Here is a 56642-nt window from a genome sequence, read left to right as displayed (position 1 = left end):
GCCCGTCACCCAGTCCGGCCGCTGCTTGTCAGGAACCAGCCAGCTGAAGAACAGGAAGGCGACGACCACGATCAGGAGCCCGCGCGCCAGCCCGAACAGAAATCCCAGCGTGCGATCGAGCGCGCCGATGCGCGAATCAAGGATCATGTCGGAGATCCGCACTGTGATGATGGACACCACGATCAGGGTGCCGATGAAGGTGCCGGCGACCACCACGACGGCGGCGACCGTGTCGTTGTTGAAGTAGGTCTTTGCGGTCGGCAGCAGCTTCGAGAAAGCATAGAGTGTGACCAGAGCCGCCGCGCCCCAGGCCGCGATCGACAGGATCTCGCGCATGAAGCCGCGCACCATCGCAAGCAGGCCCGAGATCAGCATCACCGCGAGCAGGACGAGATCGAGGATCGTTATCGGCATCGGCTGGTCAGGTCCGCTCGTTCTTCTCTTGGCTCTTTATGGCTCTGCAGGGCTCGGCCGCCGCGAATCGGCGTTTCGGTTCCGTCCTAGCTGACGGGGTTATCGCGCCTCCGGCAAGGCCGGAAAGCACCTCCCCGCGCGGCGCGATGTATAGCGGCGGTGGCGATTAAGGTCACCCTGCTTTAGCTCTTCTCGCGACGGAATCGGGCCGGTGTGGCATTTTTCTCAACCGGTTCATCATCCCGCGGAGCCTGGTGGTTGCCCCTGGGCGTGCCGCGCGCGGCGATCTCGGCAACCAGCGTGGTCAGTCCGCCGACACTGTTCAGCGCGAGCCCGGCATCGCTGGCGTCACCGCGGGCCGATTCGGGCAGCACGGCGCGGCCGAACCCGAGTTTCGCCGCTTCCTTCAGCCGGGCTGAGGTCTGCGCCACCGGCCGCACCGCGCCGGAAAGCGAAATCTCGCCGAAATAGACCGCGTCGGTGGGCAGGGGAGCGTTGACCAGCGAGGACACCAGCGCCGCGGCGGCGGCAAGGTCGGCGGCGGGTTCCTGGATGCGCAGGCCGCCGGCGACGTTCAGGTAGACGTCGTGGCCGGAGAGTTTCACGCCGCAATGCGCCTCCAGCACCGCCAGCACCATCGACAGCCGGCTCGGGTCCCAGCCGACCACCGCGCGGCGGGGCGTGCCGAGCGAGGTCGGCGCCACCAGCGCCTGCAATTCCACCAGCACCGGGCGGGTGCCCTCGATCCCGGCAAAGACGGCGGTGCCGGGGCTGCCGAGATCGCGCTCGGAAAGGAACAATTCGGAGGGGTTCGAGACTTCGCGCAGGCCGAGCCCGGTCATCTCGAACACGCCGATCTCGTCGGTCGGACCGAAGCGGTTCTTGACCGCGCGCAGGATGCGGAACTGCTGCGAGCCTTCGCCCTCGAACGACAGCACCGCGTCGACCATGTGCTCGACCACGCGGGGGCCCGCGATCTGGCCATCCTTGGTGACATGGCCGACCAGGATGATGGCCGCGCCGGTCTTCTTGGCGAAGCGAATCAGGGCCTGCGCCGAGGCGCGCACCTGGGTCACCGTGCCGGGCGCGGATTCGACCGTGTCCGTCCACATGGTCTGGATCGAATCGATCACGATCAGGCGCGGCACGGTGCCTTCGGACAGGGTCGAGACGATGTCCTCGACCGAGGTTTCGGAAGCAAGCTGCACCGGCGCATTCGCAAGCCCCAGCCGCTCGGCGCGCAGCCGCACCTGCGCCACCGCCTCTTCGCCCGAGATATAGACCGCGCGGTGCCCGGCACGCGCCATCATGCTGGTCGCCTGCGTCAGCAGCGTCGACTTGCCGATGCCGGGATCGCCGCCGACCAGCAGCACTGACCCGCGCACGAAGCCGCCGCCGGTGACGCGATCGAGCTCGGTCATTCCGGAGGAGAGACGGGGAGCGTCGTGGCTCTTGCCCGACAGCGACTCCAGCGCAAACGTCCGCCCCTTGCGCTTGGAGCGGATCGACACGGGCACGTTGCCGGTGGAATCCTCCTCAGCCAGCGTATTCCACTCACCGCAGGCGTCGCACTTCCCCTGCCAGCGATTATACGCCGCGCCGCAATTCTGGCAGACAAAGGAGAGGGTGGATTTGGCCATGAAAAGCCCCAGCGCCCGTTTCAGGTTTGGCCGCGCTCACAAGCGGTGAAAAACGAAATCAGGGATGCGCAGCCGAACCGCGGGCGGTAACCCAAGCGTCCTGACTTCGAATCTTTGGTTTCGGCGCTGCATCTGTGGATCGTTCCGCGGCCAATGCTTTTTGTGCTTCCTCGAAGGCGCGGCTGAAGGGGCCGTGCCCGATATCGTGAAAAGGCTGCGAACAGCGCGACCTTGGCACGCGTCTCGTTGAATTCGCTCGGGCTTCATAAGAACAGAAGTAGAACATTCTGGGAGGTGTGTCTACCATGGAACCGACTTGAAACCCGTCGTGGTCGGCCCCGGCAACTCAGATCGCGGAAGCGATCAGCTTTTACACCGGCGGGCGCGTAATAGCAGTCGCGCAGAAGTCCGCCGTCCGCTCCGCTTTGCGAGTTCAGCGCCATCGGATATGTCCTCAGGGGCAAGACCGATGATGGGATAATGGAGCGTTCGAGAAGTGAGCCCGCAAACCGCGGAGCCAGCCACGGCCGGGTTTGTCTATTGGCGCCCGGCGATCCATGGTGTCGTCGAACTGTGCAGCCTGAAGGGGCGCGAAGTCGCGCTGCCCACGCATTTCCACGCAGAAGACCAGTTCACCTTCGTTACCGCAGGCAGGCGCAGGTTCCTCGTAGGCGGCGAGGTCGTCGAACTTGCGGCCGGTCAGAGCACGCTCATTCCCGCGGGCGTCGCGCACCGGTCCCTCGCGGAGCCAGCCGGCGTCGCTTGCTTCAACATCTATCTACCAGCGGGCGAATACGCTCTGACCGCGATATTGCGAGATGTCGAGCGTCTCTGGCACGACGCGACCTGCGCAGGCTCGTGCATCCATCCGGAGGAGCTGGCGTTGGTGGCGCAGGAACACCGGCGGACAGCGCGCGAGGGCGTCCCGCGGCCGGAAAGCTTCATTCCGCCTGACGCGAATGAGATTGAATCGGTGGCCCAGGCCGCCGAACAGGCTGGGATGACTCGCGAGGGTTTCTCCCGCATGTTCGTCAGGCGCCACGGCATGCCGCCTCACGCGTTCTGGCTTATGGTCAGGCTGAACCGGGCGCGAGAGTTGCTCAAGGCCGGAGAGCGCATTGCGGCTGCCGCCGCTGAAACCGGCTTCGCCGACCAGAGCCACTTCGGCCGATGGTTCCTTCGGGCCTTCGGGGTCACGCCGGGCTGCTACCGTTCGGGATTGTCGTCACGATCACAAACCTTCCAGACACGGGCGTGATCCACCCCTTAAGTTCAGCGCAGGGGAGTGGACCTGGTGATGTGATGAGAAGCCCATTCGTGAACTTCGCATATTACCTGCTTGTCGTCGGGGCCGGCATGAGCGTGGCACTTCAGCAGGTCCTGAACGCCAAGCTGCGAGCCGAGCTGGACTCTCCGATGTGGGCTGGGTTCGTCAGCTATTTTGTCGGGGTGATTGCGATGCTGGCGGCAATCGCCCTCACCGGAGAGCCGCCGCTGTCGGGCGCCATGGCCGCACGCGCAACTTGGTCCTCATGGACGGGGGGCATCTTCGGGGCGGTCTTCATCGGCATTGCGATCTTGATGGTTCCTCGCCTCGGCGCAGCCATGGTGCTGGCCCTAATCGTCGTCGGCCAGATGCTCGCGTCGCTGGCGTTCGACCACTTCGGCCTTCTGGGGCTGGCGCAGCACCCAGCGACCCCGATCCGGCTGGTCGGCGCGGCGATCCTGGTCCTCGGCGTCGTTTTGATCCGCCTGTAGCCGGCAAGAGCATCGGAGGAGCTGTTCCACCTAGAGCATTTTCGGTTCTGATTGAATCAGAACCGAAGCTCTAGATTCTTGTTTTGACGCGTTTTCTTCACGCGAACCGGTATGCACTTCGCTCGAAAACGCTCTCTAGTGACTTACCGCCGGCCACAGCAGCGACGCGCCCGCCACGAGCATGATGCCATCCATCACCAGGCGGAAGACGTCGGGTTCGAGCCGCAGCACGAAGCGCTTTGCGACGAAGGCGCCCGCCATCAGCGATGAGCCCGCGATCACGCCTTTCAGCCCGACATCAGGCGTCAGCGCGCCGAAGCGTTCGAACGTCACCGACTTGCTCACATAAAGGCCGAGCGAGCTTGCGGCCTCGGTAGCGAGGAATGCGCCTCTGGTGAGGCCATAGAACAGGAACAACGGCACGCTCAAAGGTCCGGTCGAGACCACGATGCCGGTGAGATAGCCGATGATGGCGCCGCCTACAGCGAGATGCCAGAGCTTTGCTTTCAGTTGATGCCGCGCCAGCCAGTGACGTACCGGCACCATCGCAATCAGGAACAGGCCGATCGCGATATCGACGGCGCGAGAGGGCAGCGCCAGCAACGTGCGGGCACCCAGCGCCGCCGCCGGGATGCCGGTGATGGAATAGGCGGCGCAGGCCCGCCAATCGACTTCACGCCACCACGCAAGGATGCGCGAGAAATTCGCCATCACCGCGGCCACCGCCATGATCGGTACCGCTTGCTTCGGCCCGAACTCATAGATCAGCACCGGCATCAGTATGATCGACGATCCCGTGCCGACGATACCCGAAAGGGTGCCGGCGATCAGGCCGACGATAAGGACGAAGAGATAGCTCACGAGTGGCCCTGCCATAGTGTTTCCCCTTATCCTGAAGGAGCGCGTCTTCGCGCGTCTCGAAGGATGAGGCCGCACTGTGGCCTCATGGTTCGAGACGGCGCTTCGCGCCTCCTCACCATGAGGGGAAACAGTGGGGCGCTGCATTGATAGGACCGATTCGCCAGCGATTCCAACGTGATTTGCCCCGTCCAGCCTTGCCGCAAAAAACATTCCGCTTTCGCCGTCGGGCAAATCAGCATTATGACTCCGCGCGTCTCAGCGCGAATGAGGGGCGGGTCGCGATCGTCACGAACGTTGCGGTGAGATGCGGTGGACGTTGGTGTTGCGACGGACGAACGCAACGTCAGCGGACGGCGAAGTCGTGTGGTTCTGGCGCCCCGACGCTGGCGCTAAGTTTTTTGCGCAAACAAAGTTTGCGCGAGAGGCGACGGTGGCAAGAAAGCCCGGTCACCGAGAAGAGCACGAAGTAAGCCGTAAAACCACTGCGCAGGGAAAGCCGGAGTTGCTCCGGTTGACCTGTGGTCCTACCCCCGTGCTTTTTGTTGCACGGGGCCCACGGGTGCGACCGGCACCCGGCTTTCCCTGCGCCCTCACTTCAATGAGAGGGTGGAAAGTGAAGCAAGACTCGGACGCCATGCGCCGCGAGAACGCGAACTCACATCCTCTCCCCACACTCCACCGTCATGCCCCGCGCAGGCGGGGCATCCAGTAACCGGCGGCGTCTCGACTTAAACTCCGTCGCGGCTGGAATACTGGATCGTCCGCCGGAGCCTGTCATCGGGCGGCCGTTCGGCCGACCCGGTGGCGGACGATGACAGCGGAAGGCTGTTTGACAATTGAATCAGAACCCACCCCGCGTCATTGCGAGCGCAGCGAAGCAATCCATTTGCCGCTTGTCGAGACGTGGCTTGCTTCGCTGCGCTCGCAATGACGATCGGAGAGAGCGTACCGCGCATGCGCGTCACCGCAGCACGATCCACGCCGGCGCGTGGTCGCTTGCGCCTTCCTCGCCGCGTATATCGCGGTCGACGCCGGCCTTCGCCAGACGCGGCGCGAGCGTCGGACTGAGCAGCAGATGATCGAGCCTCAAGCCCGCATCGCGTGGCCAGCGGTTGCGCTTGTAGTCCCAGAAGGTGAACATCGGCTGTGCCGGATGCAGCGTGCGGATCGCGTCGCACCAGCCCTGGTCGACGAGCGCCTTGAAGGCGGCGCGGCTCTTCGGCTGGATCAATGCATCCTTGTCCCAGGAGCGCGTCGGATAGATGTCGAGCCCGGTCGGCGCGACGTTGTAGTCGCCGGCGAGCACGACCGGGATATCCTCTTTGAGAAACGTCGCGGCGTGCGCGCGCAATCGCCTGAACCAGGCGAGCTTGTAGTCGAATTTCGGCCCCGGCTGCGGATTGCCGTTCGGCAGATAGAGGCTGGTGACGATGACGCCTTTGACGGCGGCCTCGATATAGCGCGCTTCGTTGTCGTTGCGGTCGCCGGGCAGGGCGGTGCGGATCAACACCGGTTCGGCTTTTCGCGCGAGGATCGCCACCCCGTTCCAGGTCTTCTGTCCGCGCCACACCGCGCCGTAGCCGGCCTTTTCGATGGCGGAAGACGGAAACTCGCTATCGCTCGCCTTCAGTTCCTGCAGGCTGACGACATCGGGCTTTGCCGCGCGCAGCCAGCGCAAGAGGTTCGGCAGGCGGCGGTTGATGTTGTTGATGTTGAAGGTCGCGATCTTCATGCGTCGAGACGACCGCGAGCCATCCTGATCCGATCAGGTCGGCGTATTGCCGGAGTCGGCAGGCGGTGGCGGCGGCTCCTCGGTGGCATCGCCGCCCTTGTAGACGCGCGCGTAGCGCGGGCCGAGGCTGGTCAACACCTCGTAGCCGATGGTGCCGAAATGATGCGCGAGTTCGTCGACCGTGATGCCTTCGCCGATCAGCGTGACCATGTGGCCGCGCCGCACCGCGTTCTTGTCGAGTTCGGTGATGTCGACGGCAATCAGGTCCATGGAGATGCGCCCGGCGATCGGACAGCGCTTGCCGGCGACCACCACCTCGGCGCCGCGCGTGCCGTCGTTCGAGCCTGCCGCGCGGAAATAGCCGTCCGCATAGCCGACCGCGACGATCGCCAGTCGCGTCGGCCGCCGTGCGGTCCAGGTGCCGCCATAGCCGACGGTCTCGCCGCGATCGATGTGGCGGATCTGCACGATGCGGGCCTTGAGATCGACCACCGGCCGCATCGGGTTGTCGGCCTCGGGGGTCGGGTTGACGCCGTAGAGCGCAGCTCCGGGCCGCACCAGGTCGAACTGGAATTGCGGACTCAGGAAAATGCCGGAGGAATTCGCAAGCGAGGCCGGCACGCCGGTGAACAGGCTCGCGATCTCGCGGAACGTCGTGAGCTGCTTCGCATTCATCGGGTTGTTGAGCTGCTCGGCGGCGACGAGATGGCTCATCACCAGCGTGATGCCGTGATCGCCGGCATTGATGCGCGGGATGATGCCCTGCGCCTCGTTGATCGTGAGCCCGAGCCGGTTCATGCCGGTATCGATGTGAACAGCGGCGCCGCCCGACCAGCCGGAGCGTCGGCAGAACACGTCCCATTCGGCGAGTTCGTTGAGGTCGCCGATCACGGGCTGGCAGTCGAACTTGGCATAGCTGTCGCCGGTGTTCTGGAAGAAGCCGCCGAGCGCATAGATGGTGGCGGACGGCACCGCCTCGCGGACGGCGCGCGCCTCTTCGACATTGGCGACGAAGAAGGTCTTGCAGCCGGCGCCGGCCAATGCCCGCGAAACCTGCCCAGCGCCGCAGCCATAGCCATCGGCCTTCACGACAGCGCCGCACTCGGCCGGAACCGCCGTCTTCTCGAGCCGCCGCCAGTTGGCGATGATAGCGTCGAGATCGACGGTCAGGATGCCCGTGGCCGTCGGAGGAACCGCAAGCTGGTTTGCATTGGATACAAGCTGCGAGCCCTGCGGGATCGATTTCGGGTCGGAGGCGATGTTCATGGAGCCGTTTTACGCGGGCGGCAGCAATGGTTCAACCGCGCATCAATAGGACCGATCCGGCAATTGACCATCCTGGACGAGATCGCCGAACCGCGTCACGCTGGCTTCGAAGTGCAGTTCGACGGTGCCGGTCGGGCCGTGGCGCTGCTTGCCGATGATGACTTCGGCCTTGCCGTGCGCGAGGTCCATGTCGAGCTGCCACTTCTCGTATTCCGGTGTGCCCGCGCGCGGTTCCTTGGTGGCGAGGTAGTATTCCTCGCGGTACACGAACAGCACCACGTCGGCGTCCTGTTCGATCGAACCGGATTCACGCAGGTCGGAAAGCTGCGGCCGCTTGTCGTCGCGGTTTTCGACCTGACGCGAGAGCTGCGACAGCGCGATGATAGGAACATTCAATTCCTTCGCCAGTGCCTTCAGGTTGGTCGTGATCTCCGTGATTTCCTGGACGCGGTTGTCGTTGCCGCGCTTGCCCGAGCCCTGCAGGAGCTGGATGTAGTCGATGACGATGAGGTCGAGGCCCTTCTGGCGCTTGAGCCGTCGCGCCCGCGCGGTGAGCTGCGAGATCGACAGGCCGCCGGTTTCGTCGACGTAGAAGGGCAGGGACTGCAGCTCGATCGAGCATTCGCGGATCTTCTCGAAATCCATCTCGGTGATGCCGCCGCGGCGAATGTGGCTCGACGGGATCCCGGTGCGCTCGGCGAGAATACGGGTGGCGAGCTGCTCTCCCGACATTTCGCAGGAGAAGAAGCCGACCGCGCCGCCGTGGACGGCCTTGATGGTGCCGTCGGCCTGCACCTCGCCCTCATAGGCCCTGGCGATGTTGTAGGCGATGTTGGTGGCGAGCGAGGTCTTGCCCATGCCGGGACGGCCGGCGACGATGATGAGGTCCGACGGCTGCAGGCCGCCCATCTTGGCGTCGAGGTCGCGCAGGCCGGTGGAGATGCCCGACAGCTTGCCGTCGCGCTGGAACGCTTTCGCCGCCATGTCGACGGCAACCGTCAGCGCCTGCGCGAAGCGCTGGAAGCCGCCGTCATAGCGGCCGGTCTCGGCGAGCTCATAGAGCTGGCGCTCGGCGTCCTCGATCTGGGCCCGCGGCGCGAAATCCACCGGCGCCTCATAGGCGACGTTGACCATGTCCTCGCCAATCCGGATCAGGTCGCGCCGCAGCGACAGGTCGTAGACCGTCCGGCCGTAGTCCTGGGCGTTGATGATCGTAGTCGCTTCGGCCGCGAGGCGCGCGAGGTATTGGGCGACCGTCATGCCGCCGATATCGGTGTCCGCCGGCAGGAAGGTCTTCAGCGTCACGGGGGTGGCGACCTTGCCCATCCGGATCAGGCTGCCGGCGGTCTCGTAGATCGTCTGGTGGAGCGGCTCGAAGAAGTGCTTCGGCTCAAGGAAGTCCGAGACGCGGTAGAAGGCGTCGTTGTTGACCAGGATCGCGCCCAACAGGCCCTGTTCCGCTTCGATATTGTGCGGTGCGCTGCGATACGCCGGGCTTCCCGGCTCGGGCGCGAGCTTCAGGACGTTCGAATCAGTTGCCATGGACGGGATTATTCTTCGGATTTCGCCGTTATTGGGATTCCCCGAGCAGGGGCGGCGATAAAGCGCCACCGCTGTCCCGGGGGGAAGTGCCCATGCGCCTTATTCACGATTCACACAAGCGAAGTGTGAATCGTGCAGCAAGGGGGCGCGGCGCTTGACGAATTCCGGATTTGCGGAGGCGAGTCGAAAGGAAAGTTTCGGGCAGGCTGAACCTAATTCCGCCTGGACGCACCAACGTCCAAGGGAACGGCGCGTGTTCGGGCCTCTATCTCAGGTGAGGATGAGATAGGTCAGCGCGATCAAAGCGGCGACGATGCCCACGGCGATCAGGGCGTAGTCGGTTTTGAGGTCGCGCGGCGGATCGAACAAGGAATTGTAGGTCTCGTGGGACACGGCGGTGATCTACGCCCAAACCGCCCGCTGCCCTTGTGAACCAGATCACATGCGAATGATTTTTATTACGGCAGGGTAGGCGGGAACGGACCGAAGGGTTTCGGGTTAGTTAATGCGATGAGTCAGCGGTTCCACATCAGGCGATCGGAACAGGACGACCGGCGGTGGCTGTCGATGCTGATCGACGCCATGGAAGAGACCGCGCGTCCGGAAATCCGCAATGTTCCCTGCGACAAGCAGGCGCGCGCCGCCGTCGAGGCGCAGCTTGCGCGCCCGGCCGTGGCTTATCCCTGGTACGGCTCGTTCTTCAGCTTCTTCAACTGAGCTTATTCGCCCGCCAATTGCAGCCGCGGCCGCGCGCGCTGCTCGACGCCGCGCAGCCGGGCCTCTTCCTGGCCGATATAGTCGCGGGTGATCGGCACCACGCCCTGCCGCTTGGTGAGCTGGAGCTGGAAGTTCATCATGTTCTGCTTGCGGAACGACATTTCCGACGCCGCCAGATAGAATTCCCACATCCGCGCGAAGCGTTCGTCATAGAGGCGGACGGCCTCTTCGCGCCGCGCCATGAAGCGTTCGCGCCAGGCCTTCAGGGTCTCGGCATAGTGCAGGCGGAGGATCTCCATGTCGCAGACCAGGAGCCCGGCCTTCTCGATTGCGGGCATGACTTCGGAGAGCGCCGGGATGTAGCCGCCGGGGAAGATGTATTTCTCGATCCAGGGGCTCGTCACATCAGGCCCCGTCGAGCGGCCGATCGAGTGCAGCACCATCACGCCGTCATCGGTCAGCAGTTCGGCGCAGCGGCGGAAATACTTCTCGTAGAAGTCGACGCCGACATGTTCGAACATGCCGACCGAGACGATACGGTCGAACGGCCCCGGGATGTCGCGGTAGTCCTGGAGCAGGAAGCGGGCCGACTGCGAGAGGTTCTTCTCGGCTGCCCGCGCGTTCGAAACCTGGAGCTGCTCGGTGGACAACGTCACGCCGGTGACGTCGGCGCCCGTCATCTCGGCGAGGTAGAGGCCAAGCCCGCCCCAGCCGGAGCCGATATCGAGCACGCGCTGGCCCGGCCGCACCACCAGCTTGGCGGCGAGATGGCGCTTCTTGGCGAGCTGGGCGTCATCCAGCGTCGCATCCGGCGTCTCGAAATAGGCGCAGCTATATTGCTTGTCGGCGTCTAGGAACAGGGAATAGAGCCGGCCGTCGAGGTCATAGTGGTGCGCGACGTTGCGCCTCGACCGGCCGCGCGGATTGAATTGCCAGATATGCCTTCCGAGATAGCGGAGCAGCCATTGCGGCTTGGCCCAGTTCGGCAGCATGTCGGGCTGATCCATCAGGACTGCCAGCGCATCCGCAATCGAGCCATTCTCGACGACGAACGTGCCATCCATGAAGGCTTCGCCGAGATGCAGCTCAGGGTCCAACAGCACCCGCCGCTCGGCGGCTGTCGTCAGGAAGCGCACCGAGACCGGCTGCCCGGTGCCGTCGCCGCAGGTGAACTTCGCCCCGCTTGCGGTCGTCACCGTAAGCGCGCCACGGCGAATGAACTGCTCCAAGAAATAACGCAATAAACGGTCCATCGAGGCACCACAGAGCGACCGGCCGTTACCCCTGACGCGCAGTGGAACAGATGGTTCCATTGTGAGTCAACATCACGATAGGTGTGATCCGGGGGAAGCGCTATTGCGTTGTAGTCAAAGCGGATATTCCCGAATGTGACAATTGCGTGGATGGGTCACAACTGCGCTTCCATTCGCCCGATAATCGGCTAAAAGAAGCCCGCCGCAACCGGGTCGAGCACGGCCGGAGGGCGTTTCCACGATCAGGAGAATGGGGGATGTTGGGCCGAGCGCTCATTTTCGCGACCGTGTTTCTTGTTGTCGCCGGCTTTGCGGCGAACTCCGCGCACGCCCAGCCGACCAATCTGGAGGCCGGCAAGAGCCCCTCGCAGATCTTTGCCGGCACCTGCAGCGCTTGCCACAAATCTCCACGCGGCCTGCTCAAGAGCGTTAGCGCGTCGTCGCTCCCCGGGTTCCTTCGCCAGCACTACACCACCAGCAGCGACATGGCCTCGTTGCTGGCGTCCTACCTCGTTTCCAACGGCGCCACCGATACGCGCTATCAGGGCAAGCAGGAGCAGGCGAAGCACGGCAAGGATGCGAAGCAGCAGGAAGCCGCGCGCCCGGCTGCGCCTGCGGAGCCGGAGCGGCCCAGCCGCAGATTCTTGTTCCCGTGGAGCACGCCCGAGCCGGCACCCGATGCCCAGCAAGCCGCCAAACCTGACGCCGATGGCCTCAATCCACACGGCGAAGGCAAACGGCACCGGCGCAACGCCAAGCGGTCGCCTCAGCCGAGCGAGGCGGCGCCCGACGGAGCCAATCCGGAGCAGGCGAGCGAGCCCAGGCCGGCCGCAAAGCAGAAGCTCGGCAAGCGCGGCAAGCCCAGCGAGGACGCGAAGCCCGAGCCGGCCCGGGAAGAGACGTCGAAGGACGATGCCGCCAAAATCGGCGCCGGCAAGGTCGACGCCGACAAGCCATCCGGAAGCAAGCCTGATTCTGCCAAGCTTGATGCGCCGAAGGAAAATGGCGGCAGCGAGCCGGCACAGTCGCGGTCGGATCCTGTTCCGCCGGTGACGCCCGCGTCTCCCGTGCCTCCAGCCGCCGCTGCGGCTCCGAGCGCGCCGGAACCGTCGGCAAGCCCATCTGCTGCTACTTCGGCGGCTCCTGCGGCTCCGCAGTAACGCGTCTACAAGCCTTCGTCGCGCGCCATACCCGGCACTGCACCGGCCAATCCGCACCGCGACCAGACTTGATCGCTGTTAGAGTATTGCTCTAGAGTGAACCTCTAGAGAGGTGGAGCATGGCGAGCACGGCACGAGAGGACCTGTTGACCGCCGGTCTTGCGGTGTTCGACCGCGACGGGTTCGAGGACGCAACGATTGCGGCGATCCGGACCCAGGCACGAGCCTCCAACGGCAGCTTCTTCCACTTCTTCGGATCAAAGAAGGAGCTTGCCGGCACGCTGTTCCTGGACATCCTGCAGCGCTATCACGCCGCCATGCTCGCAGTGCTCGACAGCTCCTCCGGCGCACGGGAAGGGGTCGCGCGCCTGGTCCGCGAGCATCTCGAATGGGTCGTGACCAACCGGCGCGAAGCCCGCTTCCTGTTCGAGATATCCCGCAGCGAATGGAGCGATGAGCTTCGTGACGCCCAGCGCGCCGTGAACACGCGGCTCGCTGATGGGATCGAGCGCTGGCGGGCGCCGCTGCTTGCGAGCGGAGAGCTGTTGCCGATGTCGCCAATCCTTTTCATCAGCCAGATCATCGGGCCCGCGCAGATCTTCTGCCGCGCGTTTCTGTCCGGCCGCGACCGCAGCGATCCGAGGGAGCAGGCCGATACGCTGATCGCCTGCGCGATCCGCGCCGTCGTCGCTCCCGGCGCAGCAGAGAGAAGCGGAGATATACGATGACCGAGGGTTTGGATCCCGACTTCACGCCGATCGCGACGCGCATCCGCGCCAATGTCGGTCGTCAGGGCTTCATGAATCACGTCGGCGCGGAATTGTCCGAGCTCGCCCGCGGCGCCTGCACGATCGAGGTCGAACGGCGGCCGGAATTATTGCAGCAGCACGGCCTGTTCCACGGCGGCGTCACCGCCTTCCTGGTCGACAATGCAACCACGATCGCGGCCGCGACCACGCGCGGCCAGGCGGCGCTCACCGCCGAATACAAATTGAATCTGTTATCGCCGGCATCCGGCGATCGCCTGATCTGCCGCGCGCGGGTGATTAAGCCGGGGCGGCAGGTCGCCGTCGTCGCAGCCGACGTGTTCTGCGTGATCGACGGCAAAGAGAAGCACACCGCGACCGCGCTCGCTTCGATTGCCATGCTGGATGAGAAGGCGGCGGCCCGAATCGAAAGCCCGGCCTGATCGAGGCCGGGCTTTGTGTTGCCGCTGAGCGTTTTCGAGCGAAGTGGATACCGGTTCGCACAGCAATCAAGCTTGCGCAGATTGCGTAGACTTATCTGCGCAGAAAACGCGTCAAACAGAAGTCCAGAGGCTTATTTCTCCTCGGCGGCCGGCGCCGGCTCCGCCGGCTCCTCGTCGCGCTGCGCTTCCGGATCGAAGAACTCGCCGGCGGCGGCCAGCGCTTCGGCTGCGGCGTCCTGGTCTTCCTGGCGGGTCGAGATGTCCTCGCCGCGCTTGATGCGGTCGGCCTCGTCGGCACTGCGCGCAACGATGACGGTGATGCCGGTCTCGACCTCGGGGTGGACGGCGATTGTCACCTGCTGCTGGCCGATCACCTTGATCGGCGAGTCCAGCCACACCTGCGGCCGGCTGACGATGATGCCGTCGGTCGCCAGCGCGGCGACGATGTCGCGCACCGAGACCGAGCCGAACAGCTGACCGCTTTCGGAGGCCTGCCGAATGATCACGATCTCGCGGCCGTCGATCTTCTCGGCAACCTTGCTGGCTTCGGACTTGGCCTTGAGGTTGTTCGCCTCGAGCTCGGCCTTCATGCCCTCGAACCGGGCGCGGTTATCGGCGGTGGCGCGCAGCGCCTTGCCGCGCTTCAACAGGAAATTCCGCGCGAAGCCGTCGCGTACCTTCACGACCTCGCCCATCTGGCCGAGCTTGGCGACACGTTCCAAAAGAATGACTTCCATATTGCTTCTCCTTCAATCTTGGTTGGGTTGATAGTTTGGGTTCAGGACGCGGGGAGCGGTGGTGGCCTGCGGCGCAGATAGCGCTGGCGCAATCCGAACAGGGCATCGGCTATCCCGAGCACCACCATCGCCATCACCGGCCAGGTGAAGATCACGACGACGGCGTAGGCGCAGCTCAGCCAGAATGCGCGGCTGTTGAGTGATTGCGTCACCGTGTGGAGGACGGCGAAACCGGTGAGTGCGTAGGCCGCCATCAGGGCGGTCGTCGTGACCTGTGCGAGGATAGCCAGCAGGCCGCTGGTGAAACAGAAGGCGATGGCGACGCAGGAGGCCACCAGCGTCATCGGCGGGAGCGCCGTCGCCCGCAAGTCGGGCCATGGACGCCGCAGGCGGCCCGAGGTCGCCGTGATCAGGGCCGCGAGCCAGAGATTGATCGTCAGCGATATCATCGTGACAATCGCCGCAGCGAGGGGCGCGACCGCCACCATCGCGTCGACCACGCGTTCCATTTCGGCGTTCGCCGTCATCGTGCGCGAGTCCAGAACCCGCATCAGGCCGCGCTTCATGGCAGCCGCGATGGTGGCGGCGTCGGTGCCCAGCGTGAGCAGGGCTGCCATGGTGGTGAGCACGGCAAAGCCCGCGACCCAGAGCAGGACGCGGCCAATCGGATACCATTCGAGATTGACGGCCGTCGGTGCAGGCCCGTTGCCCGGGTTCGGGTCGGCGATCGCGCGTCCCAACAGAGCAAGGTGCCCGAGCCACCACGCCGGCAGCGCAACCATGATGACAAAGGTAATGCAATAGGGCAGGCCGAACATCGCGCCGAGACCCAGCGCGGCCGCGATGCCGCCAATACTTGCCGTGAGCGGACCCCAGCCGAGGCCCGCCACCATCAATGGCAGCGGCGCCAGCCAGAACAGCAAGAGCGAGATCAGCGCGCCCGAAACCAACGAGGCGAACATCAGCGCCGACGCGCAGCCGGCTGCAATAGCAATGAACAACGTCGCGATCATCAGCTGTCCCGCTCCTTTCGAGCGGTTAGAGGTCCTGCCTGAGAACCCCAACCATCGGCGACCGGGCGATCCGGAAGCCTTATGAGTAAATGGTCCGCGGCGCGAAAAGTGCCGCGGACTGAAATGATTAGCGAATCACGTAGGGCAAGAGGCCGAGGAAGCGCGCGCGCTTGATGGCGCGGGCGAGTTCACGCTGCTTCTTGGCGGAAACGGCCGTGATGCGGCTCGGCACGATCTTGCCGCGCTCGGAGACGTAGCGCATCAACAGCTTGGAATCCTTGTAGTCGATCTTCGGCGCGTTCGGACCCGTGAATGGGCAGGTCTTGCGGCGACGGAAAAACGGACGGCGTGCACCAGCATCAGCCATGATTCTTACTCCTCTTCCGTCGTGGCTTCTTCGTCACGCGGACGGCGCGGACCACGGTCGCCCCGGAAGCCGCCACCGTCGCGATCGCCACGGAAGCCACCGCCCTCGCGGTCGCCGCGGAAACCGCCGCCACGATCATCGCGCTCGCGGTCACGGTCGGCCTTGCGCATCATCGCCGACGGGCCTTCCTCGAGCTCTTCGACGCGGACGGTGAGATAGCGGATGACGTCTTCGCTGATCCGCTCCTGGCGCTCGATCTCGCTGATCGCGGCCGACGGCGCGTCGATGTTCAACAGCACGAAATGCGCCTTCCGGTTCTTGTTCATCCGGTAGGTGAGGGAGCGTACGCCCCAGCTCTCGGTCTTGGTGACCTTGCCGCCCGCCTGTTCGACGATGCCGGTCATCTGCGCGGTCAATTCGTCGACCTGCTGGCTGCTTGCGTCCTGGCGCGCAAGAAAAACATGCTCATAAAGAGGCATGGATGTCCTTTCCTAAGGTTAGCGCGGTTCCCGGCGACAAGCCCTTCGAGACCTTCGGAAAGGACTCGATGTTGCTCAGAAGGCGGAAGCACGGGACGACGGGCCGACTGGCCCTGCCACATCAAAATCAACGAGTGAGATTGCTGAGACCGTCCGTTCAGCTCCCGGCCGGGGCCCACGGATGGCCGGCTTTATAAGGATTTTGGACGCCTTGGCAAGGTTTTTGGCGGTCGGCGGGATCTGCTTCGGAACCGCCTGTCGAGCCCTTGATTTATTTGTTTGTACAGCATACAAATAACATCGAGGAGAGGCGTCCAATGGCGGCCAGGCCGACTTCCGAACCGTCATCTACGGATCCAAAACATGCCGTTCGCGCCACGCGTGCGGCCGGGCGCAAGATGCGTTCGCTATTGCTCGACGCCGCAAGCCGCCTGTTCAGGGAATACGGGCTTGCCGGCGCCTCGATTACCGATATCGCTGCGGCCGCAGACGCCTTTCCGAGCCAGATCACCTACTACTTCCGCACCAAGGAGGCGCTGTTCGTCGAGGCCGCCTGCCGCGACATGCTCTATGTCGCGCGCGCGGCGGAGGAGGCGGCGCTGCGGGCGGAGACGCCGCGGGACTACACGCATGCACTGGTCGAGACGGTGACGGCGACCGATTCGGTCGCCTTCTTTGCGGAGGCCCTGACCCTGACGCGACGGCGTCAGGATCTCGCGCCGCTCGTGGAGCGCACCATCGAGCGGCTGCACAGTGAGGGCCTGCGCGCCTATGCCGGGCAGATCGAGCGGCATGGCTGGCGCACGCTGCGCGATCCGGCCGCGACCTCGCGGCGGTTCTGGGCGGTCGCGATCGGCGTCATCCTCGAAGGCTACGCGATGGGCCGCTCGGCGGAGGAGTTGTGCGGCGAGATGCTGCGCGTGCTGGGCGAACAGGCGACCGCCATATCCAGCGGCGACAACAAGCGCCTGCGCCTGGTCGGCGATCCCAACACATCCGCTTCCACCTCACGCGACGAGAAGGCTTCATCATGACCGCGCTTCGCATCCGCGCCCGCGACTTCCTGACTGAGGATCAATTGATCGCCGTCCGCCAGCGCTCGACGTGGAAGGGCGTCGCACTGATCGCCCATGCCTGGGCGCTGATATCAGGCGCGATCGCGCTGGTGGCGTGGTGGCCCAATCCGCTGACTTATCTCTTCGCCGTGGCGATCATCGGCTCGCGCCAGCTTGGGCTCGCGATCCTGATGCATGACGGCGCGCACGGATGCCTTTCCGCTGACGAGAAGACCAACCTGACATTGAGCCAATGGTTCTGCGCCTATCCGATCTTTGCGGAGACGCGGGCCTATCGCCGCTATCACCTGCAGCATCACGCGCGGACGCAGCAGGAGGATGATCCTGATCTTGTGCTGTCGGCGCTGTTTCCGATCACCAAGATGAGCTACCGGCGCAAGTTCATTCGCGACATCACCGGCCAGACCGGCTACCAGCAGCGGAAGGCGCAACTGCTCAATGCGCTGGGGCCGAAAGAGTGGCCGTGGCGGCAGCGCGCTGCGCATTTCTGGGAAAAGCTTGGACCGCAATTCGTCGTCAACGGGATCTTGTTTGCGGCGCTTGCGGCTGCCGGTGTGTGGTGGGCTTATCCACTGCTATGGCTGGTCCCGCTGCTCACCTGGATGATGGTGATCACCCGCATCCGCAATATAGCCGAGCACGCCGTTGTTCCCGACAGCCAGGATCCCCTGCGCAATACCCGGACGACGCACGCCAGCTTCCTCGAGCGGCTGTTCATTGCCCCGTATTTCGTGAACTATCACCTCGAGCATCACCTGCTGTTCTATGTCCCGTGCTATAATCTGCCACGGGTTCACCGCATTCTCAGCGAAAGCCGTCACGCCGGCCACATGGAGGTGCAGCCGGGCTATCTGGCGGTGCTGAAACTGGCGACCGCGAAGCCGGACCAAGAGGATCGGCCGGGGCAATTGGTGAGCAGCGCACGCCGGGCCAGGGCCGGGGCAGAAGTGGGCGCGGACCAGAGGGCCGGCGGGTTCTAGGGGAAAGTCCCCGTTCCAATACCGCAACGCGGCTTGACATCTGAGCCCCGGACAGTGTCTTACGCGCCCGTCCAGAGCATGATCCGGGGAGCGGAAACCGGCTTCCCCGCAGATCGTGCCCAAACACGTTGGGAGCGCCGATGACGGCAGCATTCACTTTTCCGGGGCAGGGGTCGCAGGCAGTCGGCATGGGCAAGGCCCTCGCTGATGCCTTTCCGGTGGCCCGGGCGGTGTTCGACGAGGTCGACGCCGCGCTGGGAGAGAAGCTGACCGCGACCATCTGGGAGGGGCCGGCCGAGACCCTGCAGCTCACCGAGAATGCGCAGCCGGCGCTGATGGCGGTCTCGATCGCGACGCTGCGGGTGCTGGAGGCCGAGGCCGGCTTTTCGGTCGGGCGCGATGCGGCCTATGTCGCGGGCCATTCGCTCGGCGAGTATTCCGCGCTGGCAGCCGCCGGCAGCCTCAGCGTCAGCGATACCGCGCGCCTGCTGCGCACCCGTGGCCTCGCGATGCAAAAGGCGGTGCCGGTCGGCGCCGGCGCCATGGCAGCGCTGCTCGGCCTCGACTACGACGCGGCGATGGCGGTTGCCAACGAAGCGGCCCAAGGCGAAGTATGCCAGGCCGCCAATGACAATGGTGGCGGACAGGTTGTGGTTTCCGGCGACAAGGCCGCCGTCGATCGTGCGGTCGAGATCGCCAAGGGCAAGGGCGCCAAGCGTGCGATGCTGTTGCCGGTGTCGGCTCCCTTCCATTGCAAGTTGATGCAGCCGGCCGCCGACGCCATGGCCGAGGCGTTATCGGGCGTCACCATCAAGGCGCCGGCCGCGCCGCTGGTCTCGAACGTGCTGGCGAGCGCCATCACCGATCCCGACGAGATCCGCCGCCGGCTGATCGAACAGGTGACCGGCACGGTGCGCTGGCGCGAGTCGGTCGCCTATATGGCAAGCAAGGGCGTCACGCGCTTCCTCGAGATCGGCGCCGGCAAGGTCCTGACCGGTCTGGTCAAGCGCATCGCCGATGGCGCGGTCGGGATTTCCGTCAGTGGGCCTGGCGATATCGCCGCTGCCAAGGATGCATTGGCCGCTTCGGCCTGAAGCATGATCGGGAAAAGAGGCACCGTTCCGCCGGGAAAGATCGCGCTCTGAGAGCGCCGAGAGGAGATATTGATGTTTGCTCTGACGGGTAGGAACGCGCTGGTCACCGGCGCGACCGGCGGCATCGGCAACGCGATCGCCCAGGCGCTGCACGCGCAGGGCGCGACCGTGGCGATCTCGGGCACGCGGCGCGAGGTGCTGGATGCGTTTGCGGCGAAGCTCGGCGAGCGTGTTCACGTCCTGCCATGCAATCTCTCCAACACTGCCGAGGTCGAGGCACTGGTGCCCGCGGCGGAAACCGCGATGGGGCAGGTCGACATCCTCGTCGCCAACGCCGGCATCACGCGCGACAATCTGTTCGTGCAGTTGCGCGACGAGGATTGGGACGAGGTGATCGCGATCAACCTCACCGCGACGTTCCGCCTCGCGCGCGCCGCCACCAAATTGATGATGCGCAAGCGCTTCGGCCGCATCATCGCGCTCACCTCGATCGTCGGCGTCACCGGCAATCCGGGCCAGGCCAACTACACCGCGTCGAAGGCCGGTATCATCGGCCTGATCAAGACGCTGGGTGCCGAATATGCCAAGCGCGGCGTGACCGCCAACTGCATTGCGCCGGGCTTCATCAAGACGCCGATGACTGACGCGCTGAACGACAAGCAGCGCGAGGCCATCCTGGCAAAGGTTCCTGCGGCGCGACTCGGAACGCCCGAAGACATCGCCGCCGCGGCCGTCTATCTCGCTTCCAACGAGGCCGCCTACGTGACCGGACAGACGATTCACGTCAATGGCGGAATGGCCATGTTTTGAGCGGGTTACCGGAGCGCTTTTGCGTGGCGGAATGCCGTACCCGGGGCCGGTCAGGGCTTGTAGTCAAGGTGAGGGAATTATGATAACCGAACCAGCCGCGGATGGGCAAAGAACGCCATTGCAGGATTTTGAAACCCTGTATATTGGCGTGGCGACGCCTGCCGTTCGCCGGGACTTAATCGGCCACGACCGCCGAAACAAGACTATGCGCGACAGCTTAGGGAAACTAAACGACCACGATGGCTCGTATCGTCTTGGGGTCGGGTCCAATGGAACAAGCACGAGGGTGAACGATGAGTGAGATTGGCGAGCGGGTAAAGAAGATTGTGGTCGAGCATCTTGGCGTTGAGCCCGAGAAGGTGGTCGACAGCGCAAGTTTCATCGACGACCTCGGCGCTGACAGTCTCGACACCGTCGAGCTCGTGATGGCATTTGAAGAAGAATTTGGTTGCGAGATTCCCGACGACGCCGCGGAAACGATCCTGACGGTCGGCGACGCGACGAAGTTTCTCGAGAAGAACGCGAAAAGCTGACGCCCTTCGCGGTGCCGACGAAGCCGGACGGACCGTTATCAGGCGGTCCCCCGGTTTCTTGTTATTCACCGCGCATTTCGGGACGGAGTTCTGGACATGAGACGTGTTGTCGTCACCGGGCTGGGCATGGTTACACCACTCGGCTGTGGCGTCGATACGAGCTGGGCACGAATCCTCGAGGGCCGCAGCGGGGCGCGCAGGATCGAGACCTTCGACGTCTCCGACCTGCCGAGCCAGGTTGCCTGCGTCGTGCCGCGTGGCGATGGCAGCGAGGGCACCTTCAATCCCGATCAATGGATGGAGCCGAAGGACCAGCGCAAGGTCGATGATTTCATCATCTTCGCGATGTGCGCGGCGAAGCAGGCGCTCGACGATGCAAGCTGGCATCCGGAGAGCGAAGAGGACAAGTGCGCGACCGGCACTCTGATCGGCTCCGGCATCGGCGGCCTCTCCGGTATCGCCGACACGGCGGTGCTGCTCAAGGAGCGTGGTCCGCGAAAGGTGTCGCCGTTCTTCATTCCCGGCCGGCTGATCAATCTGGCATCCGGTTATGTCTCGATCGAGCACGGTCTGAAGGGGCCGAATCATTCGGTCGTCACCGCCTGCTCGACGGGCGCGCATGCGATCGGCGACGCAGCGCGGCTGGTGGCGCTGGGAGATGCCGAGGTGATGGTGGCGGGCGGTGCGGAGTCGCCGATCTGCCGCATCGGCATGGCCGGCTTTTGCGCGGCACGCGCACTGTCCACAGGCTTCAATGAGGCGCCGATCAAGGCGTCGCGGCCCTACGACAAGGACCGCGACGGCTTCGTGATGGGCGAGGGCGCCGGCATCGTGGTGCTCGAGGAATACGAGCACGCGAAAAAGCGCGGGGCGAAGATCTATGCGGAAGTCGTAGGCTACGGACTCTCGGGCGACGCCTACCACATCACCTCGCCTTCGCCGGATGGCGACGGCGGTTTCCGCAGCATGTCGGCGGCGTTGAAGCGCGCCGGCATGACGCCGTCCGATATCGATTACATCAATGCCCATGGCACCTCGACGCTGGTCGGCGACGAGATCGAACTCGGCGCGGTCGAGCGGCTGCTCGGCAATGCGGCGTCGAAAGTGTCGATGTCGTCGACGAAGTCGTCGACCGGGCATCTGCTCGGCGCCGCCGGCGCGATCGAGGCAATCTTCAGCATCCTGGCCATTCGCGACAATGTCGCTCCACCGACGATCAATCTCGACAATCCGTCGATGGAGACGGCAATCGATCTCGTGCCGCACACGCCGCGCAAGCGCGAGATCAATGTGGCGTTGTCCAACTCCTTCGGCTTCGGAGGCACTAACGCTTCCGTGATCCTGCAGCGTGTTATCAACTAGCCGGCGGGTTGGAGCCAGTTCACTGTTTTGCCGCAATCGCCGATGACTTCTAGGCGCGGGCGCGTACTCGTATAGTATCGATTATATTGGCAGGACTTTAGATTTGTCAGGCCACGATTAAACCGGCAAGATTCAGGTCGAATCGATGAGTGAGAGGCCGCCCATTTCACCGCGAAGTCCGCGCGCCGCGCTGGAGCCTGAACAGGTGCCACCGCCGCCGAAACGGTCGGACCGTGCCCGCAATCCATTCGTCGTGGTCGGCAACGCCATCATCACCTTCCTGATCATCGTGATGATCGGCGCCGGTGCCGCCTACTACTACGGAAAGCAGACCCTGGAAGCGGCGGGGCCGCTGCAGGAGGACAAGATCGTCAATATTCCGCAGCGGGCCGGCAAGCGCGATATTGCCGACATCCTGCAGCGTGAGGGCGTGATCGACGTCAATCCGTGGGTCTTCATCGGCAGCGTCTTTGCGATGAAGGCGAGTTCCGATCTCAAGCCCGGAGAATATTCGTTCCAGAAGAGCGCGAGCCTGCGCGAGGTCATCGGCACCATCGTCGAAGGCAAGGTGGTGCAGCATGCCGTTACCATTCCCGAGGGGCTGACCTCCGAGCAGATCGTGGCGCGGCTCTCGGACAACGACATCTTCACGGGTTCGGTACGCGAGATACCGCGCGAGGGCACGCTGTTGCCGGAGACGTACAAGTTCCCGCGCGGCACCACGCGCGAGCAGGTGATCCAGCGCATGCAGCAGACCCAGAAACGCGTGCTTGCGGAAATCTGGGAACGGCGCAATCCGGATATTCCGGTCAAGACGCCGGAGCAACTCGTGACGCTGGCGTCAATCGTCGAGAAGGAAACCGGGAGGGCCGATGAGCGTAGCCGAGTTTCGGCGGTGTTCGTCAATCGTCTCCGGCAGAAGATCAAGCTGCAATCCGACCCGACCATCATCTACGGACTGGTCGGCGGCAAGGGAACGCTGGGGCGGCCGATCAAGCGCAGCGAGATCACCCAGCCGTCGCCGTACAACACCTACGTCATCGACGGCCTGCCGCCGGGCCCGATCGCCAATCCCGGCCGCGCTTCACTGGAAGCCGCAGCCAATCCGGCGCGCACCCGCGACCTCTTCTTCGTAGCCGACGGCACCGGCGGGCATGCCTTCACCGAGACCTACGATCAGCACCAAAAGAACGTGGTGAAGCTGCGTTCGATCGAAAAGCAGATCCAGAACGACACGGTCGAGCCGGCGGACGATCCGCCTCCGCCCGCCGCCGGTGCGCCGGGCGACACCAATCCGACTGCAACCACGACGCCCAAGCCGCCGGCCAACTCGAAAAAACCGGCGCGGCCGGCCCGGCAGGGCGCGGCGCAGTCGACCACATCGCCGCCGGTGGTCGAGCGCTAGGGTCGGGCGAGAATCACCGGCGCGAACGTAATTCCACTTTCAGCTAAATCGGCTTAAGGTCGCGCGCGTTCCAGCGAGTCTCATACCTCTTGCCAGAAAGTCCTATGCGATGGCCCTATCGAGCATGACCGGTTTTGCCCGAAGCCATGGCACGAGCGGTCCGTACACCTTCGAGTGGGAACTGAAGTCGGTCAATGCCAAGGGCTTTGACCTGCGGCTGCGGCTGCCGCCGGGTTGGGACGAACTCGAGGCGGTGGTGAAGAAGCGCGCGGGCGAGGTGCTGTCGCGCGGAACCGTGTATGCCAATCTCAATATCAAGCGCACCGGCGCCGTGTCCGCGGTGCGCATCAACGAAGACGTGCTGGCCTCGATCGTAAAGGTCGCGGGCACGCTGGCGCAGAAGATCGACGCGGTGGCGCCGAGCATCGACGGATTGCTCGGTATCAAGGGCGTGATCGAGGTGGTCGAGCCGGAAAGCGACGAGGCCGAGGACAAGGCGGCACGAGAGGCGGCCGCGGTCGCCTTCGAGCAGGCGCTTACCCATCTGGTCGAGATGCGCCGCCGCGAGGGCACTGCGCTCGGTCAGGTGCTGATCCAGCGGATGGACGAGATCGAACAACTCGCCAGGAAGGCGGAAGCGGCGCCGGGCCGCAAGCCGGAGGCGATCCGCGCACGGCTGGCCGAACAGGTCGCGGCGCTGCTCGAAACCTCCGATCGATTCGATGCGGATCGGCTGAACCAGGAAGCGATCTTGATCGCGACCAAGGCCGATATCCGCGAGGAACTCGACCGCATCGCCTCCCACATCGCGCAGGCGCGCGAGATGATCGGCAAGGGCGGCCCGATCGGACGCCGGCTCGATTTCCTGGCGCAGGAGTTCAATCGCGAGGTCAACACCTGCTGCTCGAAGTCGAACGATATCGAGCTCACCAATACCGGGCTCGAGATGAAGAACGTGGTCGAACAGTTCCGCGAGCAGGTGCAGAATCTGGAGTGAGGCATGACGGTGGCCCAGGGAGAGGCCCACGGGTTTGACGGGGTCGAACGGCGCGGGCTGATGTTCGTGCTGTCGTCGCCATCAGGCGCCGGCAAGACCACGCTGTCGCGGTTGTTGATCGAGCGGATGCCTAGCCTGAAAATGTCGGTGTCGGCGACGACGCGGCCGATGCGGCCGGGCGAGATCGAGGGCCAGGACTACTTCTTCGTCGACAAGACGACATTCGAGACGATGGTCGAGCAGGGCGAACTGCTCGAATGGGCGACCGTGTTCGACAACCGCTATGGCACGCCGCGCCGGCCGGTCGAGGCCGCGCTATCGGCGGGACAGGACGTGCTGTTCGACATCGACTGGCAGGGCACTCAGCAACTGCGCGAGAAGGCGCGCGCCGACGTGGTCAGCGTCTTCATCCTGCCGCCGTCGGCGGCCGATCTCGAGAAGCGCCTGCATACTCGCGCACAGGATTCCGCGGAGGTGATCCGCGGCCGGATGAATCGCGCCACCCATGAGCTCAGCCACTGGGCCGAGTACGACTACATCGTCATCAACCAGGACGTCGATCACGCCTTCGCCGAAGTGCAGTCGATCCTGAAAGCCGAGCGGCTGAAGCGCGAGCGCCGCACCGGCCTGACCGAGTTCGTGCGCAACCTGCAGCGCCAGCTCGAGAAGTGAAATCGTGGATTAGGCGGTCGCGCTTTTCGCCAGACGCGCCAGCATTTCCTTGATCTGCCGTTGCGTGTCTTCGAACGAAGGCTCCGGCTGCGCCGCTTCGGGGCGACGCGGGCGCGACGGTTCGACCGGACGCGGCGGGCTCTCATTGTGCTCGGCGGCCAGTTGCGGGGTGCGCTCGGCATGGTCGCGGTCCCACGGGGCGCGCCATTCATTGTCGACCTCGTAGGGCGGCGCGCTCGCGCGGTTAAGCCGGAAGATGACGCCGCCGATCAGGCCCGCGAGCGCAAGCGTGCCGGCCATGATGAACAACAGCGTCTGCGTCGAGGTCGATTGCCGTTCAGCCGTCGAATGCGCGATGGCGGGGGCCGGTGGCGGCGTGGGCTGCGGCGCAGCCTGAGCTTCCTCTTCCGGCGGGCTTGTGGCCGTATCGGTAGCGGCGAGCTTGCTGCCACCGGATGAGGCCATGCTCGACTGATCAAGCCAGCGCTCCGAGACCAGCGAGCCGGAACCGGGTGCGCCGCCGTTGGGCAATGCGTTGTCGAGGGGGGAGGCCGGATTCTGCCTTGCGCCCACTTGGGGTGACCTCAATTCGGCGCGCGCATCCGCAACCGATGGGCTCATGCTCGCGGCCGGCTGGGGCGCGGGCGCGGTTTCGGCGGGTGGCGGCGATTGCTGCTGTGCGGACGCGGCTTTCGCCGCCTTGCTGTTCTCCTCGCGCACATACCAGCACTTGCGCTTATTGGAGCGATCAAGGCGATAATACCAATGGCTTCCTGCGGGTGCGTCCCCCTTTGGAGCTGACAGGCAAGTGTCGGCGGTCTTGGTGTTATCGGCACTCTCTGTGGCGTTTTGTGCTCCGGCCGTGAAGCTGGCACTCGCAAGCATGGTGGCGACAAGTGCTGAAATGAATTTCGCGGTACGCATTGACATCTAGATCCCCGATAACACCAGCTACCCCTTAACTCCTAACTCTCGGTAGGAAGTTGGGTCGCAATGCGCCGCAAATCCGGAGCGGGTGGGGCTTAATTGAGGCTCGGTGGCCGGCTCAATTGCGGCGAATTGGGCGCTGCGGAGGAAGCGGAAATGGCTATTGCTTGGAGGCGGTCCAGCGGCCGATACAGCCGTCGGACTGCCGAAAGCTCCCGGAGCCGGAACGGGCTGAGATGCGGCCGGTGCTGATCACGGTGATGCCGTTGGCATTGCCGAAGGCGTTCACCGCGCCGCTCGGACTGACCCTGCCGCTGACGCCCTGGCCGATGATCTTGCCGCTGGAGACGACCACCGCGGTGGTGCTGCCGCCCGAGCAGGTGGTACCGACGCTGACCACGACCCATGCCCCGTCGAAATTGCCGCCGCCTCCGCCTTCGCCGCCGCTCTTGCGCGAGGCGCGCCGCGGCTCCTCACTCTCGGGCTTGCTGCGTCGCGCGGGGCGATCGGAGTCCGCCGCGCGCGGCGCCTCGCGTGATCCGGACAGCGACTTCTCGTCATTGCCGATGCTGCCGCCGGCGCTGCCCGATTGGGCAAGCACAGGCCCGGCACCAGCCGAAACCAAAACGGAAACAAGGATCGTTCGAAGCGCGCGTTGAATAACCTTCTGCATAAGTGTCTTAATCCAAAATCTCAAAAGTGCACCGGAGGCCGGCGAGGTCGAGACGGTCCCTCACTGCTTCGACGACGTCCACGTTCCGGAACAGCCGTCGGATCGCCTGAACGTTCCGGATCCGCTGCGGCCGGAAGCATGGCCCGTGCTGATGACAGTGATGCCGTTGTAATTGCCGACGGATCTGCTGGCCCCGCCGGGGCTGATGGTTCCGGTAAGGCCCTCACCGATGATCTTGCCGCTGGTCACGACGACTGCCGTCGTACTGCTGCCGCCGCAGCCGACCGAGACGACAACCCACGCGCCGTCGAAATTACTGCCTCCGCCACCACCGCCGCTCCTGCGCGAGGCCCGGCGCGGCTCGTCGGCTTCGGACTTGCTGCGCCTGGACGGCCGATCGGATTCGACCGCGCGTGGCGTCGCGCGTGAGCCGGAGAGGGATTTTTCGTCGTTACCGATGCTGCCGCCGGCGCTGCCGGATTGCGCAAGCGCCGCGCCGCTTGCGGAGACCGAAATCAGTACGGACAGGAGGGCCGCTCGAAACGAGCGTTGAACGGCGTTTGACATAAGCACTTAATCCAAAATCTTAAAATTAGCGGCCCGAACCGTCGGCACAGACCGCACCGATAATGCGACAAGCTTTGCCGCCCTTGCCGCACTCGTCAAGCGCGGCGTCCCGCGCGCGCTCGATACTGTCGCGCTGCACCAGCGACCATGACTTTCCGGAGATCGCGAACGCCCCGCAGCGCGCGCCGTAGAAGCTCAGTTCGAACGGACATTTGGCGGCTCCGCAATTGGAGCGCGCATCGTCGACCGCAGCGCGGCGCGAATTGTGATTCCACGATATGCCCCATTTGTCGCTATCAGGCCCGTAGACGATCGAGCCCCAGGGCTTCAGGTCGTCGAGCTTGCGTAGCCGGATCAGGACGCCTTCGGTGGCTTCGCCCGTCGGCGTCATGCTGCTCTTCTCCTGGAATTTGCTGATCGCGAGCCGCATGCCGTTCTTGCTGTCGAGCGGCTCCGGATCGAAATTGTGCTCGTACAGGCGGTCGCTCAACTCGCGCAGCAGCGCGATGTCCTTGATCGGCACGCGGTCGGGATCAGGCCGCAGCGTGCCGGCGACCGGCTGCTCCGGCGGCGCGGCGACGGCGACCTTGGGTGACGCGGAAGCGCTCGGCGCAACGAAATAAAAGGTGCCGTCGATCGGCGACGAGGAGACCCAGGGCTGCTGCGCCCCGCCGGTCGCGCGCTTCACCGCAAGACCGACCTGGTTGAAGGTCTGGAAGATGTCGAGCCCCGCCTGCTTGATCGTGGTTGCGAGCGCTCGCGTATAGGGGCTGTGGCCGTCGCTGCCATCCTGGGCGACGTTGCCGGGCTGCGTCGCATAGGAGATCAGCGTACGTTCCGGCGCGCGCATCTGCGCAAGCCCGCCATCGGCCGCGCGCAATCCGCGGGCGCCAAACGGATTGTTTCGGCAGGCATCCAGGATCACCATGTTGAGCCGCGTGCCTGATCCCTGCATCTGCCGCAGCACCAGGTTCACATCCGTCATCTGGAAGTCGACATCGGCTTCGCGCGTCGGATTGGCCCCGACCGGCACCAGATAGTTCGAGCCGGAGACCTGGACGCCATGGCCGGCGTAGTAGAACAGCGCGACGTCGGCGCCCCTGGACCTGCCGGCCGAAATTCTGCACGGCGGCATCCATCGCCGCCTTGTCGAGATCGAGCTGGGCGCGGCCGCCGATCAGGGTGAAGCGGAGACCGGCAAGGGTCTCGGCCATCAGCGTCGCGTCATTGCGGGGATTGTCGAGCCGCGTGACGTTCTGGTAGGCAGAATTGCCAATCACCAGCGCAATGCACTTTTCGGCCGCGGCGGGGCCAGCTGCGACGAGCGACAGCAAGCCGATCAGTGCCGCAAACGCCAAACCGTTGATAGCCCCGCGCATCCTCAGTGCTTCCCCGTGACGCCGGGATACATTACCAGCGAGCCGGATGGCCGAAAAGCGTCAGCACTTTGGCAGAGTGAGGCAGGTTACTCAGTTCTTGAGAACGATGCGTCCGACGACCTTGCCGGCGCGCAACTGGTCGATCCACTTCTGGACGTCGGCCATGGGTTCTTCCCGCATCGGCGCCGGCTTGATCTTGCCGGCACGCGCCAGCGCCATCAACTCCTGACCCTCGGCCAGCGTGCCCACCATGAAGCCCTCGATGGTCATGCGCTTGTAGACCCACTGCACCATCGGCAGGTTGAAATTGCCGCCCATCAGGCCGGAGACCACGATCTTGCCGCCGCGCGCCAGCACCGAGACTGCGAACGCCATGGATTTCTCGTTGCCGGCGAAATCGACCACCTCGTCAAAGCCGCCCTCAGTTTCTTTCAGGATACGTTTGATCACGTCCGGTTCAGCGGGGTCATAGGCGACGGAAGCGCCATTCTGCAGCGCGGTTTCGCGCGCGGCCACACTGAGATCGGCGACCGATATCTTCTGCTTGAACATCGCCTGCGCGAAGGAAAGTCCCATCATGCCGACGCCGCCGAGGCCGATCAGCAGGAGGTTGCGCTGACGTGGACGATCCACCAATCGTTTCAGCGCGCCGTAGGCGGTGACGCCCGAGCACATCAGCGTGGCCGCCTGGTTCACCGGCAGCGGATCGTAGTCGAGCAGGTATTTCGCATCGGGCACCAGCACGTGGCTGGCGAAGCCGCCATCGATGGAGACGCCGAGGAAACGCTGCTTGACGCAGAGGTTCTCATCGCCGCTCAAACAATCGCGGCACTGGCCGCAGCCGATCCAGGGAAACACGGCCTTCTTCTTCCCGATCAGGTCAGCCGAAACGTCGGGACCAACTTCGGCGACGACGCCTGCGATTTCGTGGCCGAGCGTGAAGGGCAGGGTCATGCCGCGCGTGGTGTCGAGCTTCTTGCCGCCGCCGAGATCGGCGTAACCATCCTGGATGTGCAGGTCGGAATGGCAGAGCCCACAACGCTCGATGCGGACCAGGACTTCGCGCCCTTGCGGCTTCGGTGTCTCGACGATGGTCTCGCACAATGGCGCATCAAATTTGACGAGGGACTGGCGTACCATTTGCGCCATGGCGTTCACTCCTTAGGCAATGTTCGATGTTGTGTTTCGTATATTGGCCAATTCACGGGCCATGGCAACAAAGCCGGAGATGGAAATAGTTTCGGCGCGGCGGGTGGTATCGACATGCGCGGCGTCGGCGAGCCGGGTCGGATCGACCGAAAGCGACTTCAGGCTCTGGCGCAGCATCTTGCGGCGCTGGCCAAAGGCTGCGGCCGCCACCTGTTCCAGTGCCCGGCGGTCGCAAGGCTCGGGCGCGGCGCGTGGTATCAAGCGTACCAGCGACGAGGTGACTTTCGGCTGCGGCACGAAGGCCGAAGGTGAAATGTCGAACAGGATCTTTGTCTCAGCGCGCCAGTTCGCGAGCACGGCAAGACGGCCGTAGGCCTCGCTGTTCTCCTGCGCAACGATCCGCTCGGCGACCTCGCGCTGGAACATCAGCACCATCATGTCGTACCAGGGCGGCCAGGGTTCGATCGACAGCCAGTCGACAAGAAGCTGCGTCGCGATGTTGTAGGGCAGGTTGGCGACGATCTTTGCCTTGCCGCCATCGAGCAGGGGACGGGGATCGAAATGCTGCGCGTCCGCATGCACGATCTCGAGCCGTCCCGGATATCGCTTGACGATGTAATCGAGCGCAGCCAGCGCCCGTTCGTCGCGCTCGATGGCGATCACCCGTCTTGCGCCAAGCGCGAGCAGCGCCCGCGTCAATCCGCCTGGGCCGGGGCCGACCTCGATCACGATCGAGTCCTCGAGCGGACCCGCGGCGCGCGCGATCCGGGCGGTGAGATTGAGGTCGAGCAGGAAGTTCTGACCCAGCGACTTGCGCGCCGACAGAGAGTGTTCGCGAATGATGTCGCGCAGCGGCGGCAGATCGTCGATCGCGCTCATTCAGGTTTGGTTGCGGCCATCCTCGCGGCCAGCCGCAGCGCCGCGATCAGGCTCGACGGATTGGCACGGCCAGTGCCGGCGATGTCGAATGCCGTGCCATGATCAGGCGAGGTCCTGACGAAGGGCAGGCCCAAGGTGACATTAACCGCGTCGTCGAATGCGATGGTCTTGATCGGGATCAAGGCCTGGTCGTGATACATGCAGATCGCGCAGTCATAGGTGGTGCGCGCCGCCTTGTGGAACAGCGTATCCGCCGGCAGCGGCCCGCGGACGTCGATGCCTTCGCGGCGCAAGATTTCGACAGCCGGCGCCACGACCTCGATATCCTCGGTGCCAAGCGTGCCGTCTTCGCCGGCATGCGGGTTGAGGCCCGCTATCGCGAGGCGCGGATGAGCCAGCCTGAAGCGGGCTTTCATGTCGGCGACTACGATGCGGGCGGTCGAGACGATCAGGTCAGTCGTGAGCAATGCCAACGCTTCGCGCAGGGAAAGGTGGATCGTCACGGGCACGACGGCGAGTTCGGGCGACCACAGCATCATCACTGGCTGTGGCGCGACCCCGTTCTTGGCCGCCAGCTCGGCCAGGAATTCGGTGTGTCCGGGGTGACCGAAGCCAGCGCGATAGAGCACGTTCTTGGCGATCGGATTGGTGACGACGGCGGCGGCCCTGCCGGCCATGACGTCGGCGACTGCGCGCCGGATCGACGATAGCGCGGCATCCGCGCTGGTCGCATCCGGTGTACCCGGCCGCGCCGTCGCCACTTTGCCGGCAGGAACGACGGGCAGGGCCCTCGCAAAAGTGCTGAGCGCCTCTTCGGGCGAGGCATCGGCGAGCTCGACCGCAAGGCCAAGACGGCGAGCGCGGTCGGCGAGGAAATCGCGGTCGCCGAGCAGATAAAACGGTGGAAGCTTCAGATCATCACGCCGCAACCATGCGGCAAGCGCAATGTCGGGACCGATGCCTGCAGGTTCGCCGGATGTCAGCGCAAGGGGCTTTGACATCATCAGCGATATTCGATCATGGCCGCTTTGCGGACTTCCTGCAGATAGGATTTCGATTTCGCCTCATACTTCTGGGCGTACATCTTCTCGCGGATTTCCTTCTTCTTCGGCGAGTCGATCATCGTGGTCTTGCGACCGCACAGCACGACCATCTCCACGCCCTGCTTGGTGATCTCCGGCGGGGTCAGATGGCCGATCGGCGTCTTGTCGAGCACCTCGCGAATGCTCGGCGGGATGTCGCCCGAAGTCTTGGTCACAGTGTCGCGGATCGCAGCGTTCGGTATGGTCTTGAAATAGGAATTGGCTTCGTCGCAGCTCTGGATGCGCTCGCGCAGCCCCTCAGCTTCCTTCTTGCGCGCTTCGACAAGGGCCGGCGTGGAGCCGCGCGGCACGATCAGAACGATCGGCTGCATCTTGTATTCGAAGGCTTCGATCTCGGTCTTTTCGCCACCTTCCTGCGCGGCGGCGGCAACGTCCTTCTCGCCGACCTGGAGGCTTTCCTTATAACGGCCGCGGACCAGGCTGGTCCAAACCATGTCGGCCCTGATGCGGGACTTCAGCGTGTCGGCGCGAATCCCCTGGCTCTCCAGCGATTTCGTCAGTTGCTCCGGCGAGATCCGCATCCGCGCGCTCATCGCGGCATAGGATTGCTCGATGTCTGAGGAGGAGGGATCGACGCCGAACTTTTTGGCTTCCTTGATCTTCACCTTTTCGTCGATCAGCTCCTCGATCACGTCCTGCCGCGCCTGCTGCTTGTGGGTGGTCAGGAAGTTCAGTTTGGTGCGCTGTTCGATGTCGTAGTTGGTGATCGGTTCGCCGTTGACCATGACGGCCACGGTCTGCGCTTTCAACGGCGAAGTGCCGCAGAGCATCAGCGCGAGTGCGATGGCGCAAGCGGGAGCCAGGGCCGAAAGGCGAAGGGATAACGTCGTCATGGTCATCTCAGCCATATGGTCATATCAGCCATATCAACCAGTTCGCACCGAAATTTCGCAGGTGCGGATCACGCTCTACTGAAAGCCGCTTCCGCTGCTCGACGACGTCGTCGAGTTCGCGATGGTCCGCAACCCGATTTGCAACATGAATGCGTGGCTGAGGATCGGCGGCGTTGTGCCGGCGGAATAGGTGTACGACGTGATATAGTTCGCGGCCAGCACGAAGCAATCGTCCACATAGCCGGCGCCGATGACGTACTGGTTGATTTTGTTCGCTTCAAGGTCCCAACGGGCTGAGCCGGATACGACCCAGTTCGAGGCAACCTTGACCGAGGCGCTGGTCAGGATGCCTTCGCGACGGGTGAGATAGCCGAGTTCCGGTTGGGCCGCGTAGTTGCCGTAGAGCAGGCTGACCGACCAGCGATCGAAGTTTGCGCGTCCCTCGGCCTCGAATCGGTTGATGTTCCAGGTCGCCTCATCCATGCGCGAGCGGATGCTGAACGTGTAGGTCCGGTTGGGCGAATAGCTGACGCTGCCGACATAGTCGGAACGCGGGTTCTGCAAGCCGGAATCGAGGCCGGTGTTGGTGGCGTCAGCGACCGCGAATGAGTTCATGCCGAACAGTTGGTAGGACTGTCCGAACAGCACCTTGACGGCGCCGCCGCGATCGAACTGGGTGGTCGCCTGCACACCCACATTGGCGCGGCCGCCGCCCTCGACACGGTCATAGCCGGAGAACTTGTCGACGGAGAACAGATTGCTGGTGTCGAAGACGAGGCTCTGCGCGTCCTCGTTCGGCAGCTTGCCGGCGTAGGTCTCGTTCGGGCGGATGATGACCTGCGCGATCGGCTCGAGCGTGGTGGTGCCCCACGGCTGCACGTTGATGAAGGGATAGCGATATTCGAGGCCGACCGTCGGCATCAGGCGCAGCGCCTGGGTGTCGCCGACGGGAAGGAAGTTCGAGACGCCGGGCTGGTTCGAAACCGAGGCATCGATCGCATCGGCGCGAAGGATCGCGAACGGAGTCCAGATCTGGCCGATCGGGTCGGTAAACGATCGCCGCCATTGCGCTTCAGCCGTCAGGCGCGTGTAGGTGCCCGGGAAGCCGCGCAGCAGACATTGCGAGGGCAGCCGGGCCAGCGGATCGGCGGATGCCGTGAGGCACAGGCCGTTGGTATTGGCGAGCGTGGTGATCGGGTCGAAGACCGCCTCGTCGCGCGTCAGGCTGGTGAAGTTCACCTTGTAGCTGAACTCGCCACCGAAGATCGGGCTGTTGATCACGTTGTTATAGTCGATCACCGGATGGATCACCGGCACCTGGCTCTGATTGCCGGAGAAGCTCAGGTAATAGATCGTGCGCGCGTCGAAGAAGCTGCGATTGCCGACGCCGGTCAAATAGAGCTGCGAGATCGCTTCGGTCGGCAGGCTCAGGAACGACGCGAACGGGTCCCGATACTGGGCGAGCCGATAGTCCGACATGAAGAAGTAGTCGGAGAGGAGCACGCCCTCCCAGCCCCACACCCACTTGTCGTTGATCGCGAACTGACCCTTGGTATCGATGCCGCCGCGGAACTGGCGATCGCCCGGCTGGCCCGCGAAGGCGCCGGGGTCGAGCTGGTCGATGCCATAGGCGCGGATCGAGTACGAGCCGTCGAGCAGGCGCTGACGGAATTCACCCTGGAACAAGACGCCCTGGCGCGAGGTGAAGCGCGGGTTGAACGTCACGTCATAGTCTGGCGCGAGCGCAAAATAGTAGGGGACCTCGACGGCATAGCCATAGGTCGACGCCTGGCTGATGCCCGGCATCAGGAAGCCGCTCTTGCGCTTCACGGTCGGGTCGGGGGTCGAGAAGTAGGGCAGATACGCCATCGGAACACCGAAGAATTCGAGCTGGGCGTTCTCGAAATAGAGCATCTTCTCGGTCTGGTTATGCAGGATGCGGGCGCCCTTGACCTGCCACAGCGGCGGCTTCTTCGGATCGTCCTTACACGGCGCGCAGGCCGTATAAACGCCGTTCTCGAACACCGTGTAGTTGCCACTGGAGCGGTCGGCGCGGGTTGCCGCCATCCGCGTCTGATCCTCGGTGTCGACGCGCAGCGAATCGACGAAACCATCCCGGTAGTCGTCGCTGAGATCCATGATGTTGGCGTAAGTGATCTTGCCCTCGGCATCCGTGAAGCGGATCTTGCCCTCGGCATGAAGACGCTTGGTCTTCTGGTCGTAGATGACCTTGTCGGCCTCGACGCTGGTGCCGTTGTAGAACATCTGCACGTTGCCGACCGCGGAGACGCGCTGATTGTTGTAGTCGTAGTCGACTTCGGTCGCCTGCACGAGCATCTGGCCGTCATTCCGCGGCGGGGGCGGCGCCGGCCTCGGCGGCCGCGGATTGTAGGTGAAGCTCTGCGCGGCGGCAGGCGTTGTCAGGCCAACGCCGATCGCGCCGGTAAGAATGAATCCGATAGTCAAGCTTAGTAGGAAGGCAGCCACGCGAGTTCGTTGACGGCGCACGGGACTGCGCCGCCTGAACGCAGGCGACTTCAACTGGCGGGCGGCGACAACGGCCACTACCCGTCCTCCTGATACAGCAAGGCCAAGAAACCGGTGAGGCCGCCTACGCACACGGGCAGCCACGCCGCAGCGATGGGATGCATCAACTCAGCCTTGCTCAAATCCTCAGTTACTTTCGAGAGCACGTAGAGCAGAAAGCCTGCACCCACGCCACTTAAAACCATCTTTTGCACGCCGCCGAACCGGAAGAAGCGCAAGCTCACCGAAGCGGCCAAAAGCACCATTGCAGCCAGCAAAAACGGCTGTGCAATGAGCTTGTGGTACTGCAAGCGGTAGCCGGCGGTCGCGAAGCCTGAGCTCTCTGACGAACGGATGTAGTTCGGTAGTTGCCAAAACGACACAGTTTCCGGGGTGGAAAAACTGTTGCGGACCTGCGCCGGAGTCAGGGTCGTGGTCAGGTAGAAGCTATCTTGGTCGGCCGGAGGCTTGTCGAGAGAGTATCGACGTACCCCTTTGAATACCCAGCGGCCCTCTTCGAGCGAAGCTTCGCGCGCTTCGATTCGCTCCTTGAACTGCAACTCGGTATCGAAGCGGAAGACGGTCAGTCCGGTCAGGCGCACGCCCTGCTGCTCGCTGCGGGCGGCGTTGATGATCGACTGGCCCTCACTGTTGACCTGGTTGAGCCAGAAGCCGGAGGCGTCCTGGATCCCGCCGCCGGGCGCCGAGCCGAACAGCTCCGCCTCCATCTGCTTGGAGAGCTCGCGCAGGTTTGCCGACATCGGATTGTAGGCGGTGGTTGCCCCGATCCCCAGGACGATTGCGCTTGCCAGCGCCGGCGCGATGAACTGCCAAGCCGAAACGCCGGCGGCGCGGGCGACCACGAGTTCGAGCCGGCGCGACAACGCGAGATAGCAGGTCATGGCGCCGATCAGCACGCAGAACGGCATCAGCTTCTCGAGCAACTGCGGCACGCGGAACAGCGAGGTCTCGGCGACAGTGATCGCGGACGCCGTGACCAGCCCGGACGTCTTGCGCACCATCTCGATGTAGTCGACCAGGACGAGCAGCACGAAAATGCCGACGAACACGCCGACGGCCGAGATCACGAAGCGGCCGGCGAAATAGCGTCCGAGCGTGTTGGTGACCATGCTCATGCGGTGGCCGGCCTTCCGAACAGGCGGGCGAGCCGCGCATTCGACTTGTTGATGGCCTCGATCAATCTCGGAGGCGGCTCCACCACCACGCCGCCGACGATCATCCAGAGCCCGACGCCGATGCCGCCGAGCAGCATCAAATACTGTGCTCCGACGGCGAGCGAGGATTTCACCGCCATCACCGAGCAGGCAAATCCCGCCATGCGCAGCCCCAGCACGGCGAGAACCGAGCCGCCGATCGAGAAATTGCGGCTCTGGCGCGTGGTGCGCGGTGCGCCGAGGAAGGCAAATGTGAGTGCGGCAAACGCGAACGGATAGATCGGCGCCATGAAGCGGTCGTGCAATTCGGCGCGGAACTGGCCGGAGAGTTGATCGAAGGTCGGATCATCAGCGGCGGGCCAGATCAATTCCCACAAATAGCGCTCGCGAATCCCCAGCGTGACGTCGCGCTGGCTCGAGAATTTCGACATGTCGAACGCATAGCGGCCGAAGGCGACCAGCGCCGGGTCGCGCTTGTCGGCTTCGAATCGCTGCAGGTTGCCGTCCTCAAGCACCAGATACGAACCATTCTCGTTCTTCAGCACCGTGCCGTGGTCGGCGATGATCGTGACGCGCTCCTTCGGGTCGCGTCGATCGTCGACGAAGATGCCGCCGAGCACACCACCCGGCAGTCGTTCACGAATCCGAATCGTCAGGTTCTGGTCGAGCTGGGCGAAGCGGCCGGGCTGCAGGATGTTGGTGAGCACGTCGGCGGTGATCTCGGCGTCCCATTGCTTGATCCGCCGCATGCCGTCAGGAGCAAGATAGGCGCCGATGAAGGCGACCATCGCGGCGACCACGCAGGTGGCGTAGAAGAACGGACGGAACAGGCGGAATGGCGAAAAGCCCGCCGCGTTCATCACGATGATCTCGGAATCGGTCGCGAGCTTGTTGAGCGTGTGCGAGACCGCGATCATCAGCGCGATCGGCGCGATGATCAAGACGAGCGCCGGAATCACGAGGCCAGTGATGCCGAGGAAGGTGAGGATGGTCTGACCCTGGCTGGTCATCAGGTCGATGCCGCGCAGCGCCTGGGTAATCCAGATCACCCCGGTGAGGCTGACCAGGACTACCGCAAACGACGCGAGCGTCGTGCGGAAAATATACCTGTCAATCGACCCCATCGTTACCGCAAGATCCCACTTGGCGCGCCAAAACCGCGGCTTCCCGGCCAATCCCTTTGGAGGGCTCCCCTTTGGCCGTGCCGCTTATCCGTCCAGCCGTCACTTTCTCATTACCATCCCTTTGATCCGTCAACAAAATGGCTGGGCCATGGCACTTCGTCTATATGGTTAATTATTCCCCTTTGTGGCGTTCCGGTCACGCCGCGCTTGGCAGTGCGGCGGCTGGCAGGCCATAGTGTTGATGAACCCCTGCGGCCGGCCGATCTGGACGGCCGCGAACCGACATTCCACCTACGACCCACGCCAGCGCGGCTCGCGCCCGCGACAGCCCTGATTCTGGAGGATCCTGCCTATGTCCGACGCCGTAAAGGTCGGCTTTGTCCCGTTTTCCGCATCCATCCGGGGCCTGACGGTGGTGTTTTGCGACGACGCCCTGAAATTCGGCGCTGCGACCGAGAAGGCGCTGGGCAAGGCGGCGGAGACGGTCAAGCGCGCGGCCGCAGCCAACCAGTTCAAGGGCAAGAGCGGCGCAAGCCTCGACATCCTGGCTCCGGAGGGAATCAAGGCCGAGCGCCTGATCGTGGTCGGGACCGGCAAGGCATCGGCGCTGAAGGAGAAGGATTTTCTCAAATTCGGCGGCGTGGCGGCCGGCAAGCTCAACGCCGCGACCGATACCGTCACTGTGATCGCCGAGTTGCCCGAGGGCGCAATGAAGGCGGAGCAGGCGGCAGCGCTCGCCGCAGGTATCCGGCTCCGGGCCTATAAATTCGATCGCTACAAGACCAAGAAGAAGGACGGCGAGAACGAGGCCGTGCGTGCCGACGTCTCGATCGCCACCGGCGATGTCGCTGCGGCGAGGAAGGCGTTTGGTCCCGACGCCTCCATTGTCGAGGGCGTCGTCATCGCGCGGGACCTCGTGAACGAGCCGCCGAACGTGCTCTATCCCGAAGAGTTCGCGCGCCGCGCCAGCCAGCTCCGCAAGATCGGTATCAATGTCGAGGTGCTCGACGTCAAGGCGATGACCAAGCTCGGCATGGGCGCGCTGCTCGGCGTCGCGCAGGGCTCGGCGCGGCCGGGCCGCGTGGTGATCATGCGCTGGAACGGCGGCAAGAAGAGCGACTCTCCCGTGGCCTTCGTCGGCAAGGGCGTCTGCTTCGACACCGGCGGCATCTCGATCAAGCCGGCCGGCAGCATGGAGGACATGAAGGGCGACATGGGCGGCGCGGCCTGCGTGGTCGGGCTGATGCATGCGCTGGCCGCGCGCAAGGCCAAGGTCAACGCGGTCGGCGCCATCGGCCTCGTCGAGAACATGCCCGACGGCAACGCGCAGCGTCCCGGCGATATCGTCAAGTCGATGTCGGGCCAGACCATCGAGATCATCAACACCGACGCCGAGGGCCGCCTCGTGCTCGCCGACGTGCTCTGGTACGTGGCGAAGAAATTCAAGCCGAAATTCATGGTCGACCTGGCGACGCTGACCGGCGCCATCATGGTCGCGCTCGGCACCGAGCATGCCGGCCTGTTCTCCAATAATGATGAGTTGGCCGATCGGCTCATCAAGGTTGGGCAGGAGACCGGCGAGCGGGTATGGCGCATGCCGCTCGGTCCCGAATACGACAAGCTGATCGATTCGCAGTTCGCCGACATGAAGAATACCGGCGGCCGCCATGGCGGCTCGATCACCGCGGCGCAGTTCCTGCAACGCTTCGTCGACGGCACGCCCTGGGCGCATCTCGACATCGCGGGAACCGCGATGGGCGCGCCGAAGACCGACATCAACCAGAGCTGGGGCTCGGGGTACGGCGTTCGCCTGCTGGATCGCTTGGTCGCGGACTATTACGAGGCGAAGAAATAGCAGGGATGACCGAGGTCCTGTTCTATCATCTGCAGGGCATGTCGCTGGAGAGCGTGCTGCCGCCGCTGCTCGAGAAATCGCTGGAGCGCGGCTGGCGCGTGGTCGTGCAATCGACGTCGCTGGAGCGCGCCGAGGCGCTCGACGCACATCTGTGGACCTACAGCGACGATTCCTTCCTGCCGCATGCCACCTGGCGTGTCGCCGATGCGTCGGACCAGCCCGTCATCCTCTCGATCGACGACGGCAATCCGAACCGCGCCAATGTGCGCTTCCTGGTCGACAATGCGGCGCTGCCTGGGGACTGCGACAGCTACGAGCGGGTGGTGCTGGTATTCAATGGCGACGACGCCGAGGCGCTGGCCGCGGCGCGCGAGAGCTGGACCGCCTGCAAGGCGCGGGGATTCGATGTGACCTATTGGCAGACCGACGAGCGCGGGCGCTGGCAGCGCCGGCAATAGAAAGTTGCGGAATTAATGATAATTTGCACTTTGTGTCCCGGAGTCGGCGGGAAGTCACGGTCATGCCGCAAAGGGATGCTCGGACAACAATTTTAGGGCGAAGGCGCGCGGGGCGCGTGACGCCTGGGGACCGGTTCGCGCCAGGAAGGCGCGGCGGGACAATAGGGTAGATGGGAGTCCAATCGATCGTGCGAGGCGGAACACTCATTCGCAAACCGCTGGTGGCCCTGCTGCTGCTTGCGCCGGTCGTTACCGGCTGTTCCGGCGGCTCGAATATTTTCGGGGGCTCGGATATTTTCTCGAGAGATGCCGAGTGGTTCTCGCGGCCCGGCCGGGTGTTCATCCGCAACATTTCGATCGAGACGCCGCCGCTGACGCCGACCAAGCCGGTCAGCGCCGAAGACATGGTCAGCGCCGAGGGCGGATGCCCGGGCATGGCTCCTGCGGGGCCCGCGAATGCCAATGCACTGGCTGAAGGCGCAGCCGGGGCGCCGCCGCCGCAGAATGTCGGGACCGTCGCGCTCGGACATACCGAGTGCGATGTGGTGCGCGGCATCGGCGCGCCCGACAATGTCAGTCTCTCCAAAAATGAACGCGGCGATCGCGTCGCCGTCGTCACGTACACGCGTGGTCCGCGCGCCGGCATCTACACGTTCACTTCGGGCCGCTTGTCGTCGATCGAGCGCGGGGAAGAGCCGGCGCCGCAGCCGAAGGCCGGCAAGTCCAGGACGAGGAAGCCGCCGGCGACGTGAGGGCGTTGAAAGCGGGACGACGTCGTCATGGCAATGACGGGGCGAGAGTTCTGATTCAAATTTCAAACAGCTTCTCCGCAGTCATCGTCCGGCTTGACCGGACGATCCAGTAACCACAGGCGGTTGTGCTTATGCCGAGAGGCCGCCAGGTACTGGATGCCCCGCCTGCGCGGGGCATGACGGTGGAATGGATGTGAGTTCGCGTTCTCGCGGCGCATGGCGCCCGAGCTTTGCGTCTCGTTTCACCCTCTCATCGAAGTGAGGGCGCAGGGAAAGCCGGGTGCCGGTTGCACCCGTGGGGCCCGTGCAGCAAAAAGCACGGGGGTAGGACCACAGGTCAACCGGAGCAACACCGGCTTTCCCTGCGCGATGGTTTACAGGCTTACTTCGCGCTCTTCCCGGTGACCGGGCTTTCTTGCCACCGTCGCCCTGTTCAACGAACAGGACTTAGCGCCAGCGTCGGGGCGCCAGAACCACACGACTTCGCCGTCCGCGAGTGCCACGCTCGTCAGTCGTGCCACTCTCGTCCACCGCATCTCACCGCACGTTCGTGACGATCGCGAGCCGCCCCTCATTCGGGTGAGACGCGCGGAGTTAAATCACTGATTTGCCCGACGACGGAAGCGGAATGTTTTTCGCGCGAGGGCTGGACGGGGCAAATCACGTTGGAATTGCTCGAATAATTCGTCTCGCCGCGCATGCGCTATCAGGCGTGTCGAAGGCGCGTCTCCGGATGAGGCCATTTCGTGGCGCGCGGAGCGCGACCAACCCCAAATGACGGAGAGTGGGTCAGCCCGCCGCCTCGTCCGAGAGCGCGCTCGCTTCGAGCCATTCTTCCTCGGCGCGCTGCAGCGCGGTTTCGGCGCCGGCGCGTGCCTTGGCGAGTTGCGCTGCCTGCTTGGGATCGCGCGTGAACAGGTCCGGCAATGCGAGCGCTGCGTCGATCTTGGCGATGATAGCGGTGATGCGCTCTATCTCGGCTTCGGCCTGCGCGATCCGCTGTTTCAGCGGGATGCGCTTTTCGCTTTTCGGCCGCTCGGGCTTTGCGCTCTCCCTGCTGCGTTCGCGCGAAGCTGGTCGCACATCGCTCGCCGAGAGGATCGTCCTGCGATAGTCGTCGAGATCGCCGTCATAGCTCGTCACGGTCTGGTTGGCGACGACCCAGAGCCGCTCGGCGCAGGCTTCGATCAAATAGCGGTCGTGCGAGACCATCAGCACGGCGCCGGGAAAATCATTGATCGCCTCCGCAAGCGCGGCGCGGCTGTCGATGTCGAGATGGTTGGTCGGCTCGTCCAGGATGATCATGTTGGGAGCGGCGAAGGTCGCAAGGCCGAGCAGCAGCCGCGCTTTCTCGCCGCCCGACAGGCTCTTCACCAAGGTATCGCCCGCCTTGCCGGAAAAGCCGATCGCGCCGACGCGGGCGCGCACCTTGCTCTCCGGCGCATCCGGCATCAGCTTGCGGATATGATCGTAAGGTGAGCCGTCGAGATTGAGCTCATCGACCTGATGCTGCGCGAAATAGCCGACCGAGAGTTTCTCCGCACGCGTGATCTTGCCGGAGAACGGCGCGAGTCGTCCTGCGAGCAGCTTCACCAGGGTCGACTTGCCGTTGCCGTTGGCGCCCAGGAGCGCGATGCGATCGTCGGTATCGACGCGCAGCGTCACGCGGTTCAGCACCGGCGCGTTCGCATCATAACCGACGGCGACGTCATCGACGGCGATGATCGGCGGCGACAGCGTCCTCTCAGGCACCGGGAACGAAATCTCGTGCACGTCCTGCGTCACCAGCGCGGTGACCGGCTTCATCCGCTCCAGCATCTTCATGCGCGATTGCGCCTGGCGCGCCTTCGAGGCCTTGGCCTTGAAACGATCGACGAAGGCCTGCAGCCGCTTGCGCTCCTCGGCCTGCCGCTTGGCGTGCTTTGCATCGAGCATTTCGCGCGTGGCGCGCTGTTCCTCGAACGAGGAATAAGTCCCCTTGTAGAGCGTCAACCTGCGGTGATCGAGATGCAGGATCTGATCCACCGAAGTATCGAGCAGATCGCGGTCATGGCTGATCACGATCACGGTACGCGGATAGTGCGCAAGATGAACCTCCAGCCACAGCGTGCCTTCGAGGTCGAGATAGTTGGTCGGCTCGTCCAGCAGCAACAGGTCCGGCGCGGCAAACAGCGTCGCGGCGAGCGCAACCCGCATGCGCCAGCCGCCGGAAAACTCGGCGCAAGGCCGCGCCTGGTCGGCCGCGGAAAATCCGAGGCCGCTGAGAATGGCGGCCGCGCGGGCAGGGGCGGAATGGGCGTCGATGTCGACAAGCCGGGTCTGGATTTCGGCGATCCGGTGCGGATCGTGCGCGGTCTCGGCCTCGCGCAGCAGCGCGTCGCGTTCGAGATCGGCCCTCAGAACGATCTCGATCAGGCTCTCCGGACCATTGGGTGCTTCCTGCGCCAGGCTGCCGATCCGCCAGCGCGGCGGGATGGTGATGCTGCCGGCTTCAAGCGGAATATCGCCGCGGATGGCATGAAACAGCGTCGACTTGCCGACGCCGTTGCGGCCGACGAAGCCGACCCGGGCGCCGGGAATGATCTGTATCGAACTGTTCTCGATCAGAAGCCGCCCGGCGATTCGGACGGAGATGTCGGAGATGGAAAGCATGCGGCGTTGTCACCGGAGCCGCCGCCAAACGCAACCCATCAGTCCGGTAAATTATGCTCCAGCTTTTCAACTTCCCAGAGTTGCCCGAGTCGACCCCGAAGGCCGTTTCTTCAATGCAGGCTGTCTTCCTCGCGCCGGCGCATCTCGTCCAGGAGATGCTGCAAATGAGAGGTCAGTGTCGTCTCAGGACGCAAGCTTTGCTGCAGCCGTTCGCCAACCGCGTCGCAAATGGACCGGCAGGTCTTGTGATCGAGCAGCTCAAAATCAGGGTGGCTTCGGCTATTCATGATCGATCTCTCGGCGAGTTCCACCTCGCCTTGCTTGAACGAAAGCTCGCAACATCAAGTCCCACGAACCGAATTTGTTTCCGGTCGTGACGCCTCTGAGTTGTCGATCGCAGGTAGCAAACCAGCGGGTTCCAGGCGCAAAAAAGCCTCGGCGTTGCCGCCGGGGCTCAAGTCGGGGGGGAGCTCAGGTCAGGTCAATAGCAGCGATTGATGAGGCGCCAGCGAGGGCCCCAGGGGGTCGGCACCAGGCGCCGCACATAGCAGCCGCCAGCGCCGTAGTAAGCGGGGCCGCCGACAACGACGCGCGGACCCCAGCCCCAGCCGTGATGCCAGCCGCCGTGCCAACCACCCCACGCCGAGGCGGAGGTCGGCGCCAGCGCAGCCGCGCCGAGCGAGGCCGCGGCAAGAGCGACGAGCGAGAATTTGCGTAACATGATCGTCTCCTCCAGTTTCGGCGCCCGCTGAAAGCGCCGTGGTGACAACATCTCCCGTGACGCCCTCGCTTTGGCTGCGCGGATGAGCTTCGAAGGCGTCCGATCGGTCAGTAGCTTAGGCCGGCCGATCTGAACGGGAGCGCGACGGCGGCTACAGAATGGGTTCACGTTCGTGAAATTGTCGTAATCCGAGCCGGTTAAGGCTCCGCCCGGCACGGTGGGAGTGACGCCGATCCCGGTCGCCAAATCCTGGCCAAACTAAAGGCCAGGGTGACACCGGGTCGCTTGCCGTCGCCGGATCACGCCGATATAAGCCCCGCAACTCGTTAACCAGCGTTTGGAAGGACGAAATCATGGCGATTGAACGCACTTTCTCGATCATCAAGCCCGACGCGACGGAGCGTAACCTGACCGGCGCGGTCAACGCACTGATCGAGAAGGCCGGGCTGCGGATCGTGGCCCAGAAGCGGATTCGCATGACCCGTGAGCAGGCCGAGACCTTCTATGCCGTCCACAAGGCGCGCCCGTTCTTCGGCGAACTGGTCGACTTCATGACCTCCGGTCCGGTCGTGGTCCAGGTGCTGGAAGGCGAGGGCGCGATCGCCAAATATCGCGACGTGATGGGCGCCACCGACCCGTCCAAGGCCGCCGAAGGCACGATCCGCAAGCTCCATGCGAAATCGATCGGCGAGAACTCCGTGCATGGGTCGGACGCCCCGGAGACGGCCGCAATCGAGATCGCGCAGTTCTTCTCGGGCAACGAGATCGTCGGCTAACGAAAATTAGGTCGCGGCTGAGCGTCGCGAGGATTGGCCGAAAGGCCGAAAGGAAGCGCTGTGGACTGGCTGTGGCAGATCGTTGATCCCGCGAATCTTGCGGCTTTCTTCACGCAGTTCAAGAGCGAGATGGCGACCACCACCTTCTGGGTCGCCGTCGGCAAGATCATCTGGATCAATGTGCTGTTGTCCGGCGACAACGCATTGGTGATCGCGCTGGCCTGTCGCGGGCTCGCGCCGCGCCAGCGGCTGTGGGGCATGATCTTCGGCGCGGCGGCGGCGGTGCTGCTGCGCATCATCTTCACCGGCATCGTCGCGACCTTGATGGAATTCCCTTACCTCAAGCTCGTCGGCGGGTTGGCGCTGATCGTGATCGCGGCGAAGCTGCTCGTTCCCGAACACGATGACGACGACAGCGTGGATGCGGCCGCGCATCTGTGGGCGGCGGTGCAGATCGTCGTCGTCGCCGACATCGTCATGAGCCTCGACAACGTGATCGCGGTGGCCGCCGCGGCCAACGGCAGCGTGCCGCTTCTGGTGCTGGGCCTTGCGGTCAGCGTGCCCCTGATCGTTGCGGGCGCCGCGCTGATCATGGCGCTGCTCAACAAGCTGCCGGTCCTGGTCTGGGCCGGGGCGGCGCTGCTCGGATGGATCGCCGGCGATGTGATCGCAACCGATCCGGCCGTCGATCCGAAGCTCGATGCGCTGTTTGCCGGACCGATTGGTGACAAGCTCGACTCCTGGCTGGGCGCGCTCGGCATCGGCCCGCACTTTGCCGGCGATGGTCATGGCGGCGAGATCGCGCTGGCGCTGCTTGGCATCATCGTGGTGCTGGTTGTCGGATCGATCTGGCGCCGGCGCGCACTGCATCACGCCGGGCGGGCCGCCAAGGCGGCGTAGACTGCTCCCGCTTGCATGCAGCCCGGGTGGAGCGGAACGCGTCACCCGGGACACCTGCGACCGCTTTGCGAGCGGCCCCGGGTTACGCTGGCGCTTCACCCGGGCTACGGCAGCGCGCTCTCCGGCTCTAGAGCGTTTTCGAGCGAAGTGGACACGGGTTCGCGTGAAGAAAACGCGTCAAAACAAGAATCTAGAGCTTCGGTTCTGATTCAATCAGAACCGAAAATGCTCTAGCGCCGCACGATCGAACCGGATCGTCCGACCAGGCGCGCCAATTGCTTGAAGCGGCTGCCGACGCGGTCGGCGACGAGATCGACCATCTGGTGCTCGAACACCAGCATGAGCTTGCGTCCGTCGGTGCGGAAATGCGTTGCCGGGAGCACGCCGGGTCGCGCCGCCGAGATCAGGTGGGCGACGCGAAACGCGGCGCCAAGCAGGCGTGCGCGTTCGAGCATTGTGTGCGGCACCATCTCCTGCACGATTTCCGGCGGCTCGTTCTCAAGGCTCAAGCCCGCGTAGCGGTAGAACACCGAGAGCGCGACGAAGGTGCGGCCCTGATGAGAGATGGAGCCGAAATTGCCGTTGGTGATGAGGCTCAGCGTCTCCTCGCCGCGGTGATCGGGATGCACCCGCCAGCCGATGTCCGACAGCAGGCAGGCGACATGGCGCAGCCTGCGGTCCTCTTCGGTCTCGCGCAGCCGCACGACGCGCACCAGACGATCGGTCCAGGCGATCAGCTCCTCGGCGTGGCGCGCCGATCGCGAGAGCAGGCCGTTCATGGTCTGCGCGGCGCAGATCAGGCCATCCTTGGCGCGCTCGGATGGCGGCAGCATCTCGTAGAACAGGCCTTCGCGCACGCCGAAGGTGGAGAACACGATCGTCTTCGGCTTTGCCACCCGGATGACGTATTCGAGAACGAGCGCGGCGTAGGTGAGCAGCGGTCGCCGCGCATCGGCAACCGCCTCGATATTGGCGAGCATGTTGGTTGCCGCCAGCCGGCGCAGGCGCTGCGCGAAATCGAGCGCGTCGGCGGCAGGAATCGAATAGCCGTGCATCACCTTGAGCGGATAGCCGCTCTGGATGATGTGGATGCGCGCCAGCGCGCGCCAGGTGCCGCCGACCGCATAGAAGCTGCGGCCGCGGCCCGCCTTGAGCTGGGGAACGCCCGTCAGTTCGTTACGAACGATGCGCTCGGCGCGCTTCAGCGATTTGTGCGAGAGGTCCTGCAGCGCGAGGCTGCCGAGCGGCAGCGTCACGCCGCTGTGGACGCGATTGCCCTTGACGTCGATCAGTTCGAGCGAGCCGCCGCCGAGATCGCCGACGATGCCGTCGGGCTTGTGCACGCCGGAGACGACGCCGAGGGCTGAGAGCTTGGCTTCCCGCGGGCCCGACAGAATTTCGATCCGGGTGCCGCAGATGCGCTCGGCCTCGGCGATGAAATCGGGACCGTTCTTGGCGTCGCGACAGGCGGCCGTCGCGATCGCATAGACGCGGCCGACTCTCTGGATCCGGCACAGCGCGCGAAACCGCCGCAACGCCGTCAACGCCTTTGCGACTGCATCCTCCGCGAGAAGCCCTGTACTCTGCACCTCGCGGCCGAGACCGCACAGCGCCTTCTCGTTGAACAGCGTGATGAGGCTGCGCGACAGCGACTCGTAGACCACGAGGCGCACCGAGTTGGAACCAATATCGATGACAGCGACGCTGGTAGCGCGCTTGCGCGGTCGCTTCACCGGAAAGCCCCCTTGTGGCGGCTAGAGCATTTTCGGTTCTGATTGAATCAGAACCGAAGCTCTAGCTTGTTGTTTTGACGCGTTTTCTTCACGCGAACCGGTGTCCACTTCGCTCGAAAACGCTCTAGCGCTCGCTGCGGCGGGTAAGTCGGCGGGGTGAAGATTCCTTGAGAGACTTTCCACGGCCCGACAGACTCGGATTCGTCATGAAGTAATTGTGGAGGTTGAAAGGCTCCTCGCCCTTCGCGGCCTTCATACGCGTTGACGATCCGTCGGGCAACAATTGCCAGCTCTGCTCGGTATCCTTCAGGTTCGCGACCATGATCTGTTCGAGAACCTGCTGATGAACCGTGGGATTTTGCAGCGGGCAGAGGACCTCGACGCGGCGGTCGAGGTTCCTCGGCATCATGTCGGCGGAGGAGATATACACAGCCGCTTTTGCACTCGGCAGCCCGTATCCCATGCCGAAGCAATAGATTCGGCCGTGCTCGAGGAATCGGCCGATCACCGATTTGACGCGGATGTTCTCGGAAAGTCCCGGCAGACCCGGCCTGAGGCAGCAGATGCCGCGCACTACGAGCTCGATCGGCACTCCCGCCTGCGATGCTTCATAGAGCGCGTCGATGATGTCGGGATCGACGAGCGAGTTCATCTTCATCCAGATCGAGGCGGGCCGGCCATGCCGCACATGACTGATCTCGCCCTGGATGTGCTCGATGATGCGCTTGCGCAGCGTCAGCGGCGACACCGCCATCTTTTCGATGTCGCTCGGCTCGGCATAGCCGGTGACGTAGTTGAACACGCGCGCAGCGTCGCGACCGATGATCGGGTCGCACGTGAAGTAGGAGAGATCGGTGTAGATGCGCGCGGTCACCGGATGGTAGTTGCCGGTACCGGTGTGGACATAGGTGGTGAGATTGCTGCCCTCGCGGCGCACCACCATCGACAATTTGGCGTGGGTCTTCAGCTCGATGAAGCCGTAGACCACCTGCACGCCGGCGCGTTCGAGGTCGCGCGCCCAGCGGATGTTGGCTTCCTCGTCGAAGCGGGCCTTCAGCTCGATCAGCGCCGTGACCGACTTGCCGGCTTCGGCCGCTTCCGCCAGCGCGCGCACGATCGGCGAGTTCTGCGAGGTGCGATAGAGCGTCTGCTTGATGGCGACGACGTCGGGGTCGCGGGCGGCCTGCTGCAGGAACTGCACCACGACGTCGAAGGACTCGTAGGGGTGATGGACGATCAGGTCCTTCTGCCTGATGGCAGCGAAGATGTCGCCGCCATGATCGCGCACCCGTTCCGGATGGCGCGGCACGTAAGGGGTGAATTCGAGATCGGGCCGGTCGAGCCGGGTGAGTTGCGACAGCTCGTTCATGGCCAGCACGCCGTCGACCAGGAAAACCTCGTCGTCGGCGGCGTTGAGCGCGTGCTGCACGAACAGGCGCAGCTCTTCCGGCATCTTGGCCTCGATCTCCAGCCGGATCACCGATCCGCGCCGGCGTCGCTTCAACGCAGTCTCGAAGGTGCGGACGAGGTCTTCGGCCTCTTCCTCGATTTCGATCTCGGAGTCGCGGATGACGCGGAAGGCGCCCTGGCCCATGACCGTGTAGCCCGGGAACAGACGTCCGATGAACAGGCCGGTGGCCTGCTCCAGGGTGATCAGGCGCAGCCGGCCTTCACTGGGGATGCGGATGAAGCGGTCGATCTTGCCGGGCATGCGGATCAGCGCATTCATCGCCCTGCCGTCGGAGACCCGGGACAATTGCAGGGCCACCGTGAAGCCGAGATTGGGAATGAACGGGAAGGGATGCGCGGGATCGATCGCGAGCGGCGTCAGCAGCGGGAAGATGCTGTGGAGGAAATGATCCTCGATCCAGGCCCGCTCGGTCTTGGTGACGTCCCGCCCGTCGACGAGGTCGATGCCGACTTCCGAAAGCATCGTGCGCAGGTCGCTCCAGATCGCCTGCTGGTCGGAGGCGAGCTTGGAAACGGTCTGGTTGATCAGGACGAGCTGTTCGGAGGGCGTCAGGCCGTCGGGGCTCCGCTCCGGGATGCCTTCACGAACCTGCGCCTTGATACCGGCGACGCGGACCATGAAGAACTCATCGAGGTTATTGGCGGAAATCGACAGGAATCTCACCCGCTCGAGCGCCGGGTGGCCCGCATTGACGGACTCTTCCAGCACGCGGCGGTTGAAATGCAGCCAGGAAAGCTCGCGGTTGATGAAGCGCTCGGGGCTGGTCGCGATCGCCGGCAGACCCTCAGCAACCAGTTCTTTCTCTTGTACTTCAATAGGTTGTGCCGATTCCATGAAGCTTTCGATCCGTTCGGGTCAGAGCCATAGCCAGTTAAACAAATCCGGCGCAAAGCCTGTGATAAGTGGATGACGTTTCGATGACATTGACGTTCCCCTCATCAGCGCCCTCAAGTCGCAGGGATCAGGCGTTCCGCCACAGTTCCGCCGCCAGCGCCCGCGTCACCGGGCGGCCGAGCCGCAGCGCCTCGGTGTCGAGCCGTTCCACCGCCTGGCGGGCGGCAGCGTAGGAGCGCTCGATCCGGCTGGCGAGATAGCTCACCAAGGATTCGTCGACGGCCATCTGGCGGTCGGTACAGTATTTGACGATCAGTCCACGAAACAAGAGATCGTCGGGCGGCAGCAGCGAAACGGTCGGCACCGCACGCAGCCGTGACCGAAGGTCGCGCAATTCGATCTCGAACGCGGATGGCGGAATGCGCGCGGTCATCAGCACGAAGGCTTCGTCCTGGCGGGCGAGATTGAGCAGATGAAACATCGCGCGCTCGTCAAAGCCGTGCGGCTTCAAGTCTTCGACCACCAGTGCACCGGTTGCGAGGTCCGCCGGCACGGTCTCGGCCACCAGCGCCTGCGCCGATGTCGAACGCGCACCGGCTCGCTCGGCCCAGATCGCGGCGAGGTGGCTCTTCCCCGATCCTTCCGGGCCGACCAGCAGCATGATGCGGTTCGGCCAGTCGGGCCAGCTCTCGATCAGAGCGAGGCCGGCCTCGTTCGCCGTTCCCTCGAGAAAGTCGTCGCGGGTCAGGCTCTCCGCATGCGGCAGCGCCAACGCAAGCTGACGAGGATGAACGCTACCTGCCACGTACAAACTCTCCGGGACGAGGACGCCCTAGCGCGCTTCGATCGTGCTCATGTGCCGTACCCACTCCACGAGATAGAGGGACACGGAAACCAAAGTAAAGATGGTGACAAGTCCCATCAGGATCAGGTCATAAGGCCTTGGCTCGAAACCGAAACCGAGCGAGGCCAGCACCAGCGCCGCAAAGGCAACCTGAGCCACCGTGTTAAGTTTCGAGACCATCAGGGGTTTAATCTCGACCGGCTTGTCGAACAGCCAGGACACGATCACGGCGGTCACGATCATGATGTCGCGCGACACCACCAGGATGACGAGCCAGCGCGGCACCGCGCCCCAGATCCCCAGCGCTACATAGATCGACACCAGCAGCGCCTTGTCGGCCAGCGGATCGAGCAGGGCGCCGAGTTCGCTCGTCATGTTGAAGCGCTTGGCGAGGAAACCGTCAACGGCGTCGCTGACGCCGGCGATCACGAAGATCGCGAAGGCGATTTCCATCTGGCTGGAGACGATCGCCCAGACGATGACCGGCACCAGGATGATGCGGCCCAGGGTGATGATATTAGGAATACTCAACTCGGTCGCTTCCCGGCTACCGGCCTGAATTCACGGAAGATTCGGCTCTTTTGCGGGCTGAGCCGGTTGTTATCTACATAGTATACTGCCGCCCGCCTTGCGAGCCATTGCGCGGGGGCGGAATTCCTCGTAACCAGCCGTCTTCAACTGGAATTTTCCATGACCGAGCGCAAGAACGGCCTCACTTACGCGGATTCCGGCGTCGACATCGATGCCGGCAACCGGCTGGTCGATCTGATCAAGCCGATGGTCCGCGCCACCGCACGCGCCGGCGCGGATGCCGAGATCGGCGGCTTCGGCGGGCTGTTCGACCTGAAGGCGGCCGGCTTCAAGGATCCGGTGCTGATAGCCGCGACCGACGGCGTCGGCACCAAGGTCAAGATCGCAATCGAGACCAGACTGCATGACGGGATCGGCATCGACCTGGTGGCGATGTCGGTCAACGATCTCGTGGTGCAGGGCGCGGAACCGCTGTTCTTCCTGGACTATTTTGCCTGCGGCAAGCTCGATCCTGAGGCGACGGCCGCGATCATCGCCGGCGTCGCCGAAGGCTGCCGCGAATCCGGCTGCGCGCTGATCGGCGGCGAGACCGCCGAGATGCCGGGGCTGTACAAGGACGGCGACTATGACCTGGCGGGGTTTGCGGTCGGGGCTGCCGAGCGCGGGACGCTCTTGCCGCGGCCGGATATCGCGATCGGCGATGCCGTGATCGGCCTTGCCTCCTCCGGCGTGCACTCCAACGGATTTTCGCTGGTGCGCAAGATCGTCGAGCAGTCGCGCGTCAGCTTCGAGGCCCCGGCGCCGTTCTCGCCGGTGATGACACTCGGCGGCGCGCTACTGGCGCCGACGAAGCTCTACGTCAAATCCTGCCTGCGCGCGATCCGCGAGACCGGGGCGGTCAAGGGGCTGGCCCATATCACCGGCGGCGGCTTCACCGACAACATCCCGCGGGTGCTGCCGAAGCATATGGGGGTCGGCATCGATCTCGCCCGGCTGCCGGTGCTGCCGGTGTTCAAATGGCTGGCGGAAGCGGGCGGTATCGCCGAGCTCGAACTGCTGCGCACCTTCAATTGCGGCATCGGCATGATCGCGATCGTGAAAGCGGATGCGGTCGATCGGGTGACGGAGGTCTTCACCGAAAGCGGCGAGACCGTGGCGTTGCTCGGCGAAGTGATCCACGCCGCGGGCGAGCATCGCGTGGTCTACAACGGCCATCTCGATCTTTCGCAATGAAGCGCCGCGTCGCCATCCTGATTTCCGGGCGCGGATCGAACATGGTCGCGCTGATCGAAGCCGCGAAGGCGGAGGACTTTCCGGCCGAGATCGCCGTGGTGATCTCCAACCGCGCCGACGCCGCGGGCCTTGCGAAAGCCAGCGCGAGCGGCATCCCGACCATCGTCATCGAGAGCAAGCCATTCGGCAAGGACCGCGCCGGTTTCGAGGCGATGCTGCAGCGTGCGCTCGACGAGAGGAACGTCGAGCTGATCTGCCTCGGCGGCTTCATGCGGCTGTTCACGGCGGAATTCGTGCAGCGCTGGTACGGCAGGATGCTCAACATTCATCCGTCGCTGCTGCCGTGTTTCCCCGGCCTCGATCCGCACGGCCAGGCACTGAAGGCCGGGGTAAAGATCTCGGGCGCCACGGTGCATTTCGTGATTCCGAAGACCGATGCCGGGCCGATCGTGGTGCAGGGCGCGGTCGTGGTCGCCGATGACGATACGCCGGAGACGCTGGCGGCGCGCGTCATCCAGATCGAGCATCAGATCTATCCGCAAGCGCTGCGGCTGCTCGCGGCAGGTCAGCTCAGGCTGGAGGGCGATGTCTGCAGGACAGCAGGAAGCGAAGCGTCAAACGGCACGCTGATTTCGCCCGCGGCAAGCTAGTGCAGTGTCCGCGTCCGTCAAAGAAATCCCCCCGGGGTGATGCCGGGGGTCACAATCAAGATGGCCCGCAGGGACTGCCGAGCGGATCGTGACTGAAGTCTAGGAGACCTTGAGGTTTTCCGCGGATGACTTGCCGCGGTTCTCCACCAGGTCGTACTCGATCGTTTGGTTTTCGTTGAGCGTGGAGAGTCCCGCACGCTCAACCGCCGAGATGTGGACGAAGACGTCCTTGTCGCCGACGGCCGGCTTGATGAACCCATAACCCTTGGTTGGGTTGAACCACTTGACGGTACCCTTCGGCATCGCCTGTCTCCTCGTCTAGACACAAAAAAGACGCGGCCACGCTGTGCGCGTGCCACGCCACAAACCGGCTTCCGGCAGTCTGATCAAATTCCGAATCTTGGACTTCAAGGTCGCGAAACGCACAGTCGAACGGCCAAATCCGATTGTGCCGGAGATTGCAACACGAAAATTGCAAGTTAGCAAGCCTCTGGCGTGCCACGGGAAATCGGTGCAGTGCGGCAACTCCTGTGGCCGACGGACCACAACGCAGCCGCTTCGGGCCACGTGCGCGCGGCCGCTCGATTGACGCCGCCGGCGAAGTAGGGGCAAATCGGCCGATACCGATCGCTGTTTTTGCGCCTTTTTCCAGCTCGCGTCGTTCTTGGGAATTAAATGCATGCGCTGCTCATGGCGCCCGTCGCGAGCAAGCTCCGTCAGGGGCCGCCGTGGCCCCGCATGGACCCTTGCGGCGACACTTTTCCTGGCCATCGGCACGATCGCTTCGGCGCAGGCCCAAACGCCGACACCCACACCAACCCCGACGCCCAGCCCGAGCCCGACGCCGACGCCAAGCCCGTCGCCCACGGCCGGTATGGTTAACGTCGATCGCTCGGCCGCTTTGGCGATAACCAATCTCGGCAGCAACTTCCTGGAGCGGCTCGGCAACCAGGCGACTAATGGTTTTAATCGCATGTCGCGGACCAATCCGGGCGGAGGAGGCGCCTCCGAGAGCGTGGAGGCGCCGCGCTTCCGCACCTGGTTCGAGGGCTACGGCATCTCCGCGCGCAACGACGCTGTCGGCGATTTCGTCGGCGACCGCCGCAAGACCTGGGGCGGAGTGGCCGGCATCGGCGCGCGGATCGCGCCGGGCGTCAATCTCGGTTTCTCCGTCGACCAGAGCCGCACCGACATCGACGTGCCGCTCGCGCTGCAATCGGCGAGCATCGACCTGACCCAGCTCGGTGCTCACGCCACCGTCGACAAGGGGCCGTGGACCTGGGCGATGGCCGTGGTGCACGGCTTCGGCAACATCCGCTCCAATCGTGACACCGGCTTTGGTCTTGCGATGGCGGGTTATAACGCCAAGCTCGATGGCGCGCTGAGCGAGCTCGGCTATTACTGGGACAAGGACCAGAGCCGCATCGTGCCAAAGGCGAGCGTGGAATATGTCCGGGCCAGGACCGGATCATTCCAGGAGTTCGGCGGCCTCGATCCCGTCTTCGTGAGCACCGCCACCGTGGAGCGGATGCGGGTGATGATCGGAGCGGAGGTCGGGCATTACTGGATCTTCGACCAGAAGGTGTTCGACCTCTCGGCGTACGGCAAGTTCGTCGACAATGTCGTGCAGAACTTTGGCGATATCACCGTCAGCCTCGGCAGCCAGAGCATCACGCTGCAGGGCATCGGCGAAAGCCAATATGGCGCGGATGCCGGCGCGTCGGCGTCGCTGAGCCTGACCAACACCGCGCGGCTCTACCTCAACTATGACGGCAAGTTCCGCGCCGCGATGCAGTCGTACCAGGGCACCGTCGGCGTCGAGTTCAAGTGGTAGTCGTCTCGATCGGGAAGGGCTGCGGCGCGACGTAGTTCTGCAATCCAAAATGCTCGCGCGAGCCCACCATCAACGGTGTCAATTCGTCGGGACGGATGAATTCATCGCGGAAGCAGGCATAGACCTTGGGATCGAAGATGCTCTTCAGCCATTCGATCATCAGCCTGTGGCGGTCGGAGTGGCGGAACTGGCGATGATAGCAGAGCCATAGGTCCAGATGATGGTTGACGCCGAGGTCGACCGCGACCAGCGGCGCACCGAGCGCTATCACCGAGCTCGGCAGGAAGCCAATTCCCGCGCCCTGTTCGACGGCGTAGAGCACGGCCACGCTGGAATTGGTGGAGATGCCGACGATGCCTTCCAGCGAATCCACGCCGAGGATCCGCTTGAGGGTGCCCTCACCATGCGGCACGCCATCCTGCTTGACGATGCGGTGGTGCTTCAGCTCGTCGAGCGAAGCCGGCAGGCCGTGGGCATCGCGATAGGCTTTCGAGGCGAAGGCGTGGATGTGCAACCGGCCGATCTTTGTCGCGATCAGTTCGGGATCGCTCGGCCGCTCGATCTGAAGCGAGATGTCCGCCTCCTGCCGCGGAACCTCGCCGCAGTCGGAGACGCAACGCAGGTCAACGATGATGCTGCGGTAGGTCCGCTCGAACGTGATCAGCCGCGGCAATACCCAGAAGTTCCCGGGGCCTTCGGTCACCGCGATCCGCACGCTGCCGCTCACCTCCGCGGGCGCCCGTGCGCGCCTGATCACGTTGAGGCTGAGACGTTCCATCTGCTCAACGTCGAACAGCAGCGCCCGTCCTTCGCCGGTCAGCGCCAGTTGCGCCTCATCGCGAGAAAACAGGTTGCAGCCGAGATCGTCCTCGAGTTTGTCGATCTTGCGCATCACTGCGGTCGCCGGCACGCCAAGGACGTCGGCGGCGCGGCTGAAGCTGCGGTTCCGCGCGCACAGCAGGAACACCCGCAAATCTCCCCACGAAGGGCGGAGCGTGTCTTCAAGTTTCTTGCGCTGCATGGGCGCAGCGCTGCCGGCCAGGTCGTGCGGCATGCGTTTCTTGTCCCGTGTAGAGGGATGATGCCGCAACCTATGGGATGAAGATGCACAAAGTGTTGCTTGCGACCTGGAATTTCAACATAAGTGCGCCAGGGCGTTTTCGAGCGAAGTGGATACCGGTTCGCGTGAAGAAAGCGCGTAAAAACAAGAATCTAGAGCTTCGGTTCTGATTCGATCAGAACCGAAAATGCTCTAGGTCTGCGCAAGCCGATAACTACCCCGCTACTCCTTGGCGCGTTCGACCTTGACGACGCGCCCCTTGTCGATGGCAAGCGCGAGCCTGCCATGCTTGAGCTTGAGCGCCGAGTCGCCGAACAATTCGCGCCGCCAGCCGTGCAGGGCGGCGACATCGGCATGGTCGTCGGCCGCGATCTGCTCGAGATCGTCGACGGTCGCGATCACCTTGCTTGCGACCGCATGGCGCTCCGACGTCATCCTGAGCAGCACCTTCAACAGCTCGACGATCGCCGCGCCATTGGCGTTGTTGCGCGGCTTCTCGATCTTCGGCAGCTTGGCGAGATCGCGGGCGAGCCCGCGCTGCACGGCGGCGATGATGTCGGTGCCCCATTTCGAGCGCTCGAATCCTTTCGGCAGCGAGCGCAGGTTGGCAAGCTTCTCCAGCGTCGTCGGCGCGTGGGTTGCGATATCGCCGACCGCCTCGTCCTTCAGCACGCGCGAGCGCGGCACGTCGCGGCTCTGCGCTTCCTGCTCGCGCCACGCGGCGACCTCGATCAGGACCGCGAGTTCGCGCGGCTTCCGCACCCTGGTCTTCAGCCGTTCCCAGGCGCGCTCCGGGTGGAAGTCGTAGGTGCGGGGAGAGGTCAGGATCTCCATCTCCTCGCTGACCCAGTCATTGCGGCCGCGCTTCCTCAGGTCGGCATCGAGCGCGGTGAAGACGTCGCGCAGATGAGTGACGTCGGAGACGGCGTACTGGATCTGCTCGGCG

The 56642-nt window shown here is 64.2% G+C and carries 54 protein-coding genes and 2 pseudogenes (2 of these 56 cut by a window edge); 23 read left to right on the top strand and 33 right to left on the bottom strand.

Annotated elements, in window-relative coordinates; all coding sequences use genetic code 11:
• Both I6F35_RS03750 and radA read right to left on the bottom strand, forming a co-directional pair.
• Window positions 1-414, bottom strand: partial view of a CvpA family protein gene (locus tag I6F35_RS03750; RefSeq protein WP_027579562.1) — the 5' portion only. The gene continues 216 nt to the left of window position 1, outside the view; the window shows 414 of its 630 coding nt (coding positions 1-414); it begins with the start codon at window positions 412-414; its stop codon lies off the left edge, out of view.
• 182 nt (window positions 415-596) lie between these two features.
• Window positions 597-2054 carry a DNA repair protein RadA gene (gene radA, locus I6F35_RS03745; protein WP_225116291.1) on the bottom strand — a complete coding sequence of 486 codons (1458 nt, stop codon included), beginning with the start codon at window positions 2052-2054 and terminating at the stop codon, window positions 597-599.
• A 496-nt stretch (window positions 2055-2550) separates the two neighbouring features.
• Here radA and I6F35_RS03740 point away from each other — a divergent pair, with 496 nt between their 5' ends.
• The gene (locus I6F35_RS03740) at window positions 2551-3312 is read left to right on the top strand and encodes an AraC family transcriptional regulator (RefSeq protein ID WP_225116290.1); all 762 of its coding nucleotides are present in this window, start codon (window positions 2551-2553) and stop codon (window positions 3310-3312) included.
• Between the two features lie 59 nt (window positions 3313-3371).
• Window positions 3372-3812, top strand: coding sequence for a DMT family transporter (locus I6F35_RS03735; RefSeq protein WP_225116289.1), 441 nt, complete (start codon window positions 3372-3374; stop codon window positions 3810-3812).
• A 135-nt stretch (window positions 3813-3947) separates the two neighbouring features.
• Here I6F35_RS03735 and I6F35_RS03730 read toward each other — a convergent pair whose 3' ends face one another.
• The 5 genes from I6F35_RS03730 to I6F35_RS40105 form a co-directional block, all read right to left on the bottom strand.
• Window positions 3948-4673 (bottom strand): sulfite exporter TauE/SafE family protein, encoded by a 726-nt coding sequence (locus I6F35_RS03730; protein ID WP_225116464.1) that lies wholly within the window; start codon window positions 4671-4673, stop codon window positions 3948-3950.
• Window positions 4674-5634: 961 nt separating this feature from the next.
• On the bottom strand, window positions 5635-6405 hold the full coding sequence (locus tag I6F35_RS03725; RefSeq protein WP_225116288.1) for an exodeoxyribonuclease III: 771 nt from the start codon (window positions 6403-6405) through the stop codon (window positions 5635-5637).
• Between the two features lie 33 nt (window positions 6406-6438).
• Window positions 6439-7665 (bottom strand): alanine racemase, encoded by a 1227-nt coding sequence (alr, locus tag I6F35_RS03720; protein ID WP_225116463.1) that lies wholly within the window; start codon window positions 7663-7665, stop codon window positions 6439-6441.
• 48 nt (window positions 7666-7713) lie between these two features.
• The gene (locus tag I6F35_RS03715; protein ID WP_225116287.1) at window positions 7714-9213 is read right to left on the bottom strand and encodes a replicative DNA helicase; all 1500 of its coding nucleotides are present in this window, start codon (window positions 9211-9213) and stop codon (window positions 7714-7716) included.
• A 270-nt stretch (window positions 9214-9483) separates the two neighbouring features.
• Window positions 9484-9606 carry a hypothetical protein gene (locus tag I6F35_RS40105; RefSeq protein ID WP_275945435.1) on the bottom strand — a complete coding sequence of 41 codons (123 nt, stop codon included), beginning with the start codon at window positions 9604-9606 and terminating at the stop codon, window positions 9484-9486.
• A 117-nt stretch (window positions 9607-9723) separates the two neighbouring features.
• Between I6F35_RS40105 and I6F35_RS03710 the strand changes: the two genes are divergently transcribed.
• On the top strand, window positions 9724-9930 hold the full coding sequence (locus I6F35_RS03710; protein WP_225116286.1) for a hypothetical protein: 207 nt from the start codon (window positions 9724-9726) through the stop codon (window positions 9928-9930).
• Between the two features lie 2 nt (window positions 9931-9932).
• Here the strand turns inward: I6F35_RS03710 and I6F35_RS03705 are convergent, their stop codons facing one another.
• Complete coding sequence (locus I6F35_RS03705; protein WP_225116285.1) at window positions 9933-11183, bottom strand: cyclopropane-fatty-acyl-phospholipid synthase family protein; 1251 nt, start codon at window positions 11181-11183, stop codon at window positions 9933-9935.
• Window positions 11184-11440: 257 nt separating this feature from the next.
• On the opposite strand from I6F35_RS03705, the gene I6F35_RS03700 reads away from it, so the two are divergent.
• From I6F35_RS03700 to I6F35_RS03690, 3 genes are all read left to right on the top strand, one after another.
• Entirely contained in the window at window positions 11441-12343 is a 903-nt protein-coding gene (locus I6F35_RS03700) for a hypothetical protein (RefSeq protein ID WP_225116284.1), read from the top strand.
• A gap of 119 nt (window positions 12344-12462) precedes the next feature.
• Window positions 12463-13071, top strand: coding sequence for a TetR/AcrR family transcriptional regulator (locus I6F35_RS03695; RefSeq protein ID WP_225116283.1), 609 nt, complete (start codon window positions 12463-12465; stop codon window positions 13069-13071).
• Window positions 13068-13532, top strand: coding sequence for a PaaI family thioesterase (locus I6F35_RS03690; protein WP_225116282.1), 465 nt, complete (start codon window positions 13068-13070; stop codon window positions 13530-13532). The genes I6F35_RS03695 and I6F35_RS03690 overlap by 4 nt, the downstream gene beginning before the upstream one ends.
• A gap of 131 nt (window positions 13533-13663) precedes the next feature.
• Here I6F35_RS03690 and rplI read toward each other — a convergent pair whose 3' ends face one another.
• The 4 genes from rplI to rpsF form a co-directional block, all read right to left on the bottom strand.
• Window positions 13664-14269, bottom strand: a complete 606-nt coding sequence (gene rplI / locus I6F35_RS03685; protein ID WP_225116281.1) for a 50S ribosomal protein L9 — start codon at window positions 14267-14269, stop codon at window positions 13664-13666.
• 41 nt (window positions 14270-14310) lie between these two features.
• Window positions 14311-15282, bottom strand: coding sequence for a DUF2232 domain-containing protein (locus I6F35_RS03680; protein WP_225116280.1), 972 nt, complete (start codon window positions 15280-15282; stop codon window positions 14311-14313).
• A gap of 127 nt (window positions 15283-15409) precedes the next feature.
• The gene (rpsR, locus tag I6F35_RS03675) at window positions 15410-15649 is read right to left on the bottom strand and encodes a 30S ribosomal protein S18 (RefSeq protein WP_054163395.1); all 240 of its coding nucleotides are present in this window, start codon (window positions 15647-15649) and stop codon (window positions 15410-15412) included.
• 5 nt (window positions 15650-15654) lie between these two features.
• Window positions 15655-16128, bottom strand: a complete 474-nt coding sequence (rpsF, locus tag I6F35_RS03670; protein WP_225116279.1) for a 30S ribosomal protein S6 — start codon at window positions 16126-16128, stop codon at window positions 15655-15657.
• Window positions 16129-16445: 317 nt separating this feature from the next.
• Between rpsF and I6F35_RS03665 the strand changes: the two genes are divergently transcribed.
• From I6F35_RS03665 to gmk, 9 genes are all read left to right on the top strand, one after another.
• Window positions 16446-17162, top strand: a complete 717-nt coding sequence (locus tag I6F35_RS03665; RefSeq protein ID WP_225116278.1) for a TetR/AcrR family transcriptional regulator C-terminal domain-containing protein — start codon at window positions 16446-16448, stop codon at window positions 17160-17162.
• Window positions 17159-18184, top strand: a complete 1026-nt coding sequence (locus I6F35_RS03660) for a fatty acid desaturase family protein (RefSeq protein ID WP_225116277.1) — start codon at window positions 17159-17161, stop codon at window positions 18182-18184. The genes I6F35_RS03665 and I6F35_RS03660 overlap by 4 nt, the downstream gene beginning before the upstream one ends.
• Window positions 18185-18324: 140 nt before the next feature.
• A complete protein-coding gene (gene fabD, locus I6F35_RS03655) occupies window positions 18325-19278 on the top strand; it encodes an ACP S-malonyltransferase (protein ID WP_225116276.1) in 954 nt (317 codons plus the stop codon).
• A gap of 72 nt (window positions 19279-19350) precedes the next feature.
• Entirely contained in the window at window positions 19351-20088 is a 738-nt protein-coding gene (gene fabG / locus I6F35_RS03650; protein WP_225116275.1) for a 3-oxoacyl-[acyl-carrier-protein] reductase, read from the top strand.
• 293 nt (window positions 20089-20381) lie between these two features.
• Window positions 20382-20621 (top strand): acyl carrier protein, encoded by a 240-nt coding sequence (locus I6F35_RS03645; RefSeq protein WP_002716125.1) that lies wholly within the window; start codon window positions 20382-20384, stop codon window positions 20619-20621.
• A gap of 96 nt (window positions 20622-20717) precedes the next feature.
• Entirely contained in the window at window positions 20718-21983 is a 1266-nt protein-coding gene (gene fabF, locus I6F35_RS03640) for a beta-ketoacyl-ACP synthase II (RefSeq protein ID WP_225116274.1), read from the top strand.
• A 145-nt stretch (window positions 21984-22128) separates the two neighbouring features.
• Window positions 22129-23388 carry an endolytic transglycosylase MltG gene (mltG, locus tag I6F35_RS03635; protein ID WP_225116273.1) on the top strand — a complete coding sequence of 420 codons (1260 nt, stop codon included), beginning with the start codon at window positions 22129-22131 and terminating at the stop codon, window positions 23386-23388.
• 109 nt (window positions 23389-23497) lie between these two features.
• Window positions 23498-24385: a YicC/YloC family endoribonuclease gene (locus tag I6F35_RS03630; protein ID WP_225116272.1), complete on the top strand. Its 888-nt coding sequence runs from the start codon at window positions 23498-23500 to the stop codon at window positions 24383-24385.
• 3 nt (window positions 24386-24388) lie between these two features.
• Complete coding sequence (gmk, locus tag I6F35_RS03625) at window positions 24389-25057, top strand: guanylate kinase (RefSeq protein ID WP_225116271.1); 669 nt, start codon at window positions 24389-24391, stop codon at window positions 25055-25057.
• 9 nt (window positions 25058-25066) lie between these two features.
• On the opposite strand, the gene I6F35_RS03620 is transcribed toward gmk, so the two are convergent.
• The 11 genes and pseudogenes from I6F35_RS03620 to lptF form a co-directional block, all read right to left on the bottom strand.
• Window positions 25067-25987 carry a hypothetical protein gene (locus I6F35_RS03620; protein WP_225116270.1) on the bottom strand — a complete coding sequence of 307 codons (921 nt, stop codon included), beginning with the start codon at window positions 25985-25987 and terminating at the stop codon, window positions 25067-25069.
• 157 nt (window positions 25988-26144) lie between these two features.
• Entirely contained in the window at window positions 26145-26657 is a 513-nt protein-coding gene (locus I6F35_RS03615) for a hypothetical protein (RefSeq protein WP_225116269.1), read from the bottom strand.
• A gap of 60 nt (window positions 26658-26717) precedes the next feature.
• Window positions 26718-27224 carry a hypothetical protein gene (locus I6F35_RS03610; protein ID WP_225116268.1) on the bottom strand — a complete coding sequence of 169 codons (507 nt, stop codon included), beginning with the start codon at window positions 27222-27224 and terminating at the stop codon, window positions 26718-26720.
• 25 nt (window positions 27225-27249) lie between these two features.
• A pseudogene (locus I6F35_RS03605) lies at window positions 27250-28603 on the bottom strand (caspase family protein).
• Window positions 28604-28693: 90 nt separating this feature from the next.
• Window positions 28694-29752, bottom strand: coding sequence for an alcohol dehydrogenase (locus I6F35_RS03600; RefSeq protein WP_225116267.1), 1059 nt, complete (start codon window positions 29750-29752; stop codon window positions 28694-28696).
• A 12-nt stretch (window positions 29753-29764) separates the two neighbouring features.
• Window positions 29765-30631, bottom strand: a complete 867-nt coding sequence (rsmA, locus tag I6F35_RS03595; protein WP_225116266.1) for a 16S rRNA (adenine(1518)-N(6)/adenine(1519)-N(6))-dimethyltransferase RsmA — start codon at window positions 30629-30631, stop codon at window positions 29765-29767.
• Window positions 30628-31632, bottom strand: a complete 1005-nt coding sequence (gene pdxA / locus I6F35_RS03590; protein ID WP_225116462.1) for a 4-hydroxythreonine-4-phosphate dehydrogenase PdxA — start codon at window positions 31630-31632, stop codon at window positions 30628-30630. Before pdxA ends, rsmA begins: the two co-directional genes overlap by 4 nt.
• 2 nt (window positions 31633-31634) lie before the next feature.
• Window positions 31635-32573, bottom strand: coding sequence for a SurA N-terminal domain-containing protein (locus I6F35_RS03585; RefSeq protein ID WP_225116461.1), 939 nt, complete (start codon window positions 32571-32573; stop codon window positions 31635-31637).
• Window positions 32574-32642: 69 nt separating this feature from the next.
• The gene (locus tag I6F35_RS03580; RefSeq protein WP_225116460.1) at window positions 32643-35033 is read right to left on the bottom strand and encodes an LPS-assembly protein LptD; all 2391 of its coding nucleotides are present in this window, start codon (window positions 35031-35033) and stop codon (window positions 32643-32645) included.
• 98 nt (window positions 35034-35131) lie between these two features.
• Window positions 35132-36229 (bottom strand): LPS export ABC transporter permease LptG, encoded by a 1098-nt coding sequence (gene lptG / locus I6F35_RS03575; RefSeq protein ID WP_225116265.1) that lies wholly within the window; start codon window positions 36227-36229, stop codon window positions 35132-35134.
• On the bottom strand, window positions 36226-37392 hold the full coding sequence (lptF, locus tag I6F35_RS03570; RefSeq protein ID WP_225116264.1) for an LPS export ABC transporter permease LptF: 1167 nt from the start codon (window positions 37390-37392) through the stop codon (window positions 36226-36228). The genes lptG and lptF overlap by 4 nt, the downstream gene beginning before the upstream one ends.
• Before the next feature lie 352 nt (window positions 37393-37744).
• Between lptF and I6F35_RS03565 the strand changes: the two genes are divergently transcribed.
• The 3 genes from I6F35_RS03565 (at window position 37745) to I6F35_RS03555 (ending at window position 40457) form a co-directional block, all read left to right on the top strand.
• Window positions 37745-39247 (top strand): leucyl aminopeptidase, encoded by a 1503-nt coding sequence (locus tag I6F35_RS03565; protein WP_225116263.1) that lies wholly within the window; start codon window positions 37745-37747, stop codon window positions 39245-39247.
• A 5-nt stretch (window positions 39248-39252) separates the two neighbouring features.
• Window positions 39253-39705: a DNA polymerase III subunit chi gene (locus I6F35_RS03560; RefSeq protein WP_225116262.1), complete on the top strand. Its 453-nt coding sequence runs from the start codon at window positions 39253-39255 to the stop codon at window positions 39703-39705.
• Window positions 39706-39875: 170 nt separating this feature from the next.
• A complete protein-coding gene (locus tag I6F35_RS03555; protein ID WP_225116261.1) occupies window positions 39876-40457 on the top strand; it encodes a hypothetical protein in 582 nt (193 codons plus the stop codon).
• A gap of 789 nt (window positions 40458-41246) precedes the next feature.
• On the opposite strand, the gene I6F35_RS03550 is transcribed toward I6F35_RS03555, so the two are convergent.
• The 3 genes from I6F35_RS03550 to I6F35_RS03540 form a co-directional block, all read right to left on the bottom strand.
• On the bottom strand, window positions 41247-43109 hold the full coding sequence (locus I6F35_RS03550; protein ID WP_225116260.1) for an ABC-F family ATP-binding cassette domain-containing protein: 1863 nt from the start codon (window positions 43107-43109) through the stop codon (window positions 41247-41249).
• A 110-nt stretch (window positions 43110-43219) separates the two neighbouring features.
• The gene (locus I6F35_RS03545; protein WP_225116471.1) at window positions 43220-43420 is read right to left on the bottom strand and encodes a hypothetical protein; all 201 of its coding nucleotides are present in this window, start codon (window positions 43418-43420) and stop codon (window positions 43220-43222) included.
• Between the two features lie 170 nt (window positions 43421-43590).
• The gene (locus I6F35_RS03540; protein ID WP_225116259.1) at window positions 43591-43830 is read right to left on the bottom strand and encodes a sulfur globule protein precursor; all 240 of its coding nucleotides are present in this window, start codon (window positions 43828-43830) and stop codon (window positions 43591-43593) included.
• A 353-nt stretch (window positions 43831-44183) separates the two neighbouring features.
• Here I6F35_RS03540 and ndk point away from each other — a divergent pair, with 353 nt between their 5' ends.
• Together ndk and I6F35_RS03530 are read left to right on the top strand one after the other, a co-directional pair.
• Window positions 44184-44606 (top strand): nucleoside-diphosphate kinase, encoded by a 423-nt coding sequence (ndk, locus tag I6F35_RS03535; protein WP_225116258.1) that lies wholly within the window; start codon window positions 44184-44186, stop codon window positions 44604-44606.
• A gap of 60 nt (window positions 44607-44666) precedes the next feature.
• Window positions 44667-45506: a TerC family protein gene (locus I6F35_RS03530; protein ID WP_225116257.1), complete on the top strand. Its 840-nt coding sequence runs from the start codon at window positions 44667-44669 to the stop codon at window positions 45504-45506.
• 230 nt (window positions 45507-45736) lie between these two features.
• On the opposite strand, the gene ppx is transcribed toward I6F35_RS03530, so the two are convergent.
• The 4 genes from ppx to I6F35_RS03510 all read right to left on the bottom strand — a co-directional run bounded on the left by ppx (window position 45737) and on the right by I6F35_RS03510 (window position 50919).
• Complete coding sequence (gene ppx, locus I6F35_RS03525; protein WP_225116256.1) at window positions 45737-47239, bottom strand: exopolyphosphatase; 1503 nt, start codon at window positions 47237-47239, stop codon at window positions 45737-45739.
• Between the two features lie 124 nt (window positions 47240-47363).
• On the bottom strand, window positions 47364-49544 hold the full coding sequence (locus I6F35_RS03520) for an RNA degradosome polyphosphate kinase (RefSeq protein ID WP_225116255.1): 2181 nt from the start codon (window positions 49542-49544) through the stop codon (window positions 47364-47366).
• A 127-nt stretch (window positions 49545-49671) separates the two neighbouring features.
• The gene (locus I6F35_RS03515; RefSeq protein WP_225116254.1) at window positions 49672-50349 is read right to left on the bottom strand and encodes a DnaA/Hda family protein; all 678 of its coding nucleotides are present in this window, start codon (window positions 50347-50349) and stop codon (window positions 49672-49674) included.
• A 27-nt stretch (window positions 50350-50376) separates the two neighbouring features.
• Window positions 50377-50919, bottom strand: a complete 543-nt coding sequence (locus I6F35_RS03510; protein ID WP_225116253.1) for a CDP-alcohol phosphatidyltransferase family protein — start codon at window positions 50917-50919, stop codon at window positions 50377-50379.
• A 159-nt stretch (window positions 50920-51078) separates the two neighbouring features.
• Between I6F35_RS03510 and purM the strand changes: the two genes are divergently transcribed.
• Window positions 51079-52152, top strand: coding sequence for a phosphoribosylformylglycinamidine cyclo-ligase (purM, locus tag I6F35_RS03505; protein ID WP_225116252.1), 1074 nt, complete (start codon window positions 51079-51081; stop codon window positions 52150-52152).
• The gene (purN, locus tag I6F35_RS03500) at window positions 52149-52802 is read left to right on the top strand and encodes a phosphoribosylglycinamide formyltransferase (protein ID WP_225116251.1); all 654 of its coding nucleotides are present in this window, start codon (window positions 52149-52151) and stop codon (window positions 52800-52802) included. Before purM ends, purN begins: the two co-directional genes overlap by 4 nt.
• A gap of 99 nt (window positions 52803-52901) precedes the next feature.
• Here the strand turns inward: purN and I6F35_RS03495 are convergent, their stop codons facing one another.
• Entirely contained in the window at window positions 52902-53105 is a 204-nt protein-coding gene (locus I6F35_RS03495; protein ID WP_225116250.1) for a cold-shock protein, read from the bottom strand.
• A 487-nt stretch (window positions 53106-53592) separates the two neighbouring features.
• On the opposite strand from I6F35_RS03495, the pseudogene I6F35_RS03490 reads away from it, so the two are divergent.
• Window positions 53593-54636: pseudogene (locus tag I6F35_RS03490) on the top strand (autotransporter outer membrane beta-barrel domain-containing protein); the annotation flags it as partial.
• On the opposite strand, the gene I6F35_RS03485 reads toward I6F35_RS03490, so the two are convergent.
• Together I6F35_RS03485 and rnd are read right to left on the bottom strand one after the other, a co-directional pair.
• The gene (locus I6F35_RS03485) at window positions 54626-55690 is read right to left on the bottom strand and encodes a LysR family transcriptional regulator (RefSeq protein ID WP_225116249.1); all 1065 of its coding nucleotides are present in this window, start codon (window positions 55688-55690) and stop codon (window positions 54626-54628) included. The pseudogene I6F35_RS03490 and the gene I6F35_RS03485 overlap by 11 nt on opposite strands.
• Window positions 55691-55918: 228 nt before the next feature.
• Window positions 55919-56642: the 3' portion of a ribonuclease D gene (rnd, locus tag I6F35_RS03480; RefSeq protein ID WP_225116248.1), read on the bottom strand. Its footprint extends 431 nt past the window's final position; the window shows 724 of its 1155 coding nt (coding positions 432-1155); its start codon lies off the right edge, out of view; its stop codon occupies window positions 55919-55921.

Source organism: Bradyrhizobium sp. BRP22 (assembly GCF_020194175.1).
In the GTDB taxonomy this organism is placed as follows: Bacteria; Pseudomonadota; Alphaproteobacteria; order Rhizobiales; family Xanthobacteraceae; genus Bradyrhizobium.
Note: the sequence above shows the minus strand (reverse complement) of the source record. Positions and strands in the feature narration are given on the sequence as shown.

What these genes read in the sequence shown, in the direction of transcription:
- I6F35_RS03565 (WP_225116263.1), top strand. Translation starts at nt 37,745, where the DNA reads ATGTCCGACGCCGTAAAGGTCGGCTTTGTCCCGTTTTCCGCATCCATC.
- I6F35_RS03700 (WP_225116284.1), top strand. Translation starts at nt 11,441, where the DNA reads ATGTTGGGCCGAGCGCTCATTTTCGCGACCGTGTTTCTTGTTGTCGCC.
- I6F35_RS03540 (WP_225116259.1), bottom strand. Translation starts at nt 43,830, where the DNA reads ATGTTACGCAAATTCTCGCTCGTCGCTCTTGCCGCGGCCTCGCTCGGC.
- I6F35_RS03610 (WP_225116268.1), bottom strand. Translation starts at nt 27,224, where the DNA reads ATGTCAAACGCCGTTCAACGCTCGTTTCGAGCGGCCCTCCTGTCCGTA.
- radA (WP_225116291.1), bottom strand. Translation starts at nt 2,054, where the DNA reads ATGGCCAAATCCACCCTCTCCTTTGTCTGCCAGAATTGCGGCGCGGCG.
- I6F35_RS03550 (WP_225116260.1), bottom strand. Translation starts at nt 43,109, where the DNA reads ATGCTTTCCATCTCCGACATCTCCGTCCGAATCGCCGGGCGGCTTCTG.
- I6F35_RS03600 (WP_225116267.1), bottom strand. Translation starts at nt 29,752, where the DNA reads ATGGCGCAAATGGTACGCCAGTCCCTCGTCAAATTTGATGCGCCATTG.
- rsmA (WP_225116266.1), bottom strand. Translation starts at nt 30,631, where the DNA reads ATGAGCGCGATCGACGATCTGCCGCCGCTGCGCGACATCATTCGCGAA.
- purM (WP_225116252.1), top strand. Translation starts at nt 51,079, where the DNA reads ATGACCGAGCGCAAGAACGGCCTCACTTACGCGGATTCCGGCGTCGAC.
- I6F35_RS03615 (WP_225116269.1), bottom strand. Translation starts at nt 26,657, where the DNA reads ATGCAGAAGGTTATTCAACGCGCGCTTCGAACGATCCTTGTTTCCGTT.
- fabF (WP_225116274.1), top strand. Translation starts at nt 20,718, where the DNA reads ATGAGACGTGTTGTCGTCACCGGGCTGGGCATGGTTACACCACTCGGC.
- I6F35_RS03630 (WP_225116272.1), top strand. Translation starts at nt 23,498, where the DNA reads ATGGCCCTATCGAGCATGACCGGTTTTGCCCGAAGCCATGGCACGAGC.
- I6F35_RS03585 (WP_225116461.1), bottom strand. Translation starts at nt 32,573, where the DNA reads ATGACCATGACGACGTTATCCCTTCGCCTTTCGGCCCTGGCTCCCGCT.
- I6F35_RS03560 (WP_225116262.1), top strand. Translation starts at nt 39,253, where the DNA reads ATGACCGAGGTCCTGTTCTATCATCTGCAGGGCATGTCGCTGGAGAGC.
- I6F35_RS03690 (WP_225116282.1), top strand. Translation starts at nt 13,068, where the DNA reads ATGACCGAGGGTTTGGATCCCGACTTCACGCCGATCGCGACGCGCATC.
- ndk (WP_225116258.1), top strand. Translation starts at nt 44,184, where the DNA reads ATGGCGATTGAACGCACTTTCTCGATCATCAAGCCCGACGCGACGGAG.
- I6F35_RS03680 (WP_225116280.1), bottom strand. Translation starts at nt 15,282, where the DNA reads ATGATCGCGACGTTGTTCATTGCTATTGCAGCCGGCTGCGCGTCGGCG.
- I6F35_RS03645 (WP_002716125.1), top strand. Translation starts at nt 20,382, where the DNA reads ATGAGTGAGATTGGCGAGCGGGTAAAGAAGATTGTGGTCGAGCATCTT.
- I6F35_RS03485 (WP_225116249.1), bottom strand. Translation starts at nt 55,690, where the DNA reads ATGCCGCACGACCTGGCCGGCAGCGCTGCGCCCATGCAGCGCAAGAAA.
- I6F35_RS03555 (WP_225116261.1), top strand. Translation starts at nt 39,876, where the DNA reads ATGGGAGTCCAATCGATCGTGCGAGGCGGAACACTCATTCGCAAACCG.
- fabD (WP_225116276.1), top strand. Translation starts at nt 18,325, where the DNA reads ATGACGGCAGCATTCACTTTTCCGGGGCAGGGGTCGCAGGCAGTCGGC.
- gmk (WP_225116271.1), top strand. Translation starts at nt 24,389, where the DNA reads ATGACGGTGGCCCAGGGAGAGGCCCACGGGTTTGACGGGGTCGAACGG.
- I6F35_RS03495 (WP_225116250.1), bottom strand. Translation starts at nt 53,105, where the DNA reads ATGCCGAAGGGTACCGTCAAGTGGTTCAACCCAACCAAGGGTTATGGG.
- I6F35_RS03695 (WP_225116283.1), top strand. Translation starts at nt 12,463, where the DNA reads ATGGCGAGCACGGCACGAGAGGACCTGTTGACCGCCGGTCTTGCGGTG.
- pdxA (WP_225116462.1), bottom strand. Translation starts at nt 31,632, where the DNA reads ATGTCAAAGCCCCTTGCGCTGACATCCGGCGAACCTGCAGGCATCGGT.
- lptF (WP_225116264.1), bottom strand. Translation starts at nt 37,392, where the DNA reads ATGGGGTCGATTGACAGGTATATTTTCCGCACGACGCTCGCGTCGTTT.
- I6F35_RS03725 (WP_225116288.1), bottom strand. Translation starts at nt 6,405, where the DNA reads ATGAAGATCGCGACCTTCAACATCAACAACATCAACCGCCGCCTGCCG.
- I6F35_RS03665 (WP_225116278.1), top strand. Translation starts at nt 16,446, where the DNA reads ATGGCGGCCAGGCCGACTTCCGAACCGTCATCTACGGATCCAAAACAT.
- rpsF (WP_225116279.1), bottom strand. Translation starts at nt 16,128, where the DNA reads ATGCCTCTTTATGAGCATGTTTTTCTTGCGCGCCAGGACGCAAGCAGC.
- rplI (WP_225116281.1), bottom strand. Translation starts at nt 14,269, where the DNA reads ATGGAAGTCATTCTTTTGGAACGTGTCGCCAAGCTCGGCCAGATGGGC.
- I6F35_RS03715 (WP_225116287.1), bottom strand. Translation starts at nt 9,213, where the DNA reads ATGGCAACTGATTCGAACGTCCTGAAGCTCGCGCCCGAGCCGGGAAGC.
- rpsR (WP_054163395.1), bottom strand. Translation starts at nt 15,649, where the DNA reads ATGGCTGATGCTGGTGCACGCCGTCCGTTTTTCCGTCGCCGCAAGACC.
- I6F35_RS03660 (WP_225116277.1), top strand. Translation starts at nt 17,159, where the DNA reads ATGACCGCGCTTCGCATCCGCGCCCGCGACTTCCTGACTGAGGATCAA.
- I6F35_RS03710 (WP_225116286.1), top strand. Translation starts at nt 9,724, where the DNA reads ATGAGTCAGCGGTTCCACATCAGGCGATCGGAACAGGACGACCGGCGG.
- purN (WP_225116251.1), top strand. Translation starts at nt 52,149, where the DNA reads ATGAAGCGCCGCGTCGCCATCCTGATTTCCGGGCGCGGATCGAACATG.
- lptG (WP_225116265.1), bottom strand. Translation starts at nt 36,229, where the DNA reads ATGAGCATGGTCACCAACACGCTCGGACGCTATTTCGCCGGCCGCTTC.
- mltG (WP_225116273.1), top strand. Translation starts at nt 22,129, where the DNA reads ATGAGTGAGAGGCCGCCCATTTCACCGCGAAGTCCGCGCGCCGCGCTG.
- I6F35_RS03520 (WP_225116255.1), bottom strand. Translation starts at nt 49,544, where the DNA reads ATGGAATCGGCACAACCTATTGAAGTACAAGAGAAAGAACTGGTTGCT.
- I6F35_RS03620 (WP_225116270.1), bottom strand. Translation starts at nt 25,987, where the DNA reads ATGTCAATGCGTACCGCGAAATTCATTTCAGCACTTGTCGCCACCATG.
- fabG (WP_225116275.1), top strand. Translation starts at nt 19,351, where the DNA reads ATGTTTGCTCTGACGGGTAGGAACGCGCTGGTCACCGGCGCGACCGGC.
- I6F35_RS03705 (WP_225116285.1), bottom strand. Translation starts at nt 11,183, where the DNA reads ATGGACCGTTTATTGCGTTATTTCTTGGAGCAGTTCATTCGCCGTGGC.